Origin of the sequence: Winogradskyella costae, assembly GCF_013403865.1 — a bacterium.
In the GTDB taxonomy this organism is placed as follows: domain Bacteria; phylum Bacteroidota; class Bacteroidia; order Flavobacteriales; family Flavobacteriaceae; genus Winogradskyella; species Winogradskyella costae.
Map to the genome: position 1 here is coordinate 1 of NZ_JABFDK010000008.1, position 57,671 is coordinate 57,671.

General features: G+C 33.9%; 50 protein-coding genes. 25 read left to right on the forward strand and 25 right to left on the reverse strand.

Annotated elements, in window-relative coordinates:
• From HM986_RS14260 to HM986_RS14285, 6 genes are all read left to right on the forward strand, one after another.
• The coding region (locus HM986_RS14260) for a hypothetical protein (protein ID WP_218841444.1) at nt 1-549 on the forward strand (549 nt) is incomplete at its 5' end.
• Between the two features lie 10 nt (nt 550-559).
• Nucleotides 560-1,708 (forward strand): putative glycoside hydrolase, encoded by a 1,149-nt coding sequence (locus HM986_RS14265; RefSeq protein WP_179335769.1) that lies wholly within the window; start codon nt 560-562, stop codon nt 1,706-1,708.
• 26 nt (nt 1,709-1,734) lie between these two features.
• A complete protein-coding gene (locus tag HM986_RS14270) occupies nt 1,735-3,276 on the forward strand; it encodes a sulfatase family protein (RefSeq protein WP_218841445.1) in 1,542 nt (513 codons plus the stop codon).
• Between the two features lie 7 nt (nt 3,277-3,283).
• Complete coding sequence (locus HM986_RS14275) at nt 3,284-4,687, forward strand: sulfatase family protein (RefSeq protein ID WP_179335770.1); 1,404 nt, start codon at nt 3,284-3,286, stop codon at nt 4,685-4,687.
• A gap of 59 nt (nt 4,688-4,746) precedes the next feature.
• A complete protein-coding gene (locus HM986_RS14280; protein WP_179335771.1) occupies nt 4,747-6,585 on the forward strand; it encodes an arylsulfatase in 1,839 nt (612 codons plus the stop codon).
• Between the two features lie 85 nt (nt 6,586-6,670).
• Nucleotides 6,671-7,858, forward strand: a complete 1,188-nt coding sequence (locus tag HM986_RS14285) for a carboxypeptidase-like regulatory domain-containing protein (protein WP_179335772.1) — start codon at nt 6,671-6,673, stop codon at nt 7,856-7,858.
• A 155-nt stretch (nt 7,859-8,013) separates the two neighbouring features.
• Here HM986_RS14285 and HM986_RS14290 read toward each other — a convergent pair whose 3' ends face one another.
• Both HM986_RS14290 and HM986_RS14295 read right to left on the reverse strand, forming a co-directional pair.
• A complete protein-coding gene (locus HM986_RS14290; protein WP_179335773.1) occupies nt 8,014-9,123 on the reverse strand; it encodes a formylglycine-generating enzyme family protein in 1,110 nt (369 codons plus the stop codon).
• 319 nt (nt 9,124-9,442) lie between these two features.
• On the reverse strand, nt 9,443-12,019 hold the full coding sequence (locus HM986_RS14295) for a T9SS type A sorting domain-containing protein (RefSeq protein ID WP_179335774.1): 2,577 nt from the start codon (nt 12,017-12,019) through the stop codon (nt 9,443-9,445).
• A 407-nt stretch (nt 12,020-12,426) separates the two neighbouring features.
• On the opposite strand from HM986_RS14295, the gene HM986_RS14300 reads away from it, so the two are divergent.
• Nucleotides 12,427-12,825, forward strand: a complete 399-nt coding sequence (locus HM986_RS14300; protein ID WP_179335775.1) for a VOC family protein — start codon at nt 12,427-12,429, stop codon at nt 12,823-12,825.
• A 94-nt stretch (nt 12,826-12,919) separates the two neighbouring features.
• Here the strand turns inward: HM986_RS14300 and HM986_RS14305 are convergent, their stop codons facing one another.
• Nucleotides 12,920-14,200, reverse strand: a complete 1,281-nt coding sequence (locus tag HM986_RS14305; protein ID WP_179335776.1) for a UDP-N-acetylmuramoyl-tripeptide--D-alanyl-D-alanine ligase — start codon at nt 14,198-14,200, stop codon at nt 12,920-12,922.
• A 148-nt stretch (nt 14,201-14,348) separates the two neighbouring features.
• Nucleotides 14,349-16,028: a gliding motility lipoprotein GldJ gene (gene gldJ, locus HM986_RS14310; protein WP_179335777.1), complete on the reverse strand. Its 1,680-nt coding sequence runs from the start codon at nt 16,026-16,028 to the stop codon at nt 14,349-14,351.
• 323 nt (nt 16,029-16,351) lie between these two features.
• On the opposite strand from gldJ, the gene porU reads away from it, so the two are divergent.
• The 7 genes from porU to HM986_RS14345 all read left to right on the forward strand — a co-directional run bounded on the left by porU (nt 16,352) and on the right by HM986_RS14345 (nt 26,659).
• Nucleotides 16,352-20,212 carry a type IX secretion system sortase PorU gene (gene porU, locus HM986_RS14315; RefSeq protein ID WP_179335778.1) on the forward strand — a complete coding sequence of 1,287 codons (3,861 nt, stop codon included), beginning with the start codon at nt 16,352-16,354 and terminating at the stop codon, nt 20,210-20,212.
• Nucleotides 20,213-20,277: 65 nt separating this feature from the next.
• Nucleotides 20,278-21,540, forward strand: a complete 1,263-nt coding sequence (gene porV / locus HM986_RS14320) for a type IX secretion system outer membrane channel protein PorV (RefSeq protein ID WP_179335779.1) — start codon at nt 20,278-20,280, stop codon at nt 21,538-21,540.
• A 79-nt stretch (nt 21,541-21,619) separates the two neighbouring features.
• Complete coding sequence (gene cdd / locus HM986_RS14325; RefSeq protein ID WP_179335780.1) at nt 21,620-22,102, forward strand: cytidine deaminase; 483 nt, start codon at nt 21,620-21,622, stop codon at nt 22,100-22,102.
• A 119-nt stretch (nt 22,103-22,221) separates the two neighbouring features.
• Entirely contained in the window at nt 22,222-23,223 is a 1,002-nt protein-coding gene (pdhA, locus tag HM986_RS14330) for a pyruvate dehydrogenase (acetyl-transferring) E1 component subunit alpha (RefSeq protein ID WP_179335781.1), read from the forward strand.
• Nucleotides 23,224-23,226: 3 nt separating this feature from the next.
• Complete coding sequence (locus tag HM986_RS14335; protein ID WP_179335782.1) at nt 23,227-24,900, forward strand: pyruvate dehydrogenase complex dihydrolipoamide acetyltransferase; 1,674 nt, start codon at nt 23,227-23,229, stop codon at nt 24,898-24,900.
• A gap of 105 nt (nt 24,901-25,005) precedes the next feature.
• Complete coding sequence (locus tag HM986_RS14340; RefSeq protein WP_179335783.1) at nt 25,006-25,983, forward strand: M28 family peptidase; 978 nt, start codon at nt 25,006-25,008, stop codon at nt 25,981-25,983.
• A complete protein-coding gene (locus tag HM986_RS14345; protein WP_179335784.1) occupies nt 25,976-26,659 on the forward strand; it encodes an SDR family NAD(P)-dependent oxidoreductase in 684 nt (227 codons plus the stop codon). The genes HM986_RS14340 and HM986_RS14345 overlap by 8 nt, the downstream gene beginning before the upstream one ends.
• A gap of 6 nt (nt 26,660-26,665) precedes the next feature.
• Here the strand turns inward: HM986_RS14345 and HM986_RS14350 are convergent, their stop codons facing one another.
• Nucleotides 26,666-26,962 carry a chaperone modulator CbpM gene (locus HM986_RS14350; RefSeq protein WP_179335785.1) on the reverse strand — a complete coding sequence of 99 codons (297 nt, stop codon included), beginning with the start codon at nt 26,960-26,962 and terminating at the stop codon, nt 26,666-26,668.
• A gap of 2 nt (nt 26,963-26,964) precedes the next feature.
• Nucleotides 26,965-27,864: a DnaJ C-terminal domain-containing protein gene (locus HM986_RS14355; RefSeq protein ID WP_179335786.1), complete on the reverse strand. Its 900-nt coding sequence runs from the start codon at nt 27,862-27,864 to the stop codon at nt 26,965-26,967.
• Between the two features lie 405 nt (nt 27,865-28,269).
• Between HM986_RS14355 and HM986_RS14360 the strand changes: the two genes are divergently transcribed.
• The 3 genes from HM986_RS14360 to HM986_RS14370 are packed head-to-tail and all read left to right on the forward strand — an operon-like array spanning nt 28,270 to nt 31,445.
• Nucleotides 28,270-28,869, forward strand: a complete 600-nt coding sequence (locus tag HM986_RS14360; protein ID WP_179335787.1) for a SprT-like domain-containing protein — start codon at nt 28,270-28,272, stop codon at nt 28,867-28,869.
• Nucleotides 28,866-29,948 (forward strand): mannose-1-phosphate guanylyltransferase, encoded by a 1,083-nt coding sequence (locus HM986_RS14365; RefSeq protein ID WP_179335788.1) that lies wholly within the window; start codon nt 28,866-28,868, stop codon nt 29,946-29,948. Before HM986_RS14360 ends, HM986_RS14365 begins: the two co-directional genes overlap by 4 nt.
• 3 nt (nt 29,949-29,951) lie before the next feature.
• On the forward strand, nt 29,952-31,445 hold the full coding sequence (locus tag HM986_RS14370; RefSeq protein WP_179335789.1) for a DUF389 domain-containing protein: 1,494 nt from the start codon (nt 29,952-29,954) through the stop codon (nt 31,443-31,445).
• Nucleotides 31,446-31,448: 3 nt separating this feature from the next.
• Here HM986_RS14370 and HM986_RS14375 read toward each other — a convergent pair whose 3' ends face one another.
• Nucleotides 31,449-32,216, reverse strand: a complete 768-nt coding sequence (locus HM986_RS14375) for an ABC transporter ATP-binding protein (RefSeq protein ID WP_179335790.1) — start codon at nt 32,214-32,216, stop codon at nt 31,449-31,451.
• Nucleotides 32,217-32,218: 2 nt separating this feature from the next.
• Nucleotides 32,219-32,956, reverse strand: a complete 738-nt coding sequence (locus HM986_RS14380) for an MlaE family ABC transporter permease (protein WP_179335791.1) — start codon at nt 32,954-32,956, stop codon at nt 32,219-32,221.
• Nucleotides 32,957-33,067: 111 nt separating this feature from the next.
• Here HM986_RS14380 and pafA point away from each other — a divergent pair, with 111 nt between their 5' ends.
• Both pafA and HM986_RS14390 read left to right on the forward strand, forming a co-directional pair.
• On the forward strand, nt 33,068-34,735 hold the full coding sequence (pafA, locus tag HM986_RS14385) for an alkaline phosphatase PafA (protein ID WP_179335792.1): 1,668 nt from the start codon (nt 33,068-33,070) through the stop codon (nt 34,733-34,735).
• A gap of 9 nt (nt 34,736-34,744) precedes the next feature.
• On the forward strand, nt 34,745-35,551 hold the full coding sequence (locus tag HM986_RS14390; RefSeq protein ID WP_179335793.1) for a DNA/RNA non-specific endonuclease: 807 nt from the start codon (nt 34,745-34,747) through the stop codon (nt 35,549-35,551).
• Between the two features lie 74 nt (nt 35,552-35,625).
• On the opposite strand, the gene HM986_RS14395 is transcribed toward HM986_RS14390, so the two are convergent.
• The 4 genes from HM986_RS14395 to gcvP all read right to left on the reverse strand — a co-directional run bounded on the left by HM986_RS14395 (nt 35,626) and on the right by gcvP (nt 41,119).
• Nucleotides 35,626-36,477 carry a glycosyltransferase family 2 protein gene (locus HM986_RS14395; protein WP_179335794.1) on the reverse strand — a complete coding sequence of 284 codons (852 nt, stop codon included), beginning with the start codon at nt 36,475-36,477 and terminating at the stop codon, nt 35,626-35,628.
• A 23-nt stretch (nt 36,478-36,500) separates the two neighbouring features.
• A complete protein-coding gene (locus HM986_RS14400) occupies nt 36,501-37,022 on the reverse strand; it encodes a class I SAM-dependent methyltransferase (protein ID WP_179335795.1) in 522 nt (173 codons plus the stop codon).
• 19 nt (nt 37,023-37,041) lie between these two features.
• Nucleotides 37,042-38,100 carry a 3-oxoacyl-ACP synthase III family protein gene (locus HM986_RS14405; RefSeq protein WP_179335796.1) on the reverse strand — a complete coding sequence of 353 codons (1,059 nt, stop codon included), beginning with the start codon at nt 38,098-38,100 and terminating at the stop codon, nt 37,042-37,044.
• A gap of 169 nt (nt 38,101-38,269) precedes the next feature.
• A complete protein-coding gene (gcvP, locus tag HM986_RS14410; protein WP_179335797.1) occupies nt 38,270-41,119 on the reverse strand; it encodes an aminomethyl-transferring glycine dehydrogenase in 2,850 nt (949 codons plus the stop codon).
• Between the two features lie 121 nt (nt 41,120-41,240).
• Between gcvP and HM986_RS14415 the strand changes: the two genes are divergently transcribed.
• Entirely contained in the window at nt 41,241-42,077 is an 837-nt protein-coding gene (locus HM986_RS14415; protein ID WP_179335798.1) for a UbiA prenyltransferase family protein, read from the forward strand.
• On the opposite strand, the gene HM986_RS14420 is transcribed toward HM986_RS14415, so the two are convergent.
• The 11 genes from HM986_RS14420 to HM986_RS14470 form a co-directional block, all read right to left on the reverse strand.
• Nucleotides 42,054-42,317 carry a hypothetical protein gene (locus tag HM986_RS14420; RefSeq protein WP_179335799.1) on the reverse strand — a complete coding sequence of 88 codons (264 nt, stop codon included), beginning with the start codon at nt 42,315-42,317 and terminating at the stop codon, nt 42,054-42,056. The genes HM986_RS14415 and HM986_RS14420 overlap by 24 nt on opposite strands.
• 25 nt (nt 42,318-42,342) lie before the next feature.
• Nucleotides 42,343-42,900 carry a sigma-70 family RNA polymerase sigma factor gene (locus HM986_RS14425; RefSeq protein ID WP_179335800.1) on the reverse strand — a complete coding sequence of 186 codons (558 nt, stop codon included), beginning with the start codon at nt 42,898-42,900 and terminating at the stop codon, nt 42,343-42,345.
• Between the two features lie 55 nt (nt 42,901-42,955).
• Nucleotides 42,956-43,849, reverse strand: coding sequence for a TIGR01777 family oxidoreductase (locus HM986_RS14430; RefSeq protein WP_179335801.1), 894 nt, complete (start codon nt 43,847-43,849; stop codon nt 42,956-42,958).
• Between the two features lie 2 nt (nt 43,850-43,851).
• On the reverse strand, nt 43,852-44,238 hold the full coding sequence (locus HM986_RS14435) for a hypothetical protein (RefSeq protein WP_173587817.1): 387 nt from the start codon (nt 44,236-44,238) through the stop codon (nt 43,852-43,854).
• Between the two features lie 3 nt (nt 44,239-44,241).
• A complete protein-coding gene (locus HM986_RS14440) occupies nt 44,242-44,595 on the reverse strand; it encodes a hypothetical protein (RefSeq protein WP_179335802.1) in 354 nt (117 codons plus the stop codon).
• 1 nt (nt 44,596) lies between these two features.
• The gene (locus tag HM986_RS14445; protein ID WP_179335803.1) at nt 44,597-45,418 is read right to left on the reverse strand and encodes a DCC1-like thiol-disulfide oxidoreductase family protein; all 822 of its coding nucleotides are present in this window, start codon (nt 45,416-45,418) and stop codon (nt 44,597-44,599) included.
• Nucleotides 45,419-45,565: 147 nt separating this feature from the next.
• Nucleotides 45,566-46,069 (reverse strand): GbsR/MarR family transcriptional regulator, encoded by a 504-nt coding sequence (locus HM986_RS14450; RefSeq protein ID WP_179335804.1) that lies wholly within the window; start codon nt 46,067-46,069, stop codon nt 45,566-45,568.
• A gap of 46 nt (nt 46,070-46,115) precedes the next feature.
• Nucleotides 46,116-46,913: a hypothetical protein gene (locus HM986_RS14455; protein ID WP_246288517.1), complete on the reverse strand. Its 798-nt coding sequence runs from the start codon at nt 46,911-46,913 to the stop codon at nt 46,116-46,118.
• A 12-nt stretch (nt 46,914-46,925) separates the two neighbouring features.
• Nucleotides 46,926-48,956 carry a M3 family metallopeptidase gene (locus HM986_RS14460; RefSeq protein ID WP_179335805.1) on the reverse strand — a complete coding sequence of 677 codons (2,031 nt, stop codon included), beginning with the start codon at nt 48,954-48,956 and terminating at the stop codon, nt 46,926-46,928.
• 166 nt (nt 48,957-49,122) lie between these two features.
• Nucleotides 49,123-49,602, reverse strand: a complete 480-nt coding sequence (gene purE, locus HM986_RS14465) for a 5-(carboxyamino)imidazole ribonucleotide mutase (protein WP_179335806.1) — start codon at nt 49,600-49,602, stop codon at nt 49,123-49,125.
• 224 nt (nt 49,603-49,826) lie between these two features.
• Nucleotides 49,827-50,981, reverse strand: a complete 1,155-nt coding sequence (locus HM986_RS14470) for a 5-(carboxyamino)imidazole ribonucleotide synthase (protein WP_179335807.1) — start codon at nt 50,979-50,981, stop codon at nt 49,827-49,829.
• A gap of 167 nt (nt 50,982-51,148) precedes the next feature.
• Between HM986_RS14470 and HM986_RS14475 the strand changes: the two genes are divergently transcribed.
• The 4 genes from HM986_RS14475 to HM986_RS14490 all read left to right on the forward strand — a co-directional run bounded on the left by HM986_RS14475 (nt 51,149) and on the right by HM986_RS14490 (nt 54,624).
• Complete coding sequence (locus HM986_RS14475; protein ID WP_179335808.1) at nt 51,149-52,258, forward strand: adenylate kinase; 1,110 nt, start codon at nt 51,149-51,151, stop codon at nt 52,256-52,258.
• 63 nt (nt 52,259-52,321) lie between these two features.
• Entirely contained in the window at nt 52,322-53,317 is a 996-nt protein-coding gene (gene obgE / locus HM986_RS14480) for a GTPase ObgE (RefSeq protein WP_179335923.1), read from the forward strand.
• Nucleotides 53,318-53,332: 15 nt separating this feature from the next.
• Nucleotides 53,333-54,061 (forward strand): ion transporter, encoded by a 729-nt coding sequence (locus HM986_RS14485; protein WP_179335809.1) that lies wholly within the window; start codon nt 53,333-53,335, stop codon nt 54,059-54,061.
• A gap of 41 nt (nt 54,062-54,102) precedes the next feature.
• Nucleotides 54,103-54,624, forward strand: a complete 522-nt coding sequence (locus tag HM986_RS14490; RefSeq protein ID WP_179335810.1) for a DUF4136 domain-containing protein — start codon at nt 54,103-54,105, stop codon at nt 54,622-54,624.
• A 2-nt stretch (nt 54,625-54,626) separates the two neighbouring features.
• Here the strand turns inward: HM986_RS14490 and HM986_RS14495 are convergent, their stop codons facing one another.
• Together HM986_RS14495 and HM986_RS14500 are read right to left on the reverse strand one after the other, a co-directional pair.
• Nucleotides 54,627-56,012 carry a T9SS type A sorting domain-containing protein gene (locus HM986_RS14495; RefSeq protein ID WP_179335811.1) on the reverse strand — a complete coding sequence of 462 codons (1,386 nt, stop codon included), beginning with the start codon at nt 56,010-56,012 and terminating at the stop codon, nt 54,627-54,629.
• 2 nt (nt 56,013-56,014) lie between these two features.
• Nucleotides 56,015-56,503, reverse strand: coding sequence for a hypothetical protein (locus HM986_RS14500; protein ID WP_179335812.1), 489 nt, complete (start codon nt 56,501-56,503; stop codon nt 56,015-56,017).
• 182 nt (nt 56,504-56,685) lie between these two features.
• Between HM986_RS14500 and HM986_RS14505 the strand changes: the two genes are divergently transcribed.
• Nucleotides 56,686-57,411 (forward strand): SDR family oxidoreductase, encoded by a 726-nt coding sequence (locus HM986_RS14505; protein ID WP_179335813.1) that lies wholly within the window; start codon nt 56,686-56,688, stop codon nt 57,409-57,411.
• Nucleotides 57,412-57,671 lie beyond the last annotated feature (260 nt).

The following is a 57,671-nucleotide window of genomic DNA, read 5'->3' on the forward strand; positions in this document are numbered from 1 at the left end:
AAAAAAAGCAGTCCGCTTAAATTTTCTAAGGCTAAAGATTGGTTAGTTATCGATGTGCCTTATAAAGCACCAGACGAGTTAATATCTGTAATTGAAGTTAAGCTTAAAGACGCAGAACCTATTGTAGAAACAAACTTAGGCATCTATCCAAATGTGCCGACTAGATTATTAACCGAATTTGGAGAAACTGAAGGCGCAGAACAAAAAAACATACGTTGGATGGAAAAATTTGGTGAATGGAAACATGCCAATCAAGTAAGCAATTGGGAAGAAGACGGCATGGTTTGTTGGGAGGTTAATGTTCAAGAACCAGGTTATTATTATCTAGATTTAGAATATAAAGGAGAAGGACGATTGGTTTGGAAAACAACAACAGATGAAGGTATAAAAATTCAAAACCAGCAAGCAGCAACCGATAAGTATGCCTATCGCAGAATGGGAATTTTAGAATTTAAAACGGCAGGTAATCATATAATAAAAACGTCTTTGGTTGAGGGTGATGCGCAAACATCTAGTCTAAAATCTATTAAAATTTTACCAATAAAATAATGTAAGCATCATGAAGTTAACCTTTTTACATAAAAGTTTATTTTTAGTCAGTTTGTTTCTATTACAAGCAGCCTTTTCACAAAGTGATAAGCATTATCCAAAGTTTAGTTGGGACAAAGTTCCTGTAGCTTTTCATTTTGGTAAAAAAGGAAACCTTTTAACAAAATCTGAAGCAAAATTTGTAGCCTCTCATTCTAACTTCACGGTATTAGAAAAGGCACATGGTTTTCCAAAATACAAATATTCAGAAGAAGCTATTGCAGCTGATGCTAAAGTGTTAAAGGATTTAAATCCAGACATGAAAGTGGTATTCTATTGGAATGCTTTTTTAGATTATAATATGTATGAAGCGCATGAAGATTATCAAACAAAATCAGATTGGTGGCTTAAAACAAAAACAGGGGAACTAGATTTAAAAGATGATAAATTAAAGCGCTATGATTTATCTAATTCCGAACTTAGAGATTGGTGGTCTGATATTGCGTTAGACAATTTAAAGAATGATAACATTGATGGTGTTTTCTTTGATGCCTTGGTTCAGGTTACAAATCCAGGTAATAAACGCTTATGGGGAACTGAAAAATTTGATGCGATACAACAAGGCTTAAAAGATTTAATTAAAGAAACTAGAGCTAAAATTGGTGAAGAAAAATTAATCGTTTATAACGGTATACGTTCAACACCTGTTAGAAATAGTGGTGATGATTTTCCAGATTCTACAGATGCCATTATGATTGAGCATTTTGGATATTTTAATAGCAAAACAAAAGAGAGTATGCTTCAAGATATTCAAGAGATGGAAAAAGCAGGTAAGAGTGGGAAAATTGTAGTGTTTAAGACTTGGCCAGAAAATGCATGGGTAAACAAAGGGTTTATGGCTAAATCTGATAAAGAAAAAGCGGAAATTTCTAAAGAACACCTAACGTTTGCATTGGCTTCTTTTTTAGCTGGTGCACAAAAACATTCGTATATTATCTATAATTGGGGGTATCGCTTAAGTATGGGGTCACTTTTATGGTATCCAGAATTTGATAAACCATTAGGGAAGCCTTTAAACGAGATGCAAGTCAATGCATGGATTTTAACACGAGATTATGAACATGCCCGTGTTTGGGTCGATTTAGAAAACAAGAAAGCTACCATTGATTGGAAAGCATAAAAAACCATAAATAAAGTAAAAAAACCATGAAGATTAGTCCCTACTGTTATGTTTTCATACTGATGTGTTTAACATCTTGCCAACAACAAACAAAACGAACGGAGAAGGTCAATAAACCCAACATCATTATATTTTATGCCGATGATATGGGGTATGGTGATTTGGCGATTCAAAATCCACAATCTAAAATCCCAACACCTAATTTAGATCAACTCGCTAGAGAAGGGCTGCTCATGACAGATGCGCATAGTTCTTCTGGTGTTTGTACGCCAAGTCGGTACGCCTTACTATCTGGTCGTTATCATTGGAGAGATTTTAATGATATCGTACATGCCATGGGAGAATCTGTGTTTATAGAAAATCAGGTGACTTTACCTCGAATTCTTAAAAATAACGGTTATCACACAGCAGCCATTGGGAAATGGCATTTGGGTTGGAACTGGGAATCCATCAGGAAAAAAGAGGTTACTGAAAAAATAAAAGCGAAACACGGCAAGAGGGACGTCGAAATTTGGCCAGCTCAGGCTTACGACTGGGATCAACCTATTCCTAATGGCCCTTTGTCTATAGGTTTTGATTCTTATTTTGGCGATGGTACTATCAATTTTCCACCCTATACTTGGATTGAAAATGATAAGGTTACAGAAGCACCAACAATAACGCTAGAACACCCAAAGGAAGAATTTGCTTTAGAAGGCAACTGGGAGCTAAGACCAGGGCCAGCAGTTAAAGGTTGGGACTTTTATAACGTTTTACCTACGGTTACAAAGTCTGCAGTCAGCTTTATTAAAAAACAAGAAAAAGCGGAAAAACCGTTCTTTTTATATCTGCCTTTTCCGTCTCCACATGCACCAATAATTCCAAACGAAGCATTTAGAGGAAAAAGTAAAGCAGGTCCTTATGGCGATTTTGTATATCAAACAGATGATGCTATAGGTCAGGTTTTAAAAGCTTTAAAATCCATTGGTGCAGATGACAATACCATTGTCATTTTTACATCAGATAATGGCTCAGAGCGTTATGCTTACGATCGTATTAAAAACTACAATCATGATAGTTCTCATCCATTTAGAGGAGTAAAAAGAGATGTTTACGAAGGAGGCCACCATGTACCGTTTATTGTAAAATGGCCAAATAAAATAAAACCAGGGACTACAAGTTCTCAGTTATTTAGTCAAATTGATATTCTAAATACCTTAGCATCTATTACAAATAGTGATTTACCAAAAGGCTTTCAACACGACAGTTATAATTTTTCTAAGTTGTGGTTAGAAGAAAATAATAAGGTGGTAAGAGCGAATATTATTCATAATACATTTACACCCAAATATGCCGTTAGAAAAGGAGATTGGCTGTATATCAATAATAAAGATGGCTATCACGCCAGAATACCAGAATGGTTTGTTGAAGGACAACGTTTTAAAACGGCTAAGGATACCGTACAGCTCTTTAATCTTAAAGACGATATTGGTCAAACCACAAATTTAGCAAGTCAATTCCCAGAGAAAGTCAAGGAGCTGGCCACAGACTTGCACAATGAACAGAAAACAGAAACATTTAAAAATTAATTTTATAATGCGCATTAACCCATTAAAAAACATTGTGTTAGGTGTCGTTGTTATGACGATGCTTTCTTGCAACAACACTAAAAAAGAAATTGTAGCAGAGAAAGAAGGTATCATAATAGAAGATGCAAGGCCAAACATCATTTTTATTTTTGCAGATGATTGGGGTTATGGTGATTTAGGGGTATATGGAAACACGGAAGTCGTGACTCCAAACATAGATAAAATGGCAGCTGAAGGGACACGGTTTACACAATTCCATGTGACTAGTGGTGTTTGTTCACCAAGTCGGTCTTCGGTGATCACGGGTCATTTTCCAGCCAGACATCGCGTTCATGCCCATTTTGCAGGAAATGAAGTGAATGCCAGACGTAACATGCCGAATTATTTAAATGATTCCTTACCCGTTTATTTACCTCAAACCCTACAAAAAGCAGGCTATAAAACCGCACATTTTGGAAAATGGCATTTAGGAGGTGGTGGTCAACCTCATGGAGATCCTTCAGCACCAGAACCCAAAGAATATGGTTATGATGAAGCTAGAGTTTGGAATGGAAACGGACCAACATGGCAAGGCGATCAAAAATGGCCAACCACACGATTTATGGATACGGATACGCTATGGGTACAAAGTTCAAGTCGAATTGCTGTAGATGAAACGATTGATTTTATAAAGGATAATAAAGGCAAACAACCCATGTTTGTTAACCTTTGGCTAAAAGATCCGCACACACCTTTATGGCCTTCAGAGGAGCAACGCAAAGATTTTAAAGGCTTATCACCAAGTAAGGAAACCTATTATGCGGTTTTGAAAGATGCTGATTTTCATGTTGGACGCTTATTGGAGTCCATTTCAGAAATGGGATTAGATGATAATACCTTAATTATTTTTTCTAGTGATAATGGTCCTGCAGGATGGGGACCTTCTAAAGAAGCGGGTTCTACAGCAGGTCTAAGAGGTCGAAAAGTAGATATTCTTCAAGGTGGCGTTGTGGTGCCTTTTATTGTAAAATGGAAAAATCATGTGGAAGAGAATAAGGTTGATACGACAAGTGTATTGTCTACAGTAGATTTATTGCCAACCTTTGCAAGCTTAGCAGAAACAGCGCTACCAAAAGACTATAGTATTGATGGAGAGAATATAACACCAATCTTAGAGAATAAAAGTTTTGAACGCACCAAACCTTTATTTTGGGAATGGCGTTTTCCAAAAGTAAAAACAGATCATTGGGCAGAAGGAGCCGTAAGAAATGGCGATTGGAAACTCTTATTTAATGACGCCATTAATAAAGAAGAACTCTATAATATTTCTAAAGACCCGTTTGAAAAAACTAATGTCGCAGAAAATAACGAGCAACTTGTAAATGAGCTTAAAAGCTTATGGATGGATTGGAAAAAAGAATTGCCCCAATAGATAAAAACGGTTTTGTACAAATGAATAGACATCATCTACTTTTAAAAAATAGAATTAAAATGAATAAAAAAATAATTGTATTAATGGCACTTATGGGATTTGCTTTGTCATGTACATCCCAATCCCAAAAAACAACAACAACGAAAAAAGCAAAACAACCTAATGTGATTGTTATTATTACAGACGACCAAGGTTATGGGGATTTAGGAGCTCATGGAAATACACTAGTTAAAACGCCTGCTTTAGACAAATTTCATGACGAATCTGTACGATTAACAGATTTTCATGTGGGGCCAACCTGCGCGCCTTCAAGATCGGGTTTAATGACCGGACGCTATGCGAATAGAGTTGGGGTTTGGCATACCATCGGTGGTGTATCTATTTTAAGGGAGGATGAAGTTACTATGGCTGACGTGTTTCAAGACAATGGTTACGAAACCGCTATGTTTGGTAAATGGCACTTAGGAGATACCTATCCTTCTAGACCACAAGATAAAGGTTTTAAATACACCATTACGCATGGTGGAGGAGGCGTAGGACAAACACCAGATTATTGGGATAATGATTATTTTGATGATACCTATTTTAAAAATGGAGTACCTACAAAGTTTGAGGGCTATTGCACCGATGTTTGGTTTGATGAGGCGATAAAATATATTGAAGACAAGAAAGATGAACCGTTCTTCGCTTATATTTCTACGAATGCGCCACACCTTCCTTATAACGTTCCGGAAGCTTATTATAATCAATATAAAGATTTAGACATTCCTGAGTTTCAAAAGATATTTTATGGAATGATTACCAATGTAGATGACAACGTTGCAAAACTTCAAAAGAAATTGGAAGACTTAAAAATAGCCGATAATACGATCGTTATTTTTATGACGGATAACGGAACGGCTTCAGGCTATAAAACCGTAGGAGGTAAGCTTTACGGTTTTAATGCAGGCATGAAAGGCACAAAAAATAGTGAATATGAAGGTGGACACCGTGTGCCATTTTTTATATCGTACCCTGGAAAGCAGATTGAAGGTGGTAGAGATGTTACCGATTTAACAGCACATTTAGATATTTTGCCAACTTTAGCGACCTTATGTAATTTAGAATTACCTGAAGGACAAAAAGAAATGGATGGTTCAGATATTTCTTCATTGATTTTAGGTGAAGAAGAAACCATTGGTAGAGATTATCTTATTACCGATTCTCAGCGTGTGCAAAGTCCTATAAAATGGAGAAAAAGTGCTGTGATGTCAGGTAAGATGCGATTAGTTAATGGTAAAGAATTATATGATATTTCTAAAGATCCAGGTCAAGATAATGACTTAGCTGCTCAGTTTCCTGAAAAAGTAGAACAAATGCGAGGCTATTATAATGAATGGTGGAGTTCTGTTTCTACGGAATTTAATCAGTTTCCTATTATTGTTTTAGGATCAGATCAACAAAATCCAATAGAATTAACCTGCCATGATACCCATGTGCACGATTCTAAAATTCCATGGAATCAGAATTATATTAGGGAAGCGCAAAAGAATCCAATAGGAGGTGAATTTACCGTAGCCTTTGAACAGTCTGGAACGTACACTATTGAGTTGAGTAGATGGCCTTTTGAATCTAATTTAGCCATTAATGCGGCTGTAGAAGGCAAAGAAGGTACCATTTCTACAGAAGCAATAGCAGAAGGTAGAACGATGAACTTTAAATCTGGTGGTGTAAAAATTGGAGCTTGGGAACAAACTAAAGCTGTAGAAAAGGACGCAAAAGTAATAAGTTTTAAAGGTAATTTCACCAAAGGAAAAACGGATATGAGTGCTTGGTTCACAACTGATGAAAATGAAGATTGGGGAGCTTTTTATATTAGAGTGAATCGAATATCTAAGGAGTTCTCTTTAATAGATTAATAAGCTTAGGGATTGAAAAAATACATGATTTTACCCTTTTTTTATTTTTGAAAATTGATATGAATTTTAAAAAAAAAAACATTATATGTATTTATTAAAAAAAACTATTTTATTGTTCATTATAACTTTATCTGTAACTACACTCTATTCGCAAGACATATTGAAAATAGAAGGTGTTGTTTTAGATGAAACTAGTCGTGGCGTTTCCTATGCTGCCATAGGTATTCCATCTAAATGGATTGGAACATCAAGTAATGAAGATGGGGAGTTTTTATTAGAACTCTCAAAAAAAAACTTATTAGATACTCTAGAGGTTTCAAGCATAGGTTATATAACCTCTAAAATTTTAGTTGAAGACTTTTTGGCATTAAACGAAAAAGTAATAACCTTAAAAGAAGATATTGTATCGCTTGATGAAGTTAACATAATGAACCCATCTCATTATGTGCAGTTGGCCTTTAAAAACTTAAAAAAGAATACCGTAAGTTCAACGCACGAATTAAAGGTTTTAAATCGTTTTTTTACTGTTGAAAAAGAAAAGGCTAAATTTCTTATTGAGCATTACATAAAAGTGAAAGATAAAGGTCCAAGTAGTGGTGATGTTAATCGTATAGAAATTGTAGAAGGAAGAAAATCGGTAGATTACAGGTATTTTCCTAATGTCAAATTAAAACGCACGTATCCTATTCATCTTATGACCCAAATGAACCCACTAAGAAATGGTATTCCTTATAGAAATTATAAATGGTCTAAAATAGGAGACACATCATACGATGGTGAAGATATCATTATTATTCAAGGCCAAAAGAATAGTAATAAACGACGACCTTACCAAGATCCAATTTTATACATTGGGATGGATACTTATAAGGTATATAAAACGACCAACGAATCTGCTACACTTGTGTATCTGTATAAAAAGAACAAGGACGGAAAAATGTATTTAAGCTATCATAATTACTTTACAAGACAGTATCACGAACTAAACAAAACACAACAGTCAATTTTAAAAACAACAGATGACAAATTTAAAATCTCTGTGAGAAATGAAGTTGTCGTTTTAGGTATAGAAACTGATAAAAAGAAAATTAAGACTAAAAGTTCTAACGTTTACCAAAAAAACATAGAAGATATTAAAGTAGAATACAACTCGATTTTTTGGAACACCTTCAATTTTCCACCGCCAACAGAATTCTACAAACAAAAAGTTAAAGATTTGGAATCCATTCACGGTGTGCCATTGGAAACTCAATTTAATTTGGCTAACAACTAATTAAAACGACCTGAATTTTGAACATATACTAGTGTCAAATTTTTCATTTACAATATAATTTCACGCAAGGCCATTTGTCGATTGTTCCATATAAAAAAGCAGCAATATTTAATAAATATTGCTGCTTTTTAAGTTATGTATGGGAAATAAACTAGTTATTCTTTAGATGATAGCATATTTTGTGTTGCAACCGTTCTAAAGCCCATATGATCGGATCCTGAATCTACTGAAACCCCCATTTTAGCTGAAATTCTAAAACTTGCACAGTACGAGGCGTGGCATAAAAAAGAGCCACCTTTCATCACGTGTTCTACTTGATACGGATTATTAGGATTGAAATGTGTATCAGCGCCTTTAGGATTTACAATAGGTTGTGACGTATCTAACTCACTATAATATTTTACACTAAAAAAATCACTGGTCATTTCCCATACATTTCCAGCCATATCATATAACCCAATACTATTTGCTGGATACGATTTTACTGGAGAAATAAATTCAAAACCATCTTGAGACTCATTATTTGTAGGAAACACCCCCTGCCACGTATTCGCATTCGCATCTAATTTTGCAGCATCATTGCCCCAGGTAAATATGGTATTTGTATTTTTACCTTGAGCCGCAGATTCCCACTCTGCTTCAGTTGGTAAACGTCTATTAGCCCATTCACAATACGCTATAGCATCTTGGTAGGCCACATGGACTACAGGGTAATCATCTTCACCTTCAATCGTAGAGTTTGGTCCATCAGGATGCCTCCAATTCGCTCCTGTTCTCCAAGTCCACCATTGGCCATAGTTCTCCATGTTTACCACAGCATTTACACTTTTATTGAAAATTAAGCTTCCGGGCTGTAGAATAGAATCATGTGGTTTTGGTGTGTTGGGGGGTAATTCTTTTTTAATTTCTTCCCAATCAATCTCTCGCTCTGCTATGGTTATATAATTTGTAGCTTCTACAAACGCCTTAAATTGCTTATTAGTAACTTCAGTAATATCTATAAAAAAACCATCAACAGTAACCCAATGCGCCGGTTTTTCTCTAGGCATAGCATATTGATCCGAATCTTTTGCTCCTTGTAAAAAGGTTTTTGTTTCAACCCATACCATGCCTTCAGGTGCTTCTATTTTTGAAATTGGTTCAGCTTTAACTTCGAGCTCACTGACTTGTTTCTGCTCTTGATTTTTACAGCTACTCACTGATGAAAACAATAATACAACGAAAGCTAAATAAGCCCATTGTTTTGTTAAGTGTTGATGATACATGTTGTTTTAATTTTTATTAAACTATTTTTCTTTATCTAAATAATGTGCAAATTGATAGTTATTCTTTAAGTGGCTTAGTATTCCTATTGTAAATAAACTATTTTAAGCCATAACATTATAATTATTGCTACTAATTTTATTAGTTATGCTCCCAAATAATTCGAGTTTGCTTATGAATTTACCCCTAAGACAGCACTAAGACATATTCTATCTTATAAAAAAACCGTAACATTTTTTCAAATATTGCGGTTTTTTTAGGTACTGATTAATTCAAAATGATATGTGTATTCAACTATTTAAAGTGTTGATTTTATATGATTTATTTAATAATAATTTTTTGAGTTCTGTTTTGCGTTTCACTTTTTAATTCAACTATATAAACTCCTGTTCCTATTGCATTCGCATTAACAGTATTTGTTGTGCTAGTAGTATCTAAAGCTTGTTGTAATACCAATCTACCTTGTATATCATAAATTACAGCTGTTGTAGCACTATTAAGTTGTCCTTTAACTATGACATTCTTAGATGTTTGCTCTGTGTATATATTTAAACCGCTTAAAACGTTGTCATTTACCGATAATGTTGCCGATGAGAAATGCACATAGAAACGACCTGTTCCATTTAATGTACTAGATGGTGTAAATACATAATTACCAGTATTTAATAACGTCCAAGTGTTAGTGACATTATCCTCAAGGTAAACACTAACACTTGAAGGTATAGTAGCCGTTGTAGCATTTAACCCTAATGTTAATTGCACACCTGCTTCACTTTTAACACCAAGTGGCACAACTACATCGTTAAAATCGTCATATGATAATGCTTGTATAGCCATTTCAATATTTGTATTATCTTCAACTAAATGTGTAAAGATCCCTTTTGCAGACCCTGCATAAGCACCTGCATCATAACCAGGGTCTAAACCACGAGTTTGATTGTCTGCAAAATATATTTTTGTAGTAAAATTAGATGTTCCGTTAGACAAAAATAACTCAGATAAAACAAAGTCAGGTGTTGTTCTACCAACAATAAAATCATCTGAATTTCCAATAGTTCTCATTTCTGGTTTGAAAGTTACAGTTCCTCCACCAGACTTAGTTCTTACAAAGAAACCTTGTGCTGGTGCAATTTTATCAGTCGTATTAAATGCATTCCAGATAGTGAAATTACTACCATTAGAATCATCAGCATCATAACCATAAATGGCTTGAAAAGCTCCTGTATCGAATTGACTTGAGTTCTCTGTGAAAAAAGCATCAAAATCTAAATATGAAGGAAAAGGGTTTCCTATTAAATTCCATTTACCATAAGTAGCGTGACCTCCATCTGAAATAGAAACAGGTACATCTACTGCTGGTGAAGCGACTTCAGCTCTAATTAAAAGAGTACTTCCAGCATTAGTTGCTGTTCTGTAACCTATTCCAGGGATTATATTTTCAGCTCCATCATCCACTTCATCCCAAGTTAGGTATTCACCGGCGGTATTATCAAAAGGACCAAACAATTTTTCAGTCGTTGTTGCTGGGTTCTCGTAAAGACTACTGTTTTCTGCTGTAAAATCACTAAATATTCTCGTTGCAGGAGTCGATATTAAATCGTTATCTGAGAATATATTTACGTATCTATAATATCTAATATCTCCATCTACGGCACCGTTAAAAATTAAACTACCAAAACTATCAGATTGACTCTGAGCAAAAAGTTGACCATTTCTTGTTACGGTATCTCCATTTACAGTAAGAGAGTTTCCTGGAGTAACTATTACTCTTTCTTTTTCAACGTCCGTACCATCTATATTTACAATGGTAAAGTCATTTACAATAACGTCTGAATTTATTGATATAAGGCCATGTATTATTACATTATCATTAATCGCATTAGGTACAACACCACCTACCCAAGAGGTAGCATCTTCCCAATCCATACTCTGACCAGTTGTTGAAGTATACGTCACACCTACTGGGATAATTTTAGTAATATAGCCAGAAGCATCTTGTACAAGAGTACCATTTTCAGGTTCTACACCATCAATAAGCCACGTATCTAATTCCGTTTGAGAAACACTAGTATCTGTTGTTCCTATTCTAAGAACACCAGATGTATAATTTTTTAAATCAACGATACCTCCATTTGTTGAAGCTCCAGAAAACTGAACTGTTGTTACTGATGAATCAAAGTTTAACGCTAACGTATTTGAGTTAAGATTGAGGTTAGCCATATTGTTTTGGTTGGCATTGAATGCGACTTCAGATGTTACATTTTGATTATTTGAAATGGAAGCTTCAATAGTGTTTTCTCCATTTACAGTTAATAACGCATCGTTGCCTCCTGTAAAATTAAAACTACCAGTAAAGTCTGTACAATCTGAAGTAGTTCCTAAAATTAATTCATTTCTGAATCTAATACTATTACTTCCTGTAACAATTCCATTTAATTCTATAGGATTAACAGTAGATAGGTTATGGAAATAAACAGCAGATGCTCCTAATGCCAATGTATTTCCATCAGCGAAAATTAGTTTACTCGAACTAGCATTTCTAATTCTCTTATTAGTATTTAAATTTATGTTACAGTCAAAAGTAGTTATTGCTGTATTGGCATTATTACCAATAGAATTACTACCTGTAGCAGCACTTCCAATTGTTAAAGTACCATTGGAAATGGTTATTGGTGTACCTGAAATTATTATTTCATCTAAAGAAAAAGTGCCACCGTTTAAGTCCGCTTTAGTTGTCATGGTCGCTATACCTGTTGCTGGTGTAGTTGGTGTCCAGTTTGCGTTGTTAGTCCAAAGATCATCTGTAGTTTCAGCAAAAGTAGCATCTTGTGCGTTTAGTTGAGAACTTCCTAATCCTGCGAGGACTAAAAGCATAATAAAGTGTAGTTGTTTTTTCATAGGTTTAGGGCTTTGTATAAGTAAGAGGACAAAATTAAGCTAATATACTGACTTAGCCTTGCTTAAATCGCCCAAAAACATACTCATTTAATGTTATCATATTGATAGATAGGACGTGTATATTGTAAGAGTTTTAATAGATTGTATTTTTATATTATTGATTTATAAGTGTTTGTGTTGTTTAGGGAAATATGATTGAAAGCGAAATACTACCTTGATTATTTGGGATAAAAGCTTTAAAAATGATTTTATTGACTGTATTGTATGAGTTTTTAAAAGTTAATACTAATCTCTAGGTTTTTCTTAGAGAGTGAATGAGCACTAAAAACTACGAAATCAGCTAAGGGTTTGTATAGAATTTAAATAAGTTTAGGTTCAAAATTTATTTAATCTTAAAATTTAAAATAATGAAAGTACAAGCATATTTATCGTTTAAAGGAAATTGTCAAGAAGCACTAAAATTTTACAGCGAGCTATTTGATGCTGATATAATTAATCGTCAAACTTACGAGGACAAAAAAATAGATGTTCCATCCTCTTATAGAGATAAGCTTCAGCATGCAGAGTTAAAAGGAAAGAATGTTTATTTTATGGCTTACGATGCTTCGCCAGATACACCACTCAATAGCGGTAATCAAATGCATATGAGTATTGAAGCTTCTAGTAAGGCAGAAGGGAAAGAACTTTTTGAATCCTTATCAGAAGGAGGACAAGTACACCACAGTTACCGCGAAAGGGAATGGGGTTATTTTGGCCGCTGTACAGATAAGTTCGGAATTGGTTGGATGGTAAACCATAATCAATAAGAGTTTTTTCGTCATAGACACTTAGTAAATACCCCTTTTGAAATCGTTTTCAAAAGGGGTATTTAGTTGTGTTTTTATAGTAAATGCATTACTATTATAAATATTTTAAAATACGTTCTAAAGCCATGCCACGAGAGCCTTTTATTAATACCGTAGTGTTTTGAAGTTTAAGGTCTCTTAGATTTGGTTTTAAGTCTTCAAAGCTAGGAAGCTTAACTGTGGAGGCTTTTGTTTTTGTTTTATAGAAGTTTTTGCCAATTAGAACGATATTAGTTTTAAAATTAGCCTCGATAAAGTCTACTATAGACTGATGTTCTTTTTCTGCGTCTGCGCCTAATTCAAACATATCGCCAAGAAACAGATATTTGTTTTCTGCATCTAATTGTTTTAGATTCTTTAGGGCTGCCAACATACTTGTAGGATTCGCATTGTAAGCATCTAAGATGATTTTAGTAGTTCCTTTTTTTATGATTTCAGATCGGTTATTATCGGGCTGATAACCTTCAATAGCTTTTTTAATGTTATGTGTTGTAATCTTAAAATATTTGCCAATGGTCACCGCCACTGCTATATTGCCGTAGTTGTAATCGCCTATAAGTTGACTTTCAATTTTAATGTCATTATATTTTAATGTTACATTAGGGTTGGCACTTTCAAAAGAAACCGCACAGTCATTCTCTGCACTCTTACCGAAAGTAATGATTTGAGAATAAGCACCAATTTGTTTTACTTGCTTCTCGTCGTCCTCATTTATAAATGCGATTTTGCGATTTTGCTTTATGTAATCATATAATTCTGATTTCGCTTTAACGACACCTTCTATACTTCCAAATCCTTCAAGATGCGCCTTACCGAAATTAGTGATTAAACCGTAATCGGGTAGTGCTATGCCACATAAAAATGCGATTTCGTTTTGATGGTTGGCTCCCATTTCAACTATACCAAAATCTATATCTTCTGAAAAACTTAATAAAGTTAGGGGTACACCTATATGGTTGTTTAAATTTCCGACAGTAGCGTTAACGTTGTAAGTGGTATTGAGAACGGCATTTATGAGTTCTTTAGTTGTTGTTTTGCCGTTGCTACCTGTTAATGCTATAATAGGAATGTTAATCGCTTTTCTATGGTAGGTTGCAAGCTTTTGTAATGAGGTTAGTACGTCTTCGACATATATACAGTTGTCATTCCCTAACGCCTCCACATCATCTACCACACAGTATTTAGCACCACCGGCAAAAGCTTTGTCTACAAATTTATTTCCATCAAAATTATCACCTTTTAAAGCAAAATACATACAGTCTTGGTGTAGTTTTCTAGTATCTGTTGAGATTGTAGAGCAGGTCTTAAACTTTTGATATAGCGTATCGATTTCCATAGTGCTGTAATGCTTAGGTTGTTATGTGTGGTTTTTTGCAATTGTGCTTTAAATAGTTATAATTAAAGCTTCTATGATTGACAGGTTTAAAAATAAAAAAAGTCCTGATATATTTATCAGGACTTTTTAAAAGATTATTTAAAACTTCTTAATTTCTTCTTTTGCCAGCTTCAGCACTTTTAGATCCAACTCTAGAAACAGCACATCTAAAACCTATATAGTCTGTTGCCATATCTTGTGGGAAATAGCGACGTTGCGCTGGGTCAATCCAGTATGCTCTATCTCTCCAAGAACCACCTTTGTAAACTCTTACTTCATCGTTAATTAGTGATGTTCTACTATTAGATTGGTCATATTCTCTAGTCATAGTACCAGAAGCAGAATCCATTTGAACTTTATGTTTTGGAGAATTGTACATTTTACTTGTTGCACTCTTATCTCCTTCACTTTCGTCAAAACTCTCTCTATAGTGACGTGAAGAACGCTTATCACCATCTCTAAAGTTTATGTTATCACTTTGACTAAAGTTAGTTCTTAAATATGTTTCATTTTCGTCAATTGGAACTCTTGCAATTTCACCAGGTAAATCTCTAGCGATAATTTTACCGTTACTTAATGTATCATATACAATCTCATCAACAGTTACAATTTTTACTGTACCATCTTCATTAATCGCATTTTTAGAATATACGTTTCCTCTATAGTAGTTAAAGTCATTGAATTCATCGTCTACGATAGGTCTGTAAACATCAGCTACCCATTCAGCAACATTCCCGGCCATATCAAATAAACCATAATCATTAGGTTCGTATGTTTTAACTTCTGCAGTAATATCGGCACCATCATCAGACCATCCTGCGATTCCACCGTAATCACCTTTACCTTGCTTAAAGTTAGCCAATTGATCTCCGCGATTTACACGTTTTCCAGATCTTGTATACTGACCATCCCATGGGTATTTTTTACGACCTCTATATACATTATATTGGCGTAATTCACTCATACCTAATGCTGCATATTCCCATTCTGCTTCGGTAGGAAGTCTATATTTTACAGGAATTAATCCAGATTCTCTATCGGCATAAATATTAATAGGGTTTCCGTCTGCATCCATTTGTTGTCTACGTTGTCCTCCTTCTAAAACTTCAGAATTACCACCGTAAGTTTGTGATGGAGCATTGATATAAGTGTCAGTACTAAATGTACTTTCTGCACTTACGTCTGTGTATTGTGCATCTCTTTTTATATAACCAGCTTCTTGTAATGACAATTCTGCTACACGGTCAGTTCTCCAATTCGCATATTCTACGGCTTGGATCCAACTTACACCAACTACAGGATAGTTTGCATAACCTGGGTGACGTAAGTAGTTTTCAGTCATCATTTCGTTATAGCCTAAACGATTTCTCCATACTAATGTATCTGGAAGTGCTCCTTTGTAAATTAAAGCGTAGTTAGGATCATCTGGTGGGTATACATTTTTTAAATAATCTAAATAAAACAAATAGTTAACATTGGTAACTTCTGTTTCATCCATATAGAATGATTGTATATGCTGTTGAGTTGGAGTATTATTCCAATCGTGCATTGGGTCATCTTGTACTTTACCCATTGTAAAGGTTCCACCTTCAACGAAAGCAGTTCCCGGAGGTGTTTCTTGCTCTTTAAATTGAGTGTTGTACTGAAAACCACCTTTTTTATCGTTGATTTTCCAGCCTGTGGCACTATCTACGTTGCCAGAATTAGAAGAACGATTACAACTCACAATTGTGGCGCAAAGCGTTGCTGCTATTAAAAATTTTAGGTTTGAGACATGTTTCATATCCATACGTTTAAGTAAGCTCGTTTAATTTTAGAGTCGCAATATAACAATTAAAGGTAAACCGACAACTTTTTTTTGTGTCTAAATTTAAAAAATAATGCATTTCATCCTTTTTTTTGAACATAACAACGGGTTTTTTCCAATTTATCGATGTATTTTGCCCTTTAATAACGAGCTTAGAAATGATTTATTGTTGTATTTTTGAAATAAAAATTGTGTAGTCATAATAACGCCACTTATAAGCCGTTATTTTATTGTGAAATATTAGATTTGTTAAATACGACCTGTATCTTTTAATTCTTCTAGAGGCTAATAACGAAAATGAATAAATGAAAAATTGCTATTTAATTTCTCTTCTCTTATTTACGATGCTTTGTTTTGGACAGCAAAAGCAATTTAATATAAACTGGGATGGCTATAAGGTTTTAGAAACCAATTATAGCAAAATTGAAGTTCCTGCTTTTGATGAGAATCATTTTAATTATGATGATGATAAGGGACTACTTTTTTTTGGACAATGGGAAAGTAACGGGGGGCAAATTGACCAAAGCTCAGTTGCTGTCACCAATATCGTATATGAAACAATGTCATCTAACGAATTAAAAGATTTAAATCCAAAACGTATCCCCAATTCTCCAAGTCCTAAATTACATAATACTAATGCTAGAGGAAAGTATCGCACCTATTTTGAATTAAGTCCTATTATTAACGATAAAGGAATTTTTAAACGAATAACAGCATTCACGGTAAATTATAGTGTGACTTCTAATCGTTCTTCGGTTATAGCAAAGGGTGTTAATGATATTTCAAATTCAGTTTTAAGTTCCGGGCAATGGTATCGGTTTTATATAGAGGATTCTGGTGTATTTAAATTGTCCAAGAGTTTTTTAGGCGGTTTAGGGGTAAATACGAATTCTGTAGACCCAAGAACGATAAAGATCTATGGTAATGGAGGGAGAATGCTTCCGTTGCAAAATTCTGAAAATTATCCATTTGATGTTGTAGAAAATGCCGTGAAATTTATAGGTGAAGAAGACGGTCGTTTTGATAGTGCTGATTATATTCTTTTTTATGGGGAAGGCCCCAAAACGTACAGTGAAGAAAGTGAAACAAATTTAAATTTGTACACAGATAAGACATATTACTATGTAAATGTAAGTTCTGGTAATGGTAAACGTATACAAAGTATGCCTACTATTAATGCAGAAGCTAATCTTCTAATTGATACGTTTCAAGATTATCAGTTTTATGAAGTTGATGACTATAACCTTGCTAAATTAGGAAGGCGCTGGTTCGGGGACGATTTTGATATTGATAATCAAAGGTCTTATGAGTTTGAATTTCCAAATTTAGTAACAACGACTCCTGTAGACTTTAGTATAGCTGTAGGATCTGTTTCCGAAGTGGCGACAACTATGAAGGTTACAATTAATGGCAATGAAGTTACAACTTTTGGACTCTCAGCTATAACTCCAGGTTCGGTTTTAGGAACTGCTGCGGCATATAGGCAATCACAAAATATTACTTCGGATGTCGTTACGGTAGCTTTTGACTACAATAATAGTGGAAATCCATCTGCCAATGCATTTCTAGATTATATTAATATTGAAGCTACTCGTGGTTTAAGATATGAAGGTGATCAGTTGGTTTTTAAAAATAAAGATGTCATTACCACACCGGGAATTGTTCAATACAATATTACTAATACAAATGCTATTAGAGAAATATGGGATATAACTGACCGTTTTAATGTGAGTACTACTGTAAACTCAGGCAACGCTAGTACGATGTCTTTTAAAGCGGGTTCTGGCGAGGAAAGAACATATTTAGCATTTTCTAACTCAAATACTTTTTTGCCCAAAGTAGATTCTAGGACGGTTGTTTCTAATCAAAACTTAAAAGGCACAATTTTTAATAACAGTCAAGGTGAGTTTGAAGATATCGATTATATCATTTTGGCGCCATCTCAATTTTTAACACAAGCAGAACGCTTAGCTGAGATCAATAGAAATCAATACAGTTTAAGTGTAAAGGTAGTTGATATACAAACAATCTATAATGAGTTCAGTACAGGTAGTCAAGATATTGCTGCATTGCGTAATTTTATTAAATACGTATATGACAACGCGAGTACACCAAGTAAACGCTTAAAATATCTTTGTTTATTTGGGGACGGTTCTTATGATTATAAAAACAGAATAAACAATAATACCAACTTAATACCTTCATGGTATACTACAAGTAGTTTTAGTTTAACAAGTTCATTTGTTTCAGATGATTTTTATGCAATGCTAGATGATAATGAAGGCGGCATGACTAATTCGATCGACCGAATGGATATCGCAGTGGGGAGAATTTTAGCAGAAAATGTGCAGCGTGCTAAAGAGATGGTAGACAAAATAAACACCTATTACCAACCAGAAGCTTATGGCAGTTGGAGGAATAATATCCTTCTTATTTCCGATGATGTCGATGAGGCTTGGGAACAACGTTTGCAAAAAACTACGGATGATTTAGGGACGACTTTAGATGAGGAAAAGTCATTTTTAAATGTTGTTAAAATTCATTCAGATGCCTTTGAGCAAGAATCTTCTGCGGCAGGAAATAGGTACCCTAAAGTTAATGACGCTATAAAGGATGCTATTGAAGTTGGTGCTTTGGTAGTTAATTATTTTGGTCATGGAGGTGAAGATGGTATTGCTAAAGAACGAATTTTTGATAAGATAGATTCGCAAGAGATTAACAATATCTGTAAATATAATTTGTTTATTACCGTAACTTGTGAATACACAAAATTCGATGACCCGAACAGAGAAACAGCAGGTGAGTATACGTTTTGGAATACAAATGGAGGTGCCGTGGCTTTAGTGACTACAACCCGACAAATAATTGTGACTGTTGGTGAATCGTTAAATAATGTCTTAGATGATTATTTATTTGCATTTGGTTCTAGAGATTACGTCTCAATGGCGGAAGCTTTGCGTCTAACAAAAACAGATAACAATATCGCTGGCTCCAGTCAAAAACGATTAGTGTTTTATATCGGTGATCCTGCAATGAAATTGGCTTTTGCGCAACCAGATATTAAATTAACTAAAGTAAATGATGTAGAAATTACACAGTCTATCGATGTCCTAAAAGCTTTAAGTTATACAAAACTAGCTGGTGAAGTGGTGGATACAAATGGCAATGTCTTGTCTAATTATAATGGTACATTAACCGCAACGGTTTTTGATAAAAATATTGAGCGTCAAACCCTGGGTAATGATGGAGTTACTGATACTGATGGTGATCTTATTATAATGGATTTTAATACACTAGGTGAAGTTATATTTAAAGGTCAGGCTAGTGTTGTAAATGGATTATTTGAATTTGATTTTATTGTCCCAAAAGATATCGGAATTCCGGTTGGCAATGGAAAAGTGAGTTTTTATGCGCAAACAACTAATCCGATTTCGGACCAAGCAGGTGCCAATTTTGATATTCAAATTGGAGGTATTAATGAAAATGCTCCTGAGGATAATATCGGACCGGTCATTAATTTGTATATGAACGACGAAAACTTTGTTTCTGGTGGTATAACAAATGAATCTCCAGTTTTTTTAGCAAAGCTTCAAGATGATAATGGTATTAATACAGCCAGTGGTATTGGGCATGATATTACAGCTGTCATTGATGGAGATGAAACCAACCCTATCGTTTTAAACAACTATTATCAAGCAGAAGTAGATGATTATACTAATGGTACCGTATCTTATCCATTTAGAGATTTAGAACCTGGTTTACATACATTGACCTTAAAAGCTTGGGATGTTTACAATAACTCTTCAACCGTAGAATTTCAATTTATTGTTTTTGATAAAGATGAAGAATTAGTGATTAATAATGTTTTAAACTACCCAAATCCATTTGTAAGTTATACTGAGTTTTGGTTTAACCACAATAGTGTAGAGCCTTTAGATATATCTGTGCAGATATTTACAGTTTCGGGTAAATTAGTAAGAACGTTAAATGGACAAACCTCAGGCGGAAGCAAAGCTGTAAGTTCTTTATCTAAAGATATTATTTGGGACGGAAGAGACGATTTTGGAGATAAAATAGGAAAAGGAGTCTATGTCTATAAACTAAAAGTGAAATCTAATCGTTTAAATAAACAAGTTGAAAAAATTCAAAAACTTGTCATACTATAATAATAATTTATATTTGCTAACGAATTAATGCTAATTACGAGGTGTTAATATTTCAAAAACTGAACATGAAGAAACAGATTATAGCCTTAATGGCTCTTGTTACAATAAGTAACGCCTTTGCACAAGAAACAACACAAATTATTGCAAATAGTTTTGATAGTCGAGTAATTACAACAGGTTTGCCATTTATGCTAATAGCGCCAGATGCAAGATCAGCATCTTTAGGTGATATGGGAGTTGCAACCTCAGTAGATGGCTATTCACAACAATATAATCCAGCTAAATATGTTTTTTCTGAAGCAAAACAAGGGGTTAGTTTAAGTTATACACCATATTTAAGTAAGCTTGTAAATGATATTTCTATTAGTTATGTTACTTATTTTAACAGAATTAATGACGTTAGTGCATTTTCTGCTAGTGTTAAATATTTCTCGCTTGGTGAGATCACATTAACTGATAATGCTGCAGATCCAGGAAGAATTGTAAAACCAAATGAATTTGCTATTGATGGTGCATATACTTTAAGATTAAGTGATCAATTTGGAATGGCTGTTGCATTACGTTATATGAGATCTGATCTAAGAATTAGTGGAATAGGTGATTCGAATGCACAACCAGCTAGTACTTTTGGTGCAGATATTACTGGGTATTATCAAAGTGAAGAAGAAGCCTATAATGATTATAATGGCCGTTGGAGAGCAGGTTTTGCCATTCAGAATTTAGGACCAAAATTTAAGTACGACGATGGTGGTAATGATGTTTTTCAGCCAACCAACTTAAGATTAGGAGCAGGATTCGATTTTATATTTGATCAATATAATAAACTAGCAGTAACTGGTGAAGTTTCTAAATATTTGGTGCCAACTCCGCCGATTTATGGTGATAGAATTGTTTTTGACGATGCAAATGGTGATGGCATATTTAATCCGGATGACGGTGATTCTCAGAGCGACGCGCAATTAGCTGCATCGGCAGAAGATGTTATTATTTCAGGTCGAGATCCTGACGTCAGTTTCTTAAATGGAGTGTTTCAATCTTTTGGAGATGCGCCAGGTGGTTTTAGTGAAGAACTAAGAGAATTTACTTGGGCATTAAGTGCAGAGTATACGTATCAGGATAGTTTTTCATTGAGAACAGGTTATTTTAACGAAGCAGATGATAAAGGGGCGCGTAAGTTTTTTGCGCTTGGAGCAGGTTTTAAATACACTACAATAAATGTTGATTTATCATATTTATTTTCCGCTTCTAAAGTGCAGAGTCCATTAGAAAATACGTTACGTTTTTCACTCACCTTTAATTTTGGTGATGGTGAATACACCGAATATTAAAATTTATAACTAAATTTAGATCTTAAGAACTATTGTTTACTAAAGCAATAGTTTTTTTGTCTAAAATAATTTGCACACTATGAAGGAAGTCAAAATAGAAACCACATTACAAGTCTATGATGATATAAATGAGCTTCCTAAAGCCATTCAAAATTTAATGACTACGGCCATAGAAGCTAGAGAGAATGCATATGCCCCGTATTCAAAATTTAATGTAGGAGCGGCTATTTTGTTAGATAATAGTATTGTTGTTATTGGAAGTAATCAAGAAAATGCATGTTTTCCTTCAGGATTATGTGCAGAACGTACAGCAATATTTTATGCCGGAGCAAAATATCCTAAAGCTAAAATTCTGAAAATGGCAATTACAGCTTCGTCACAAAATCAAAATACAAATAAGCCTATACCACCATGTGGAGCTTGTAGACAATCTATAGCAGAATACGAAATAAAACAAGACCAACCCATCGAAATTTATTTTATGGGAGCAGAAGGTAAGGTTGTAAAATCACGTTCTTTAGGTAATTTATTACCGCTTCTTTTTGAAAGTTCAGTATTATAAGGTTTTCATTGCAATAAATTCAGTAATAACTTATTTTTTTTATGATATACTGTTTCTTCATTATTGACTAAAGTGTTATTTTTGTTATTCTATTTTATTTAAAAAGAACTCATCAAAAAATGCAAAAAATAACTAAAGAAGTTTACCTAAAGTGGTACGAGGACATGTTGTTCTGGCGAAAGTTTGAAGACAAGCTTGCCGCAGTTTATATTCAGCAAAAAGTTAGAGGATTCCTTCACTTGTATAATGGCCAAGAGGCTGTATTAGCAGGAGCTTTACATGCTATGGATTTAACCAAAGACAAAATGATTACAGCATATCGTAATCACGTTCAGCCAATAGGCATGGGGGTAGATCCAAAACGCGTTATGGCAGAATTGTTTGGGAAAGCAACAGGAACGTCTATGGGTCTTGGTGGATCTATGCATATTTTCTCTAAAGAATTTCGTTTTTATGGAGGTCACGGTATTGTTGGTGGTCAAATTCCTTTAGGTGCTGGTATTGCTTTTGGTGATAAATATCACGATAAAGATGCCGTAACCATTTGTTGTTTTGGTGATGGTGCTGCAAGACAAGGATCGTTACATGAAACGTTTAACTTAGCAATGCTTTGGAATTTACCAGTAGTATTCGTTTGTGAAAACAACGGTTATGCGATGGGAACTTCAGTTGCGCGTACAGCAAACCATACCGATATTTGGAAACTAGGACTTGGGTATGATATGCCTTCTGGTGCAGTAGATGGGATGAATCCTATTAAAGTTGCAGAAGCTTTTGATGAAGCAATTCAACGCGCAAGAAAAGGTGGTGGACCTTCATTTTTAGAAGTTAAAACATACCGTTATAGAGGTCATTCAATGTCTGATGCACAACATTATAGAACAAAAGATGAGGTGGCTGAGTACAAAAAAATTGACCCAATTACACAAGTAAAAGATATTATTCTTGAAAATGAGTATGCTACAGAAGCAGATCTAAAGGCCATTGACAAGGATGTTAAAAAACGTGTTTCAGAATGTGAGAAATTCGCAGACGAATCTCCATATCCTGAAAAGAATGTGATGTACGATGTTGTATATGAGCAAGAAGATTACCCATTTATAGACCACAAAATTAAGTAAACTATGGCAGAAGTAATAAATATGCCGCGTTTGAGCGACACCATGGAAGAAGGAACTGTTGCCTCTTGGTTAAAAAAGGTAGGTGACAAAGTAGAAGAAGGAGATATTTTAGCTGAAATCGAAACTGATAAAGCAACTATGGAGTTTGAGTCTTTTAACGAAGGGACGTTACTTCATATTGGTATTCAAGAAGGTGAAACTGCTAAAGTTGATACCCTTTTAGCTATTATAGGTGAAGAAGGTGAAGATATTTCTGGTTATTTGAATGGAGAGTCCTCAAAAGATGCTTCCGAAGATAATGATGATTCAAAAGAAGAATCTGACACATCTAATGATTCTGCAAAGGAAACTTCAGAGGAGTCTACAGATGATTCAGCGTCAAGTTCTGATGAAGAATTACCAGAAGGAGTTATCGTTGTTACCATGCCACGTTTAAGTGATACTATGGAAGAAGGAACTGTGGCGACTTGGTTAAAGAAAGTTGGTGACGAGGTTGAAGAAGGAGATATTTTAGCTGAGATCGAAACAGATAAGGCAACAATGGAATTTGAATCGTTCCAATCTGGAAATTTATTACATATTGGTTTAGAAGAAGGTGAGTCAGCTAAGGTAGATTCATTATTGGCTATAATTGGTCCTAAAGGAACTGATGTTTCTGGTATTGCTAAAAACTTTAAATCTGAAGGAGCAGAAGTTAAGAAAGAAGCCCCTAAAGCTGAGGTTAAAAAAGAAACGCCAAAAGCAGAGACTAAAAAAGTTGAAGAAAAGAAAGAAGCTCCTAAAGCTTCAAGTTCTAATTCGGCTTCAACTTCGAATTCAAATTCATCAAGAGTTTTCGCTTCGCCATTAGCTAAAAAAATGGCAGATGAAAAAGGGGTTAATTTATCTCAAGTTAAAGGGTCTGGTGAAAACGGAAGAATTGTAAAGAAAGATATTGAAAACTTTACACCTGCAACACAAGGAGCTACTGTTGGTAAATTTGTACCAACGGGTCAAGAAGATTTTGATGAAATTCCAAACTCAAACATGCGTAAGGCGATTGCTAAAAATTTAGCGAAATCTAAATTTACGGCACCACATTACTATTTAAATGTGGAGTATGATATGGAAAACGCCATTGCATTTAGAAAACAATATAATTCTATCCCGGATACTAAGATTTCTTACAACGATATGATTGTAAAGGCATGTGCTTTAGCATTAAAGCAGCATCCTCAAGTAAATTCACAGTGGTTTGATGATAGAATGAAATTAAATAACCACGTACATATTGGTGTAGCAGTTGCCGTACCAGACGGTTTATTAGTGCCTGTTGTTAAATTTGCTAACGAGCAAAGTTTAACTCAAATTGGTGGAGCTGTTAAAGAATTAGCAGGGAAAGCTAGAAATAAAAAGTTAGGACTAGATGAAATGGAAGGTAGTACGTTTACCATTTCTAACTTAGGAATGTTCGGTATCGATAGTTTTACATCAATTATCAATCAACCTAATTCAGCAATCTTATCTGTTGGAAATATTGTTGAAAAACCAGTAGTTAAAAACGGACAAATTGTAGTTGGTAATACCATGCAACTTTGTTTAGCTTGCGACCATAGAACGGTTGATGGAGCTACAGGTGCACAATTCCTTCAAACATTAAAAGGCTATATTGAAAACCCATTAACAATGGTTGTGTAAATCTAATACCGCACTCTAAATTTAGAGTATCTATATAATATAATCCTGATTTGATAATTTTCGAATCAGGATTTTTTTATCTTTAAACACAAATAAAACTTAACGATGAAAAAAATACTTTCAATAGTCTCGATTGCCTTGCTTTGTTCTTGCGCTTTTAATGTAAAGGCACCAGATGGAACCCCTGGAAAAGATGGTGAAAATGCTAAGCCTATTATTACACAAGAATCCGTTAAAGCAAGTATGAACTACTTAGCTTCAGACGAATTAGGCGGAAGAGAAACGGGAAGTGAAGGGCTTGAAAAAGCAGCCGTGTTTATTGAAGAGTATTTAAAATCTAATGGAATTAAACCGTACTTTAAAACCTACCGCGATTCATTTAAGTTAAAGGATTTAGATGCCTATAATATTGTAGGGGTTGTTGAAGGTAATGACCCTAAACTTAAAAATGAATATGTTATTCTTGGAGGGCATTACGATCACATAGGACAAGGGAAAGTTGTAGAAGGAGATTCAATAGCAAATGGTGCTAATGACGATGCTTCTGGTACTATTGCAGCCATGGAGTTTGGTGCTTATTTTGCCAAAACCAAAACAAATAAACGCAGTATTTTAATTACCTTATATGATGCTGAAGAAAAAGGATTAAAAGGTTCTGCACATCTAGCAAAACGTTTAAAAAATGAAGGCATAAATGCTTACACAATGATTAATTTTGAAATGATTGGTGTACCTAGAGCTTCAACTGAAGCTATAGCTTATATGAGTGGTTACGAGCGCTCTAATTTTGCTGAAACTTTAAATGGATATGCAGGGGAGGAAGTTGTTGGATTTTTTGAAGGAGCAAAAAAGATGAGTTTATTTATGAGATCAGATAACTTTCCATTCTTCAATGAATTAAATATGCCTGCGCATGCCATTTCAACTTTTGACTTTACAAATTTTGATTATTACCATCACGTCGATGACGAAGTTGATCAAATGGATTTTGAACACATGGCGAATTTCATGAACAAAATGATTCCTGCCTTAGAAGGAATGATGAATGCACCAACAAAAGAAGTAGTTTTAAACGATGAGTAAAAATATAATTATTACAGGAACAAGCAGAGGTATTGGGTTTGAATTGGTTCATTTATTAGCGGACCAGGGTCATAATGTGTTAGCTTTATCTCGAAATGCCAAACCCGTATCCAATCTTCATTTTGATAATATTTCATCATTTTCATTTGATTTATGTAATGAACACGATTATCAAAACGTAGTAGATTTCATTAAAAATGAATGGAAACACGTTGATGTCTTAATCAATAATGCTGGTGCCATATTAAATAAACCCTTTGCAGAAACAACTTTTAAAGACTTTGAAAAGGTTTATCAAACCAATGTTTTTGGGGTTTCGGAATTAACAAGAACGGTGCTTCCTTTTATGAAAAGTGATGGTCATGTTGTAACGATTAGCTCAATGGGTGGGATTCAAGGGAGTATGAAATTCCCAGGCTTATCGGCTTACAGTTCTAGTAAAGGTGCTGTAATTACAATGACGGAATTATTAGCGGAAGAATATAAAGAAACTGGACCACAATTTAATGTTTTGGCTCTTGGAGCTGTACAGACTGAAATGTTGGAAGAGGCATTTCCTGGTTATAAAGCACCAACGACGGCTATAGAAATGGCAAGGTATATTCAAGATTTTTCTTTAACCGGAAATAAATATTATAACGGAAAAGTATTGCAGGTGTCTAACTCTACTCCTTAAAGAGATTTAGTCGCCTTCGTATCTTTTTAGTTTATTCTGAGCGCTAACTAATTCCGATTTTAAATAATCAATTTTTTCTAAAAGGTTAAAAACGGTATCGATGCCTTCAAAGTTAAGACGAAGATCTTGGTGCAATCGAATCATTTTTTCTACATCCGCAATATTATCTTGATGGATACATTGGGTCTTTTCTACGGAAACAAACTCAATAAGACCATATTCATTAAGTCCTATAAAAAAGGACATTTCAATTTGGTAATGCGTACAAAGATTTGGTATGGGTATTAAATGTGTATTTTGCATAACTATTGTAATTTTGCTAGTTCTTCAAAAAGTTCTTTTTCCTTATCAGATAGTTTTTTTGGTAATTCGATATTATACGTAATAACCAAGTCACCAAATTGTCCTTCTTTTTTATAAATGGGAAAGCCTTTACCTTTCAATTTAACTTGGGTCCCGTTTTGAGTGAGCGGTTTTAAAGTCAATTTTACTTTTCCATCAAAAGTGTCTATGGTAACGTCACCTCCAAGAACGGATTTGTATAAATCGAGATTTACGGTTTTATACAGATTTGAACCATCGCGTTTAAAATCCGTATTGTTACTGATTATAAATTCAATAAGTAAATCTCCATGAGGGCCGCCATTTCTGCCTTCTCCACCCTTACCTTTAATTTTTATTATTTGTCCATTGGTAATTCCTGCGGGAACTGTTAAGCGTATGTTCTTACCATTAACGGTCAACACACGTTTCTCTGTGGTATAAACGTCTTTAAGGTTTAATTGCAATTGTGCATTAAAATCTTGTCCTCTAAATTTTGTTGAACGACCTCTACCATCAAATCCCCCTCCAAACATAGATTCGAAAAAATCAGAGTAGTCGCCATCACCGAAACCTTGAGAGCCCGATGAATGCTGATAGCGTTGTTGTGATTGATGTTGCTGTTCCTGTTGTTTTTGCGCTTGATCGTAAGCTTCACCATGCTGCCAGTTTTCTCCGTATTTATCGTACTTTTTTCGATTTTCATCATTACTTAGTACTTCGTTAGCTTCATTAACTTTCTTGAATTGTAACTCAGCCTCTTTATCATTAGGATTTAGGTCGGGGTGATGTTTTCTTGCCAATTTTCGGTAGGCCTTTTTAATATCACTTTTGGTTGCGCTTTTATCTATACCAAGTATTTTATAATAGTCAATAAATGCCATGATTCTAAATTATATAAATAATAGTAAATATTAATTAGTGTCTAGCTAAGTTAGTGTTTTTTAGACTAACATTAATACAAGTGCGATTAAGAATATATATTAAATACGCTGTGAAATTCTATTCGTTTTTCCATGGTTTACCTTGTAAGATTCTTAGAAAATACTGAAACGTGTTTAAAAGGAGATTGAAAAGCGTTAACAGCATTTAGTGTAATTTAAGCGATTTAGATGAGATTATAGATTATGAAGAAAGGGGGCAACATCATAAAAAACAATCCTCTCTACCTAAAATTATTTTTTATTGTCTTGGTATATGTTTGGCTGTTTATTATCATCGGAACTGTGGCTTTTGTATTGATAAAAAAAAGAATAAAAAGTTAAAATTTAACGCTTATTTTTGCGCCAATGCAAACACAACTTTTAAATTTTATTCCTATTGCGGCGCAGCCGATGATTACAGCGCTTTTGTCTGTTGATAGTTTGACTGTGAAAGTAAAAAATGAACGTAAAACGCGCCATGGAGATTATAGGGAATTACCGAATGGCAAACATCAAATAACCATAAATTCTAATCTTAATTCGTATCGGTTTTTAATCACATTAATTCATGAAGTTGCCCATTTTGAAACTTATAAGAAGTATGGTAGATTTATTAAACCGCATGGAAAGGAGTGGAAACAGACCTTTCAGCATTTAATGTTGCCATTTTTACATCCAGATATTTTCCCATTAGAGCTGTTACCATTATTGGCTAATCACTTTAAAAACCCAAAAGCATCTAGCGATACAGATACGCAGCTCGCCTATGCCTTAAAGCAATTTGACGAAAGTAATGATAAGACCTATGTGTTTGAGGTACCTTTGAATAAAACCTTTAAGCTATACAATGGAAGGGTGTTTAAAATGGGGAATAGAAGAAGAAAACGCTACGAATGTGTAGAAATTAGCTCTGGTAAATTATATTTGTTTAATCCTAACGCAGAAGTTGAATTATTAGAAGAATGAAGAATAAAAATTATTATGCCATTTTAATGGCTGGAGGAGTCGGCTCAAGATTTTGGCCTGTAAGCACACAAGATTTTCCCAAGCAGTTTCACGATATGCTTGGTACAGGTGATACCTTAATTCAAAAAACATTTCATCGTTTAGCACAATTAATTCCAGAAGAGAATATTTTTATATTAACGAACGAGCGTTATAATGATCTCGTTTTTGAACAATTGCCAAGTGTTACTAAGCGTCAGGTGGTTTTAGAGCCCGCGATGCGTAATACGGCTCCGTGTATATTATATGCAGCTTTAAAAATTCAGAAAGAAAATGAAGATGCCGTAATGATTGTAGCTCCAAGTGATCATTGGATAGAGGATGAACAAGCTTTTTCTCATAATGTAAAAACAGCTTTTGACTACTGCGAATCTAACGATGCATTAATGACTTTAGGAATTACGCCTACATTTCCCAATACAGGATATGGTTATATAGAATATGATCAATCGACAACAACTGAAATTAAACAAGTGAGCCAATTTAGAGAAAAGCCAGATTATGAAACGGCTAAGTCTTTTATAAGTCAAGGAAACTTTTTATGGAATGCTGGAATTTTTATGTGGAGTGCTAAATCAGTTATTAAAGCTTATAAAAACAATCAACCAGAGTTATTTAAATTGTTTGAAAGCGGTTATAGTGTCTACAATACTGAGCACGAAGATGCGTTTATAAAAGAGAATTACCAAAATGCTGAAAATATATCTGTCGATTATGCACTTATGGAAAAGAGTCGCAATGTGTATGTGATTCCCGCAACTTTCGATTGGAATGACTTAGGAACATGGGGAAGTCTTTACGATAAATTAGATAAGGATGACAATAATAATGCGATAGTTAATGCTAAAACTTTATTAGAAGATTCTAGTGGTAATATGATTCGATCCAAAGCAGATAAAATTGTTGTTATAGATGGATTAAAAGATTATATAATTGTTGATAAAGACGAAGTTTTACTTATCTTTCCTAAGGCAAAAGAACAAGATATTAAAAAAGTACTTCAAAATGTAAAAGCTAATTTTGGAGAAGAATATGGGTAAACTATGAGCGACGAAAATAAATTTAACTTTTCTGAAGAAGAGAATTCTCAGGTGACCAATGAGATGAATAAGGAGGCTGCTGCTGAGGAAAAAAAAGAAGCAGTAAAAAAAGATGCTCAAGGTTTATTTGCAAGTTTAAAAACGTTTTTAAGTCAACTGCTCGATTTTAGAGAAGATACAGATAGAGACGCAACTATAACCGCGATAAAAGCAGATATTCCTTTTAAAGGAGCCACAGCTTGGATTTTGGTTTGTTCTATTTTTGTTGCCTCCATCGGTCTTAATGCCGATTCTACAGCGGTTGTTATTGGTGCCATGTTAATTTCTCCATTAATGGGACCTATTTTAGGGGTTGGACTCTCTATTGCTATAAATGATATCGATACGTTAAAAAAATCACTTATCAATCTAGCTACAATGATTGTTCTAAGTTTGCTAACGGCATTCTTATTCTTCTGGTTGTTTCCACTTAGTGAAGATACTAACGAATTAATGGGGCGCACGCGTCCTGATATTCGTGACGTATTAATAGCCTTTTTCGGTGGATTAGCTTTAATTATTGCGCGTACTAAAAAAGGGACTATTGCTTCAGTTATTTTTGGCGTTGCCATTGCAACAGCGTTAATGCCACCATTATGTACGGCTGGTTATGGCTTAGCAATTGGGAATTGGCAATTCTTTGGTGGTGCCATGTATTTGTTTACTATCAACACCATATTTATTGCTTTAGCTACATTTTTAGTATTAAAAATATTGCGTTTCCCAATGCTTAAATATGCTAATTCGGCAAAGCGTAAACGTATCTCTAGAGTAGCTATGGCAGTGGCTGTTATCGTTATGATTCCTGCGATTTGGACATTCTTAACAGTGCTTAATGAAAGTAAAATAAATAGAGATTATAAAGCGTTTCTTAAAGCTGAAATTGAAGATAACCGCAGCCTGTGGTTGTACGATGAAGAGTTGGATATGGATTCCAAAACAATGAGTCTTTATTTTAATGGCGAAATTAGTGATGAGATGGTGGCTGCTTTACAAAATGCTAAGGATGAATCGGTGGATTTAAAAGCCTTTAAATTAGTAATTAATGCCAATAAAACTAGAAGTGCAGATCGTTTAGCCGAGTCATTAGATCGAGCTTATGCAGAATCAGATCGGAAAGATAATGTTATAGATGGGCTGCAAAAACAAATTGAGGAACTACAACACAATATATCCAATTTGAATAAAGTTATAGAGTCTAAAAGCACCAATCAAAATGCAGTATCGTTTAGTTCTCTCTCTCGGGATGCTAAAATTAAGTTTAGTGACTTGGAGTATTTTGGTTACGCTAAGATGTTAGAGTCAAAAGATTTTATAAATATCGATACTATTACAGTGGCGAATGTAAGATGGAGGGTTCAATTAACAGATAGCATGGTTTTCGTAAAGGAGCGTAATTTGCAAAAGTGGTTAAAAAATGAACTAAAAGTAGATACAGTATTTATTAAGCGTAACTAAAGATTATTCACTTTCTTCAAGATACATTTTACGTACTTTTCTAAATAATTCAGACGAATAGACGAAGCTGGTTACAGCTTCGTTGTCGGTTCTAAATATTGTTTCGCTAGAGCCTTCCCATTCCAATAAACCATTTTTCAGAAAAACGATTTTTTCTCCTATTTCCATTACTGAGTTCATGTCGTGCGTATTGATTACCGTTGTAATATTGAACTCTTCTGTAATTTCCTGAATTAAATTGTCTATAACGATTGCTGTTTTAGGATCTAGACCAGAGTTTGGTTCATCACAAAACAGATATTTTGGTCGGTTAACAATTGCTCTAGCTATGGCTACACGTTTTTGCATTCCACCAGAAGCTTCACTTGGCATTTTATTGTGAGCATCATCTAGGTTGACGCGTTTTAAAACTTCATCAACTCTATCTTCCATTTCACTTTTGCTCTGCTTGGTAAACATACGCAACGGAAACATTACATTTTCTGCAATAGTCATAGAGTCAAAAAGTGCACTCCCTTGAAAAACCATGCCCATTTCTGAACGTAAATTGGTTTTTTCATCTCTAGATAATTTAGTAAAATTCTTTCCTTCGTAGGATATTGAGCCACTTTCGTATTCAAATAAACCCAGTAAACATTTTAAGAATACCGTTTTGCCAGAGCCACTTTGTCCAATAACTAAATTGGTTTTTCCTTTTTCAAAAGCTGTTGTAATTCCTTTTAAAATTTGGGTGTCTCCAAATGATTTTTTTAAGTCTTTAACTTCTATCATAATTAGCCTAGTAATAAACTGGTTAGTAAAAAGTTGACGAGTATAATCATAACACTCGTCCAAACAAAAGAGGTGGTACTAGCCTTACCAACTTCTAAAGCTCCACCTTTCATAAAATAACCATAATACGATGGTATAGTTGCTAATAAAAAAGCAAACACAAAAGTTTTTATAAAGGCATAAAAGAAGTGAAACGGAATAAAATCCAACTGAACTCCTTCTATATAATCTTCCATTGTACCATAACCTCCGTATACACAAGCCATAAGTCCACCTAAAATGCCTAAAAACATGGCAATAGAAATTACAAACGGATAAAGCGTTAAAGCTATGAATTTTGGGAAAACGAGATAGTTGATGGCGTTAATACCCATAACTTCTAAAGCATCAATTTGCTCTGTAACACGCATTGTTCCAATACTCGAAGTAATAAACGATCCTACTTTACCAGCCATAATAATGGATATAAAAGTTGGAGCAAACTCTAGAATGATGGATTGGCGTGTCGCAAAACCTACTAAAGATTTTGGCATTAGTGGACTCGTCATGTTCAACGAAGTTTGGATAGCCACAACGCCTCCAACAAAAAATGAAATAAAGGCAACAATGCCCAAAGAACCAATTATAAGATCATCAATATCTTTCAGAATTAAAGGTTTCATCACAGACCATTTTGTGGGTCTACGAAAAATATCTTTAATCATTATAAAATAGGTGCCTATGTTATGTAGGTAAGTCATGTTATATTTTATTAATGCTAAAGTATAAAAAAGGATTAGTTATTAATGTTAATTTAAACTAAGATAATTTAAAAATTGTATTTTTGAAACTCATAATAACGTTAAATTTAAATGAAAAATATCTTCTCTGTTATAGTTGTTTTACTTCTGTTATCCTCCTGTGGAGCACAAAATACAACTACCGGTATAAAAAAGGAAACTTCTATTTTAGAAACTAATGAAAGACCAAAATTAGTAGTTGGTATTGTCGTGGATCAAATGCGTTACGATTACTTAACACGTTTTGGATCCAAGTTTGGAGATGGTGGTTTTAACCGTATGATAAATGAAGGTTTTAACTGTAAAAACAATCATTTTAATTATGTGCCAACATATACTGGTCCTGGTCATGCTTCTGTTTATACAGGAACAACACCAAAAATTCATGGTATAATTGGTAACAATTGGTACGATAAAGAAATAAAGGAAATGGTGTATTGTGCCGGTGATGAAGCCGTGGAGTCTGTTGGAACAGAAGATAGGGCTGGTAAAATGTCACCACATAGAATGCAGACCACAACATTTGGAGACGAGAATAGGTTGTTTACACAAGGACAAGGGAAAACCATCGGAATTTCTTTAAAGGATCGTGGAGCTATATTACCAGCAGGTCATACAGCAAACGCTGCTTATTGGTTTCATGGTAAAGATGAAGGACGTTGGATTTCAAGTTCTCATTATATGACTGAATTACCAAAATGGGTTTTAGAATTCAATGCGTCTACGCATGCAGAGTCATATTTAAAAGAGTGGGATACATTTTATGATATTTCGACCTATACAGAAAGTGGGGTTGATGAAAACACTTTTGAAGGTGGTTTTAAAGGTAAAGAGAAAGCAACCTTTCCTTATGATTTAAAAAGCCTAAGTAAAGACAATAGAGGATATGATATTTTAAAAGCAACACCTTATGGAAATAGCTTAACAGCGGATTTTGCTATGGCCGCGATTAAAGCAGAAGGGTTAGGACAGGACCAAATTACAGATGTTTTAGCGGTAAGCTTTTCGGCGACGGATTACGTGGGGCATAACTTCGGAGTCAACTCAAAGGAAGTTCAAGATACTTATATTCGTTTAGATAAAGATTTGGAGCGTTTATTTGAATATTTAGATACTACAGTTGGAAAAGGAGAATACACCGTTTTTTTAACGGCAGATCATGGAGCAATTGACGTGCCTTCGTACTTAAGTTCGTTAAAAGTACCAGCAGGTTATGTAAATAATAAAGAAAGAAAAGAGACATTTAATACATTTTTAGAGGCAACATATGGATCTGACGCTATTGTAGAAAATATCAGTAACGATCAAATATTTTTAGACCGTGCTAAGGTTAAATCTTTAGGATTAAAACTCAGCAATGTACAAGATGCTATTGCTATGGAACAATTAAGCTATCTGAATGTTTCTAAAGTTTATACAGCAACAACAATGGCATCAACAGGGTTTTATGGTGGAATTGAAGAATTATTGCAAAATGGCTTTAATCAAAAACGTTCTGGTGATGTTATGTTGGTTAATGATACTTCTTTTATTTCTTATAGTAAAACAGGGTCTACGCACGGTAGTGGCCTAAATTACGACACACATGTGCCATTATTGTTTTTTGGAAAAGGGATTAAGCATGGTGAAACATTTAATAAAACTGTAATTCCGGATATTGCACCTACAATCTCCGCATTATTAGGGATTAGTTTTCCTAATGGGGCTACAGGGCAACCTCTAGGATTTGTGATAGATTAATACGTTATTTTGAAAAGAAAGCCAATTTTTACAATCCTTGCAGTAATTATAGTGATTGGCATATACAGCTATGATTATTTTTTAGAGTCTAATGCCAAAACCGAGATTGTAAATGAAGGAGCGACGTTAAAAGAAAACACTAACGAATACTATTTACCTACTAGCACAACCAACCAAATCATTCATCACAAAAATTATTCGTTATCGTATAGTGAACCTCACGAGCAAGCGGAATGGGTGGCGTATGAGTTAAAAGCATCAGATTTAAGCGCCACAAACCATAAACGGCCTTATTTTGAAATTGATAAGGCTGTAAAAACAGGTGCGGCTCATTGGCGTAATTATAAGAAATCGGGTTATGATAAAGGGCATTTATGTCCTGCTGGTGATAGACGATTTACTAAAGAAGCCCACGATGAAACTTTTTTAACAAGCAATATTAGTCCACAAGAACATCAATTCAATGCAGGAGTTTGGAATCGATTGGAACAGAAAGTACGGTATTGGGCTAAAAAGAATGACGGTGTTTTTGTGGTCACTGGTGGCATTCTAAAAAATGGATTGAAAAGGATCGGTGATGAAAATGTCGCTGTCCCTAATCAGTTTTATAAAGTGATATTAGATAATACCAATGGAAAAATAAAAGTGCTTGCTTTTATAATGAATCATGAAAATTCAGATTTACCATTATATAAATTTGTCGTTTCAGTTGATAAGGTTGAAGATTTAACAGGAATTGATTTTTTTCCAGAGTTAGATGATGCTATTGAAGATCAATTAGAAGCATCAAGTAGTTATAAAAGTTGGAGTTTTTAACCTTTTTCTGCGAAGGTAGAAATCTCTAATGTGAAGATCCAAAACTCAACGAAAGCATTCAATTTGGAAAGTTTTTATTGTTGAAATTTACTTTTTATTCCATCCCAACGTAAACTTCTAATAAATTGGCCTTCTTCTTTTGAAACCAAAAATTCTAAGTTATTAGATTTAGCTTTAAAATAACCAGACATATAATCTTTAAATAATTCAAAACTGCCTTTTTTTGTTGCTAATTTCAAAGCTGAAATTAAGGTAATCCAAAAGCCATAACGCATTTTGTACATGGCTTCGCCTTGTAAGTATTTCGACGCTTTATTGTAGGACTGTCCTGTGGGTTTTAAATGCTTAACATGAAGTGTCTCATCTGTTAGAATTTCCCAACCATTGTATTTAGCCAACAACTCATCAACTGTATCCCAACCCATGGATGGCTTAAGTTGACCTATTTCTTTGAAACAATCTTTTTTATACGCTTTTAGTGCACCTCTTATGTGATCCTTATTCGTTAGGTTTTCAAGAATCCATGTGCTGTTCTTTTTAATATAACAGAAACCTGAAGCCATTCCTAAATTTTTATTGGAGTTGAAATGATGTGATAATTGTTTCAAATAATTTTCAGGAAAAATTAAATCGGCATCAAACTTACAAATGATGTCGTAATCATCATCAAGTGATACTAAGCCTTTGTTAAAGGCATTTATAATTTTAGACCCAGGTAAATGCTTGTCTGAAGACTTTGAATTTATTAAAGATATCCATGAGTATTTTGAAGCATAGTCTTCAACAATAGTTCGAGTGCCGTCTGAAGAATGATCATTCACCACAACAACGTTCTTGGGCAACAACGTTTGCTTAACTAAAGACTCTAAAGTTTTACCAATGCAGTCTTCTTCGTTGTGGGCTGGGATGATAATGTAAAAGTTCAAAATTGAAATCTGTTTTTTCAAAGTTAAGCTCTTTCCGCATAAACAATGTAATAACGTGGGATAAACCGTCTTAAAATTGGTCTAATGCCTAATTTATTTACAGGGTTAGTCCATTGTTGTTTGTCTTTAATAATCCATCCCGTTTTTTCTAAAAGCCAGTCGAGTTGCCAATCTTCAAATTCATGGTAATGTCTATCTCGCATATCAGTCTTACTTCTGTAAGCAGGTGCAAACCATAGTTTTAGAGGCACGCTAATTACTAACTTATTGGCTTTAATAGATTTTAAAATCTCATAAGGTGATAATAAATGTTCGAAAATTTCAAAAGCTGTAACGACTTCAGCAGAAGAAGTTTTAAGTGCTGATTGGTTTTCATCCAAATCTTCTCCTTTAGTGTTTTCAACAGCATAACCCTCGGTAATCATAATATCAGAAAAAGGATTTTTAATTCCTAAATCTAAAATAGATTCTGATATGTCGATGTGTTTTTGTAAAAACTGAAGTGTAAGTTTAAAGCGTTTATTTGGATATGTTTTTTCGTACATCTATAATTATCTGATGATTCTAATACTGATAAACAATAGCATTAATATTCATGCCAGCTCCAACACTAGCAAACATAATAATATCTCCTTTGTTTATTTCCTGATTTTGTACTTTCCCTTTTAAAATCATATCAAATAAAGTCGGCACAGTAGCAACACTAGAATTACCAAGCATATTAATAGTCATTGGCATTACGCCTTGTGGCATTTCCATATCGTGTAACTTATAAAAACGATTTACAATGGCTTCATCCATTTTTTCATTGGCTTGATGTATCAATATTTTTTTGACATCTTTAATAGATACACCACTATTATCAAGACACGTTTTTAAGGCTTTTGGAACATTAGAAAGAGCAAATTCGTAAATCTTACGACCATACATTTTAATGTATTTACGTTTTTCTTCACTTTGCTTATCGTTTGTTTCACCGAAGAAAATATAATGCGCTTCATCGTAGGAGAAGGTTGCTGATTCATGTGCTAAAATACCACCCTCGGTATCGCTTTGTTCAATAATTGCGGCCCCGGCACCATCGCTATAAATCATTGAATCTCTATCGTGTTTATCAATAACACGAGATAAAGTTTCAGATCCAATTACTAAGCAACGCTTTGCAATACCAGAAGCGATAAAAGCCTTAGCTTGTATGACCCCTTCAATCCAACCTGGACAGCCAAAAAGTAAATCGTAACCGACACATTTTGGGTTTTTGATTTTTAGTAAGTGTTTAACACGAGAGGCTATACTTGGAACCGTGTCGCTTTGCTCTGAGCTGTGAAGTACATCACCATAATTATGAGCAACGATAATGTAGTCTAAAGTTTCCCTGTCGATATTAGCATTTTCAATAGCTTTTTCTGCAGCAAAAGAGGCGATATCAGAATTGGTTAGATCTTCAGTGACATAGCGACGTTCTTGAATGCCTGTAATCGCTTTAAATTTTTCTACAATAACTTCATTAGAATTCTTAATTGTAGATCCATCCGCATTTAAAAATTGATGATTATAAAAGTTCTCGTTTTTCTCTATATAACTAGGTATATAGCTTCCTGTCCCAGTGATTTTAATCCCCATCGTAATATATTTTCGTAATTACAAATTTACTCATTATTAAAGTGGTTTCGTCACTGCGTAGTTTTAAAGATGCAATTTTTGATAAATTCATAATAATTGTAGTCTGTCACTATATAAAACATAAAAAAGTATTCATTTTGAATACTTTTTTATGTTTTGTCAGTTCTAATTAGGCGTCCATATAAGCTTCAATAGGCGCACAGCTGCATATTAAGTTTCGATCTCCGTAGGCATCATCAACACGTCTAACACTTGGCCAAAACTTATTATCTCTCACAAAATCTAATGGGAATGCTGCAGCTTCTCTGGTATATGGTAATGACCATTCATCAGCGGTAAGCATTCCTAAGGTATGAGGTGCGTTTTTTAACATGTTATTAGTTTCGTCCTTAGATGATTTATCAATTTCTTTTCGAATTGAAATCATAGCGTCACAAAAACGATCCATTTCTGCTTTGCTTTCACTTTCGGTAGGTTCAATCATCATGGTTCCTGCGACCGGGAATGATACTGTTGGTGCATGAAATCCGTAATCCATTAAACGTTTTGCAATGTCTGTAACCTCAATACCGTTGGCTTTAAAATCACGACAATCAATAATCATTTCATGAGCAGCTCTTCCTTTTTCACCAGAATATAACGTTGGATAAGATCCGTTTAAACGTTCTTTAATATAATTGGCATTTAGAATGGCAACTTCCGTGGCTTTTTTCAACCCTCTATAACCTAACATTTTGATGTAACCATAAGAAATAAGGCATACTAAAGAAGACCCAAAAGGCGCCCCTGAAATAGCTGTAATAGCCTGATGACCTCCGGTTTTAATAATTGGATTTCCTGGTAAGAAAGGCACTAATTGTTTGGCAACGCAAATTGGTCCAACCCCTGGTCCACCACCTCCATGAGGAATAGCAAAGGTTTTGTGTAAATTTAAATGACAAACATCGGCTCCAATATTTCCTGGGTTGGTTAAACCAACTTGGGCATTCATGTTGGCTCCATCCATATAAACTTGACCGCCGTTATCGTGAATAATCTTTGTGATTTCTTTTATAGACGCTTCGTACACACCATGTGTAGAAGGGTAGGTTACCATTATAGCCGAAAGATTATCTTTATGTAATTCTGCTTTTTCTCTTAAATCTTCGACATCTATATTTCCATTTTCAGAAGCTTTAGTTACGACAACTTTCATGCCAGCCATAACAGCACTTGCAGGATTTGTTCCGTGTGCAGATGAAGGAATTAGACAGATATTTCTATGATGATCTCCACGAGATTCATGATAGGCTTTAATAACCATTAATCCAGCAAATTCACCTTGAGCACCTGAATTCGGTTGCAGTGATGTCGCTGCAAAACCAGTGATTTCAGATAACTGATTTTCTAAAGCTTTTAACATTAATTTGTAACCTGTGGCCTGATCAGACGGCACAAATGGGTGCATATTACCCCAACTTGGCCAGCTTAGAGGTAGCATTTCTGAAGCTGCATTTAATTTCATGGTACAAGACCCTAATGAAATCATAGAGTGATTTAGCGCTAAATCTTTACGTTCTAAACGTTTGATGTAACGCATTAATTCCGTTTCAGAATGATAGGTGTTAAAAACATCGAAAGTTAAAAATTTTGATTGACGTTTTAGATGTGGAGGAATTGTTTCGTTAGCTGAAATAGTTTCAATCTTATCTGTAGTATTTCCTGTAACCTTTTCAAAAATTGAAATAATATCATTTAAATCTGAAACGGTAGTCGTTTCATTTAAAGCGATATTAATAGTATTGGTATCTGGATAATGAAAATTAACTTCATTTTTCTCAGCTTCATATTTTACTTTAACAGCATCAGCTTTTATCTGTATTGTGTCAAAATAATGAGAATTTACTTGTTCTAGTCCTAAGCGCTCTAAAGCATTAGCTAAAGTTGAAGTCGAATCTTTAACTTTATCTGCAATAAAAGTTAAGCCTTTAGGACCATGGTACACAGCATACATACCTGCCATAACGGCTAAAAGTACTTGAGCAGTACAAATATTTGATGTCGCTTTATCGCGCTTAATATGTTGTTCTCTAGTTTGCAGTGCCATTCGCAAAGCTCTATTACCTGTAATATCTTTTGTGACTCCAATAATACGACCAGGCACATCACGTTTGTAAGCATCTTTTGTAGCAAAATAAGCGGCATGTGGGCCTCCGTACCCCATTGGTATTCCAAAACGTTGCGTCGTACCAATAACTACATCGGCTCCAAATTTCCCTGGTGCTTCAAGTTTTACTAAACTTAAAATATCAGCAGCAACGGCGACTTTAATATTCTTAGCGTTTGCTTGTTCTATAAATGATTTAATATCTGTAATCTGACCATTTTTAGCTGGATACTGAACTAAGGCTCCAAAATAATCGTCAGAAAGATTATATTCAGTTTCGTTACCAATTACTAATTCAATGCCTATTGGATTGGCTCTTGTTTCAAGTAAATCGATAGTTTGTGGTAATACTAAATCTGAAACAAAGAATTTATTAACATTGGCTTTCTTTTGCCCGCGATCTCTAATCGCAAATAATAATGCCATAGCTTCCGCTGCAGCTGTACTTTCATCTAAAAGCGATGCATTAGCGATTTCCATTCCTGTTAAATCAATAATCATAGTTTGGAAATTCAACAATGCTTCTAATCGACCTTGTGCGATTTCAGCTTGATAAGGTGTGTAAGCTGTATACCAACCTGGATTTTCTAATACGTTACGTTGTATAACTGCAGGTAAATTAGTTGGGTAATACCCTAATCCAATGTATGTTTTGTAAATTTTATTACGTTGTGATAGCTCATTGATATGGCTAAGGTACTCTTGCTCACTCAGGGCAGCATCTAGATTTAAATCGTTATCTAATCGAATGTTATCTGGGATGGTTTCAGAGATTAATTGAGTTATGCTTTTAACACCTATTGTGTCTAGCATGGCTTGTTGGTCATCTGAGTTTGGGCCAATATGTCTGAGTGCAAATGAAGTCGTATCCATTAAAAAAAAATGATTTATTTAGTTCTGCAAAAGTAAGGATTTAGGCTAATTTTTTAGTTAAGGAATACTAAAGTTTTTAACCGATGTTAGAGGTTATTAACACAATCCCTACTTTTGCTGTATGGAAGTTTTAAAACGCATCTTCAACTTTTATTTAAATAGTAGCATTCATGTGGCATTAGCTGCTTGTTCCTTAGCATGGATAACGTTAATAGAGTTGACTATTGAGTATGATAAATATCTTTTAAGTTTTATTTTTTTTGCAACGATAACGGGTTATAATTTTGTGAAATATTTCGGAATCGTTAAGTTTCACCATCGCAGCCTAGCAAGCTGGTTAAAAGCTATACAAATATTCTCATTTATAGCGTTTCTATCCATGTGTTATTATTTACTGAAGCTTGAGACAGAAACCTTGATGGTTATTATAATACTTGGAATTATTACATTTTTTTATGCCATTCCTATAATGGTACCAAAAAAATATTTATTTGATGATCACAAGAATTTAAGACAAGTTAGTGGCTTAAAAGTGTATCTCATTGCTCTAATTTGGATGTTTACAACAGTGCTATTGCCACTATTAAATAATGATGGTTTTATGAGCTCTGACGGTGTAATTATATCTGTACAGCGGTTTTGCTATGTGCTCGTATTAATGCTGCCTTTTGAGATTAGGGATTTAAACTATGATAGTTTAAAATTGGCAACCATACCTCAAAAAATAGGTGTCAAAAAAACCAAAATTATAGGTGTCGTACTGCTAAGTGCGTTTTTGATACTAGAATTTTTTAAAGATGAATTACAAGAAAAATCAATTATTGCGATCGTTATAATTACAGTTATTACGCTGTTGTTTTTGCTATGGTCAAACAAAAATCAGTCAAAATATTTTAGTGCATTTTGGGTAGAAGGTCTGCCTGTTATTTGGCTATTAATCTTGTTGTTGCTTGGCTAATTCTTTTTCAAATTGCGATTGAAGTTTATTGAATTCTTCAGTTTTGAGACACTGCACTTTTGATTGTTCTATGGTTTGGGATAGTTTAGTGTTATTTCTAGAATACTTCTTTGTAATGTGACAATACATAAGACGTAATCTTAATTTTAATTGTTCCCAAGTAGAAGCCTCATCATATTGTGCTTTATCACATATGTGTTTTGCTTCATCACAGCTTATAAATAAAAAACTTTTTTTCATCTTTAATGTCCTTGTAAACGGAATATTATTTATACCAATTATCTTGCATGCATTCTGCTAATGCAGTACGTGCTCTGTGTATAATAACCCATAGGTTAGACGCAGTAATTTCCAAATCATTACAAATGGTTTCTGTATCATAACCTAAAATAGTTTTCATCTTAAAAACGTCAGCTTGTTTTTCTGGTAATTTTCCCAAACAATTGTAGATAGCATCACCTAATTCTGAATTCACTAAATTGTCTTCAGCAGTTTTGTCATTAGTGTCTGCTACGCGTTCCTCTAACCAATCACCTTCAGTATCAGTGTCACTGTTATAAGTCATTCTAACTTCAGCTTTACCTTTGTTAGAATTTATTTTTCGGTAATGATCAATAATTTTACGCTTTAAAATAGAAATAAGCCATGTGCGTTCACTTGCCTCTCCCTTAAAGTTCTTCATGGATTTAAGACCAGCTAAGAATGTTTCAGATATTAAATCTTGAGCGATTTCTCTATCATTTACACGTGTAATCGTATAATTGAAAAGGTAATCTGAATAAAGTTTCACCCAATTGTTTGGGTCTATTTGATGCTTAGGCATTGTTGATTTTCATTGCTGATTCAAAAATAGGTTAAAAATTTGAGAATTAATTTAGTTATATAAGATTACTTATAGCCTGTTCTATTGATTGATGTTTAAATGTGAAGCCATTATTAATTAATTTTTCTGGAATTACATTTCTACTTTTTAGAACTAACTCTGGTTCTGTGCCTATTAGTTTTGCACCAAACGTTATTAACCATTTTGGTTGGGGAATTCCGAAAGGAACTTTAAATGATTTTCTAAGTGTAGTCATTAATTTGGCATTTGTAGTTGGTTTTGGTGAAACAATGTTAAAGACTCCGTTGAGGTTGTTCTTTATTAAAAAATCAATAGCTCTTGCAAAATCTGTTTCGTGAATCCAACTCACTTTTTGTTTGCCATGCCATTGCTTTCCTCCTAATCCAAATTTTGTTAATTGTTTTAGAGGGATTAATGCACCTCCGTTTTTACCTAATACAATTGAGGTTCTTAAGATGACCTTTCTTGTCTGTGGTGTTTCTATATTATTAAAGGTAGCTTCCCAAGATTTAGCAATATTCATAGAAAAGTCGTTACCAACATCACCGTTTTCTTCCGTCATTTGTTTTTGGTATGAATCTTCATAAATTGTTGAAGTAGACATATTAAGCCACACATTTGGTGGTTTTTTGCTTTTAAGAATTGCTTTTCCTAATACGTTAGTAGAATCTATACGAGAATCGTGAATCAGTTTTTTATTAGCTTCGGTATATCTACAATCTACAGATTTACCTGTAAGGTTGATGAGTGCATATATACCCTCAAGTGCTTTGGTCCATTGGTCTAGATTTTTTGCGTTCCAGTAAATATGATTCGATTTTGTGGGTTTTCTAGTTAAGATTTTAATATCGTAACCGTTACCTGTAAAATAGTTTTCTAAAACTTGGCCTAAGAAGCCAGTGCCTCCTGCTATGATGATTGTTTTCATGGTTAAGACGCTTTAGTTGTTGTGAATACTTGTTTCGATTTTCTTCGTCCTCTAAAAAACAAGTATAGATTTAAGAATAACATCACGCCTAAATAGATAGTGAATCCACCAATTTTTTTGCTTAATATTTCCATCAAGGTTTGATAGCTTATGGTTGAGTATGCGCTAGAGTAGATTTTCATGATATATAGTGCGAACCCGATATTTATGAGGTAAAATCCAATTTCGAATAACTTATTGGTTGCTAATGCTATTTCTTCTTTGCCTTTAAAAATATCGATCATAAATATTTTGCCATTTTTAAATAGCATTTTAGAAATGTAAATTGTTAGTAAAATAACGATTGGTAAGTAAATAATGTAGCCGATAATGATTTTAGAATTTTCCATAATTTATTGATTTAAAAGTTTTTGTTTGTGAATGTATTTTAAAATAAAAATGTTGTTATAGTGCATTATTGCTAATGCGATGATAATTCTTCCTAAGGTTAAACTCAAAGAGTTGATGATGTCTGTTACGCTTTCTAAATGTTCCCAATAAGCAATAGTTAAGATGGCGTATCCAATATTTAGTAAGTAATAACCAATTAATAAGAGTTTATTAATACTGGTGACTAAGGGATGGTTTTGGTTGAATAAATTCAGTAAAAAAACTTCGCCATTTTTATAAAACAGCCAGCCAACCTTAAGCATAATAAAACTAATTAGAGGTAAATACAAGAGATATGTTATGGCGTTGTAAGTCATCTTATAAAAATAAAATTAGTAGTAAAACGAGAAGGCGGTAAAGTATCCAAGTTGCAGATAAATGCTTTGGTAACGCTAATAGTTTAATACGTCTTATATGCTCACACAACATAAATGAGACTGTTAGCCCAAACCAAAAAAGTAATGCTATTTGTGGTAGTTCTATGATTGAGTTTAGGATTAATACAGGAATCAATATGAAACTTCCCATTAATGAAATAGTCATAAGATTACCAAAGTAATTCAGTTGCTTTTTAAAGTTTAATTTTGAAATGAATAAAGTTTGAAACCCAATTTGACCGAATGCAATTACACTTTCTCTTAATAAATTAGATTCCGGAATTATAGTAATTAATTTACTGAATTTAAAGAGTACAATACTTGTAATGATGGCTGCAAATACAATGTAAATTAACCTGTATTTATAATTGAAACTTGGTACACATTGTAACGTCTGTGTTTTGTCTATTTTACTCGGGATAATTACTTTTCTATTATATGAAATGAATGCATATAATTTTTTGAGTCCAAACTTTATTGGTTTAAAATTCCCTATGCTTTCTACTAGAGGTATTGAATGACCAATCACTTTAAGTAAACTATCTACTCCATAAATTACTGTTTTGCTTTGGTTGTCAAAAAGAGCAATTTCGTTTGAAGCTCTATTTAAATCTATAAAATTTTGTTCTTCATCAGTCAAATTGCAAAACGCTTTTCTACCATTATGATCTAACATTTTAGATTTTATGAATCCACTTGTATAAACATTGCATAATGGGCAATCTCTGTCGTAAAGTAAGGTTTGGTTTTGTAGTGTTTTCATTCTTTTTGTTTGTTTTAAACTTTCAGAAAATACTGAAAGTTTTATTTAAAAAAAAATATAATCTTATTTCCTTTGTTTTTGTTTATTGCTTTTCAATTGTAGTATAGAGCATTCATTTAATAATCTTTATTGAGATTATTAGTTGGGCTATTTCATCAGCTTCATAACTGATTTTGTTAGCCAATTCTGTTTCTGATTGACCATTTTATTCATTAAGGTATCTAAGTCTTGTGTAAGTAGATTTAAAGCTTTGGTTTGTTTTATTAACTCTTTTGTTTTTTCCGTGCCATCATCTTTAATAGAAGAGACCTCTTCTAAAACTTTTATTACAGGTCTTATTTCTCTTCTGCTTCGTTCTTTTGCGATAATACGTGCTAATTCTTGTACATCTTTTTCTGTAGTAAAGAATTCTTTTCGTTCACCAGAAACTAAAACTTTGGTAACAATTCCCCAATCCATTAATTGTCTTAAATTCATACTCGTATTACCACGAGAAATTTTAAGCTCTTCCATAACCTCTTCCATAGACAGTGGTTTGGTAGAGATAAAAAGCAATGCTTGTATTTGTGCCATAGCTTTGTTTATGCCCCAAAGTGACCCTAAACTTCCCCAAGTACTAATAAATTTTTCTTTTGCTTCTTGATATTCCATACGCAAATATATAATAATTTTTAAACTTTCAATAATTATTGAAAGTTTATTTTATTTGATAATGAATATGGTCGTCGTGTCTTACTGCTTGGCAGCCGGTAAATCTAATTTTAGATTGATGACGTAATCCCAAAGATTGTTTAAGATGAGGTTCTATAAATATCTTTTCCGTTGTTGGGATGGATAGTAGTTGTTCTATTAATAATTTAGTGTTTTTATCATCTAATTTTAAATTATTAATAGTGCCAAGGGTAAGATATTTAGTGAAATCATATTGCCAATAGCCTTTTTTCATACAATTTACAGAGGTGTGATTTTGACTAGAGTTAGCATAAACACCATAACCAGAAACAGATGGTTTTTTATTGGTGGAATTTCCATCTTGATCTAAATACATCAATGAAATATCTATCTTTTTTCCATCACTATGGCTTAAATGCGGAAGCAACGGAAATCCATTAATAAAAGGAAAATTGGCATCTAAATAAGTTATGTTGATATTTGATGCACTTAAAGCTTGTGCGGATTTTTCTAATTCGCTTTTTAAATCTGGATTAACGTAATTTCTAAACGCTAATGGATAAAACCAATTATGAGGTTTCAAATTTTCTTTAAATGTTGGTAGTTTTTCTCGTCCTAAATAAGATGCAATAGGTGGAATAATTACGAGATTGAAGAGTAGATAAATTAAAGGGAAAACAATGCGCTTTCCCTTTTTTATTTTATATGAAATAATAATAGCAAGCAACCATATTAATCCACCAACTTGAGTAATTGTTGTTAAAATTATAACGATGATAATGTGTCCAATAAATTTTAATAGTTTCATAAATATTGAACGCATAAGCTTCTCATTTTATTTCAACAAGCCAGCACGTCTCAATAAGGCTTCAGGTTTTGGTTCTTGCCCTCTGAATTTTTTATATAAAGTCATTGGGTTTTCAGTTCCACCTTGAGATAAAACAAAAGTTTTAAATTTATCAGCAACCGTTTTGTTGAAAATACCTTCCTCTTTAAAATATTCAAAAGCGTCAGCATCTAAAACTTCGGCCCATTTGTAACTGTAATAACCAGAAGAATATCCACCTTGAAATATATGAGAGAATGCTGTACTCATGCAATTCTCAGGAACATCTGGATATAGACTTGTATCACCAAAAGCTTCAACTTCGTAAGCTTTTACATCTTTAATTTCTGACGGATCAACACCATGCCAAGACATGTCTAATAATCCAAAACTTAACTGACGTAGCGTTTGCATACCTTCGTGGAACGTCGCAGAGGCTTTAATTTTTTCAATCAATTCCATCGGAATCACTTCACCTGTTTCATAATGCGTCGCAAATAACTCTAAGGCTTCTTTTTCGTAACACCAGTTTTCTAATACCTGACTTGGTAATTCAACAAAATCCCAATACACACTAGTTCCCGATAAACTTGGGTAGGTTGTGTTGGCTAACATGCCGTGAAGTCCGTGACCAAATTCATGAAACAACGTAGTAACTTCATTAAATGTTAATAAAGAAGGTTTACTTTTTGTTGGTTTAGTAAAATTACAAACGTTAGAAATGTGTGGTCTTTCGTTTTTACCATCTTTAATCATTTGCGGTTTGTATGAGGTCATCCATGCTCCGTTTCGTTTCCCTGCTCTTGGAAAAAAGTCAGCATAGAATATAGAAACCAATTCACCATCAGCATCTGTAACTTTATAAGTTAAAACATCTTCGTGGTATTTATCAATGGTATCAATTTCTTCAAATTGTAATCCAAATAATTTTTCAGCAACGGTAAAAGCACCGTTAATAACGTTTTCTAATTTGAAATAAGGCTTCAACTGTTCATCATCTAAATTGAATAATTTTTGTTTCAATTTTTCAGAATAATAACCAGAATCCCATTTTTGAAGTTGGTCAATGCCATCTAAATCTTTAGCGAAATCTTCAAGCGCTTTAAATTCATCTTTAGCAGCTGGTTTTGCTTTTTCTAATAATTCATTTAAAAAAGACGTTACTTTTTCTGGCGTTTGTGCCATACGTTCTTCTAAAACAAAATGTGCATGCGTTTTATAGCCTAAAAGTTGAGCGCGCTCAAAACGTAGCTTTGCAATTTTAAGAACGATATCTTGATTATCTAATTCATTATTCTGGAATCCTTTTCTACCAAAAGCTTTAGAGAGTTCTTCTCTTAATTTTCTATTGTCCGCATACGTCATAAACGGAATATAACTTGGGTAATCTAACGTAATTAACCAACCGTCTTTATCCTTGCTTTCTGCTAATTGCTTAGCGGCTTCTTTTGCACCTTCTGGTAAACCCGAAAGATCTTCTTCATTGGTAAGATGCATTTCGTAAGCATTAGTTTCTGCAAGAATATGTTCGCCAAATTTTAATTTTAATTGACTTAATTCTTTGTCAATCGCTCTTAGTTTTGTCTTTTTGTCTTCAGCTAAATTGGCTCCATTTCTAGAGAATCCTTTATATCTTTTATCAAGAAGTGTGGCTTGTTCTGTAGTTAAATCTAAAGTAGATTTAGAATCGTAAACTGCTTTTACACGTTTAAATAAAGCTTCATTTAAAGTGATGTCATTACCAAATTCTGATAAAAGCGGTGACACTTCTTGTGCTATTTTCTGAATTTCATCATTGGTTTCAGCCGAATTTAAATTGAAGAAAATACTAGACAAACGATCTAATTCTTCGCCAGAATAATCTAAGGCTTCAATTGTGTTTTCAAAAGTTGGTGCTTCAGTATTTGCTGTTATAGCATCGATTTCAGCTTTAGATTTTTTAATGCCTTCTTTAAAAGCAGGTAAATAATCTTCTGTTTTTATTTTTGAAAAAGGCGCTGTGTTATATGGTGTGTTGAATGCTTTATTAAGAATTGTCATAAATTCAAATTTTAAATTAAGTATTTGATTAACAATATTTTAACTTTGTGTTTTGTAATCAAAAGTTCAATATTTAATATCTTTGCAGTACTAATACGTAGATTAAGAATATACGAGATTAGAATTGATTAATAGCTAAGAAGCCTTGACGAAAGTTGAGGCTTTTTTATAAACCCTTTGCAGAATCAATAACCTTTGCTTTCAACCCTTCCTTATAATCTACTATTTTGTTTAAAATACTTTGGTCTGCGCTACCTAATATCTGAGCCGCTAAAATCCCAGCGTTTTTAGCACCATTAAGTGCAACAGTTGCAACAGGAACGCCACCTGGCATTTGTAAAATAGATAATACAGAATCCCAACCATCAATAGAATTACTGCTTTTTATAGGAACTCCAATAATTGGTAATGGTGATAAAGAAGCAACCATACCTGGTAAATGTGCAGCTCCACCAGCACCAGCAATAATAACTTTGATACCTCTAGTGTGTGCGTTTTTACTAAAATCGAATAATTTTTCGGGTGTACGATGCGCAGAAACGATATCAACTTCAACTTCAATATCAAATTCTTTTAATATATCTATAGCGTCTTGCATTACTGGCATGTCGCTGTTACTTCCCATTATTACGGCTACTTTACTCATTCTCTGTGTTGATTATTTTTTGATAATATTACTTTTGGTATCCTTGGTTATAGGGTACAAAATGATGACACCAAAGTTAAGGTAACTAAGGTAGTATTACCAATTTTTTTGAATCCGTTAACAAGAAAAAAGTAGTAAAACAGACTTTTGTCTTTTTTTTAAGATGTAACGTATTGATTTACTAAATGGAATAATTATAACTTTTGAGGGATGTAAAATGAAGATTACTCACTAATGACTTCGATGGATTGTTTTACGTGTTCAGCAATTTCTCTAGCCACAGTAATATCTTCATTTACAATAGTAACATGTCCCATTTTTCTAAAAGGTCTTGTTTGCTTTTTACCATAAATGTGCGGTGTAACGCCATCCATCGCTAAGATGTTTTCTATATTTTTATAGACTACATTTCCTGTATGGCCTTCAGCACCTACAAGATTTACCATAACACCAGCAACTTTACTTTCGGTATTACCAAGAGGTAATCCTAAGACACATCTAATTTGTTGTTCAAATTGAGAGGTGTAGCTTGCTTCAATACTGTAATGACCAGAGTTATGTGGTCTTGGTGCAACTTCGTTTACTAAGATTTCATCGTTTTCAGTCTGAAACATTTCAACAGCCAATAAACCAACGTGTTTAAAAGTAGAAGCGACCTTTAAAGCTACAGCTTCTGCTTTTTTTGCAATGGCATCAGGAATACGAGCCGGACAAATAACATACTCAACTTGGTTAGCTTCTGGATGAAATTCCATCTCTACCACAGGATATGTTTTTACATCTCCTTTTTCGTTTCTCGCAACGATGACAGCTAATTCATTTTTAAAAGGAATTAACTTTTCGGCAATACATTCTACATTAGGTAAATCTCTTAAGTCAGAAAGGCTTCTAACCACTTTTACTCCTGTGCCATCATAACCAAATCGCGCACTTTTCCATACAAAAGGATAGCTTAACCCTCCATTGTCTATAGCTTCATCAATTTCAGAAGTGTAAGCAAATCTTGAAAATTCAGCAGTTGGAATGTCATTATCGCGATAAAATAGTTTTTGAGTCGCTTTATTATGAATGGTTCTTAATGTTTTAGAAGAAGGGAAAACTTTTACACCTTCTTTTTCAAGGGTTTCTAAAGCATCAACATTAACGTTTTCAATTTCAAAAGTTAAAACATCTACTTTTTTTCCGAAGTCAACAACGGTTTGGTAATCCATTAAATCACCAATAGTAAATTCATCGCAAGCGAGTCGTGATGGTGCTTCTGGGCTAGGATCTATAACACAAGTATGAATGTCAAATTTACGAGTGTCGTACAACATCATTTTACCAAGTTGGCCACCACCGAGAATACCAAGTTTAAAACTTGAAGAAAAATAGTTCATCAATTTTTGCTGTTTCCTATGAACAGGAAAACTTATTTAAGATTAAAATTTCTGCTTTTCAACAACAAAAATACGCTAAATATCATACATCACTCTAAATTCCTAAATCAAAAATCCCTTAAAAAGCAATCAAATATGTATCTTTGCAACTCTAAAATAAAAAGAAAGTGATTAAGCTTCACGATTTATACTTCAAACCTTTTATATCTGAACAAGAAATAGATACCGCTGTCCAAAAAATGGTAGATGGTATTGCTGACGATTTAGGTGATGAAGTGCCTGTGTTTATTGGTATTTTGAACGGTTCATTTATGTTAGTGAGTGATTTTGTAAAAAAATATCCAAAACCATGCGAGGTTACTTTTATTAAACTAGCGTCTTATGAAGGGGTAAAGTCTACTGAAGATATTCAACGCTTAATTGGTTTGACTCAAGACCTAACAGGACGAACGGTTGTTATTTTAGAAGACATTATAGATTCAGGAAACACCTTAGAAGAAGTACACCGTATTTTTGAGAACGAAAATGTAAAGCAATTGATTATTGCAACTTTGTTTTACAAGCCTGAAGCGTATAACAAAGATTTTAAACTTCATTATGTAGGTATGGAAATTCCTAATAAATTTATTGTAGGCTATGGCTTAGATTACGATGGATTAGGAAGAGACTTACCGGATGTATATCAATTAAAAACCACTCAACATATGACAAACATAGTACTATTTGGCCCTCCAGGTGCAGGTAAAGGAACACAAGCTAATTTTCTAAAGGAGAAATACGATTTAATACACATCTCTACAGGTGATGTGTTTAGGTTTAACATTAAAAACGAAACCGCTTTAGGGATGTTAGCAAAGTCTTTTATGGACAAAGGAGAATTAGTGCCAGATCAGGTTACTATTGATATGTTGAATAAAGAGGTAGAGAAAAATGCAGGCGCTAATGGTTTTATTTTTGATGGTTTTCCAAGAACCAATGCACAAGCAAAAGCATTAGATGACTTAATGGAAGATAAAGATTCTCAAATCGATGCGATGGTTGCCTTGGAGGTCGAAGATGAGGTTTTGGTACAACGTTTGCTTAAGCGTGGTGAAACTAGTGGAAGAACTGACGATGCTGACGAGAGTATTATAAGAAATCGAATAAAACAATATTATACAAAAACAGCTATTTTAAAAGATTACTACACTGATCAAAATAAATATTTTGGTGTTGATGGTGTTGGTAGTGTTGAAGATATTACAGTGCGTTTAAGTTCTGTGATTGATAAATTATAAATTGCCATTCCTACTAAAATAGGAATCTAACTAAAAAGATTCCCACTTTGGTGGGAAATGAATATGACTGAAGGAAATTTTGTTGACTACGTAAAAATGCACGTATCTTCTGGTAACGGAGGAAAAGGTTCTGCGCATTTACATCGCGAAAAATATATACAAAAAGGTGGACCAGATGGAGGAGATGGAGGTCGCGGAGGCCATGTAATTTTACGCGGGAACTCTAATCTCTGGACACTTATTCATTTAAAGTTTAAAAGACATTTTAAAGCTGGTCATGGTTCACATGGTAGCTCAGGACGAAGTACAGGAGCCGATGGTGAAGATATTTATGTCGACGTACCATTAGGAACTGTTGTTCGCGATTCAGAGTCCGATACTATTCTATTTGAAATTACCGAAGAAGGTGAAGAAATTATTGTAGTAAAAGGAGGCATGGGTGGACGAGGAAACTGGCATTTTAAGAATTCAGTGAATCAAACTCCGCGTTACGCACAACCTGGTATACCTCTTGAAGAACTAGACATTACTTTAGAACTTAAGGTATTAGCAGATGTAGGGTTAGTAGGCTTCCCTAATGCAGGAAAATCAACCTTACTTTCTGTGTTAACATCTGCAAAACCTAAAATTGCAGATTACGAGTTTACGACTTTAAAGCCGAATTTAGGTATTGTAGAATATCGCGATTTTCAGTCGTTTGTAATGGCAGATATTCCTGGTATTATCGAAGGTGCCGCAGAAGGAAAAGGTTTAGGATATTATTTTTTAAGACATATTGAACGTAATTCTATCTTATTATTTCTAATTCCTGCAGATGCTAAGGATATTGTAGAGCAATACGAAATATTAGAAGACGAATTAAGGCGCTATAACCCTGAAATGTTAGATAAGGAACGCTTTGTAGTCGTTTCTAAATCTGATATGTTAGATGACGAATTAAAATCTGAAATAGGAGCCATTCTAGACAAAGATTTAGATGCTAACTATATGTTTATCTCTTCTGTGGCGCAACAAGGCTTAACAGAGTTAAAAGATACGCTCTGGAAGATGTTAAATTAGTAAGTTGACTTTAGTATGAAGACGTACCTAAAAGATTTGGTAGAAATTAATGGTACCAAGAAAAGCAGATGGTTTGCATACTTTATTCAGTTTTTAATCATTTTTTCTGTAATTACATTTTCAATTGAAACCTTACCAGACTTAGAACCTCAAACACGAGTTGTTTTAAAAGCTATTGAGGCTTTTAGTGTTATTATTTTTACTTTTGAATATTTAGCACGCATTTATGTTGCTGATAGTAAACCCAAATTCGTTTTTAGTTTTTTCGGCATTGTAGATTTTTTAGCTATTTTACCATTTTATCTATCCTTCGGCGTCGACTTACGTTCGTTGCGTTTACTACGTATGTTCCGATTATTTAGATTGTTTAAATTAGTACGCTATAATAAGGCGATGCATCATTTTGCTAAAGCCATGAAATTGGCAAAAGAACAGATAATCTTATTTTTGATTATTACAGTAATGCTAATTTATTTTGCTGCTGTAGGTATTTATTATTTTGAAAATGAAGCACAACCAGAGCATTTTTCTTCTATATTCTCTAGTCTTTGGTGGTCTATTGTTACACTAACGACAGTCGGTTATGGTGATGTATATCCGATTACGGTTGGTGGTCGCATCTTTACATTTTTTATGTTATTAATTGGCTTAGGTATTGTAGCAATACCGACTGGTATTATTTCATCTTCTTTGACTAAAGCTGTTGAGCCACATGATGACAAAAAAGAAGACAAGTTAAAATAGGGGTGGCATCTTCAATTTTTAATATCTTTAAATAAAAAAAGATGAAAAATTTAAAATTCTTACTTATTGCACTTATCCTAACGTCTTGCGGAACCAAAGTCAACTACGATTACGAAAAGGCAACAGATTTTAATAGCTATAAAACTTACAATTATTTTGATGAAATGAAAACGGGCTTGTCTGAATTAGACCTTAAACGTTTAATTAGAACAATGGATACTAAGCTAGAAACCATGGGACTGGTACGGTCCGATAATCCAGATTTTTATATCGATATTCAAAGTCAAGAGATCCAAAGTAGAAATAATAGCAATGTGGGAGTAGGCCTTGGTGGAGGCGGAGGTAATGTTGGTGGTGGAATTTCTGTAGGTTTACCTATTGGTGGTAATAAAAACACAAGAGAATTAGTAATTGAGTTTGTGGACGATACTAAAACAGGAATGTTTTGGCAAGCCATAAGTGAAAGTAGTTTTAACCCAAATGCCACTCCTGAAAAGCGCGAAGAACAGTTTCAAGCAGTTGTTGAAAAGGTGTTTTCAAACTATCCACCTAAATCTAAATAGTTTTAGTTCTTGATTAACTTTTTACTAGCAATTAAAATTGAATTCGTATAAAAATTAGTGATGTAAACGCCATTGCTTAATGCACTAATATCTATTGCTGTAGTCTCATCATTTTTAACTAATACTGATTTGATTCTTTTTCCGTCAAGGCTTAAGATTTCAACCCGAACAGTTTCGCTACGCACATTATCTAGCTTTATATTTAAACTGTTTTGTGATGGATTAGGATACATTGTTAAGCTATAATCATTAACGGTTACGCCTTGTACTCCTAATGTATTATCTATAGTCCATGTTATGGTAGCAATATGAATGGTTTCATGGCTATCTACATTAATTAAAGTCGTGGCATCGTTGACCGCAACGCTGAGGTTATTTGATCCAGCGTTTAGATCGTTTTCTTCAAGAGTAACAGTATTAATATTAGAGGCAATAGCATTACTATTAAGAGACCAGTTTGATTCTAAAGTGTTTACAGGTAGAGTTTCAATAGTATTAATTTCAAAATTCAAAGGGAAACTAGCGGCGCTAACTGCGGTTTCCGTTGGTGTATATGAATCTATTGGAGAAATTAAATCGTGTATCTGTTCAATAATACCTTCTTTGCAAACGGCACAAAAATCATAACCCAAATAGCGCATTTTACAACTTTGATGTGGTCTGTTCCAAGTGGCCGCAGTACCAGAAGTAGCATATGGAAATACACCAATATTACCTGTGCCTATCCAGTTTTTCCATTTTACTAATGTAGGATCTGTTTCTTGGGTCATATTTATAGCTTCGGCAGCAAGTAAATCTCCAGGATAGTATTCATCTTTTAAATTTACAAAGGAATGTCCTAACTCATGAATGGCAATTTCGCCGGCATCTTCACCTGTTGAAGAAATTGGAAACTGGCCTCCGCTGCCACCGTAATATGGAGAGTTTACTAAAATAAGCGCTTGGTCGTAAAGTGGGAAGTTATTCGCTAATACTGTGCTAATTAAAGCACTGTTTTCTGTGAATAACAATCTATGAACATCATAACTGTCAAATGCGGTACCAAAATAATTATCAACTGTAGCTACAGGTACAACAGTAGTAGGCTCATCTGAAGCTGTACCCGGGTGTGTGGCTCCACTTTCATTAGATGGTACTTTTATAATATAAACATTAAAGTAGTTTTCATAACTAGCAAAAGGCTCTTGAGAAAACATATCATTCATAAAATTAGTCGCATCGATTTCAAACTGCGGTAATTCACTAGCTAAATAACCATCACTCAAAATAACAAGGTTAATACGCTTGTCAGTATCACCAGAATTTTTGATAGCCTGAACATCAAAAGTTTGAGAAAAAACAAATTGAACAGTAAGGGAAATAAGTACGAAGAGTAATAGTTTATTCATGTTTATTCTATTTTTGTAGTGTTCAGTTTTGTAATACCTTCTAAAGTGATTTCGTTGATTACAATGTATTCAGCCTTAGATTTTAGCTGCAATTTTAATGAAAATTCAGATCGGTCTAAATCTAGTATTTTTTTTTCAAAATCTCCGGAGTCATTTATAAACTCCATGATTTTATGTAAAGGGTTTTTGATGTAGTGTTTCTCTAATTGGTTGAGGTCTTTATCCAAAATTAAATATTCTAAATCACCAATGTCTCCTTTCAAGTCTACGTTTGCACATCCTTTCAATTTACCATCCGTTGTAATTTGATTGATTAACGAAACACTTTTTGAGTCGTTTAGTTTAATGATTTCAAAATTTAAGAAAAGTAGTTTAGGTTGGGTTACAATAGTTTCTTCTTCTGTAACGCCAAGCTGTTTACTAGCACAAGATAATAAGCCTATTACAAATATAAATAGGCAAGCGACCCTCGTGGTTTTTGAGATTTTCATTTTAGAAATTAAGCGTTTATTAGGAGGTTAAAGTTAGTTATAAAAATGATGGTGGGAAAATAAATAAAATGCACGAGTAAAATTCTATTGATTAATTTTTTGTTGATTGATTTATAATAATCCTAACATTCTAAAAGCTGAGTTTTTAGCCTTGTTTCGTAAATTTGGTAAAAACAACACATATGGAAAATTTAAAAGGAAAAGTCGCCTTAATTACAGGTGGAACAAAAGGAATAGGTTATGGTATTGCAGAAGCATTACTTAATAAAGGAGTGAAAGTTGTGATAACGAGCAGAGCTAAAAGTGCAGCAGAAAATGCAGCTAAAGAATTAGCATCAAAAACAGATGCCTTAGATGCTATAATCGGCGTCGAAGCAGATGTAAGAGATTTAAAGAGTCAGGAAGCAGCCGTACAGCTAGCAATAAAAAGGTTTGGCGCATTAGATATTGTAATTGCAAATGCTGGATTGGGGCATTTTGCAAGTATCGAAGATTTAACAGAGCAACAATGGAAAGATACTATAGATACAAATCTTACAGGTGCCTTTAATTCTATAAAGGCGAGTGTAGCAGAATTAAAAAAATCGAAAGGCTATTATATCACAATTTCAAGTTTGGCTGGTGCTAACTTTTTTGCAGGAGGATCTGCGTATAATGCCAGTAAATTTGGAGTTACAGGGTTTACACAAGCGGTGATGTTAGATTTAAGACAACATGGAGTAAAAGTGAGTACAATTATGCCTGGTTCTGTGTCTACACATTTTAACGGAAACGAACCAAGTGACGAACAAGCTTGGAAAATTCAGAGTGAAGATATAGGAGAATTGGTGATCGATTTATTAAAGATGAATCCAAGAACGTTACCAAGCAAAATAGAAGTGAGGCCCACAACTCCTCCGAGTAAATAGAAAAGCACTTAAAGTAAAAAGAGGTTTCATTTTTTGAAACCTTTTTTTTGTTTATGAATGTTTCCGTTTTCATAGCGAAGACAGCATATTGATGTATTCGTACGTAATTTGTTTTTTGTTTAAAAGAATTGTCTACAGGTTTTTATGCTTCTATAATTGCTATAGTTATTCAAATTTCCGTTTAGCATATTCTAATGACCACTCATCATATTTTCAATTTTAAAGCTTTGATACTGTTGTAAATTTATACTATCAATTAG

Coding starts and splice junctions, on each gene's coding strand:
- HM986_RS14265 (WP_179335769.1), top strand. CDS start 560: ATGAAGTTAACCTTTTTACATAAAAGTTTATTTTTAGTCAGTTTGTTT.
- HM986_RS14270 (WP_218841445.1), top strand. CDS start 1,735: ATGAAGATTAGTCCCTACTGTTATGTTTTCATACTGATGTGTTTAACA.
- HM986_RS14275 (WP_179335770.1), top strand. CDS start 3,284: ATGCGCATTAACCCATTAAAAAACATTGTGTTAGGTGTCGTTGTTATG.
- HM986_RS14280 (WP_179335771.1), top strand. CDS start 4,747: ATGAATAAAAAAATAATTGTATTAATGGCACTTATGGGATTTGCTTTG.
- HM986_RS14285 (WP_179335772.1), top strand. CDS start 6,671: ATGTATTTATTAAAAAAAACTATTTTATTGTTCATTATAACTTTATCT.
- HM986_RS14290 (WP_179335773.1), bottom strand. CDS start 9,123: ATGTATCATCAACACTTAACAAAACAATGGGCTTATTTAGCTTTCGTT.
- HM986_RS14295 (WP_179335774.1), bottom strand. CDS start 12,019: ATGAAAAAACAACTACACTTTATTATGCTTTTAGTCCTCGCAGGATTA.
- HM986_RS14300 (WP_179335775.1), top strand. CDS start 12,427: ATGAAAGTACAAGCATATTTATCGTTTAAAGGAAATTGTCAAGAAGCA.
- HM986_RS14305 (WP_179335776.1), bottom strand. CDS start 14,200: ATGGAAATCGATACGCTATATCAAAAGTTTAAGACCTGCTCTACAATC.
- gldJ (WP_179335777.1), bottom strand. CDS start 16,028: ATGGATATGAAACATGTCTCAAACCTAAAATTTTTAATAGCAGCAACG.
- porU (WP_179335778.1), top strand. CDS start 16,352: ATGAAAAATTGCTATTTAATTTCTCTTCTCTTATTTACGATGCTTTGT.
- porV (WP_179335779.1), top strand. CDS start 20,278: ATGAAGAAACAGATTATAGCCTTAATGGCTCTTGTTACAATAAGTAAC.
- cdd (WP_179335780.1), top strand. CDS start 21,620: ATGAAGGAAGTCAAAATAGAAACCACATTACAAGTCTATGATGATATA.
- pdhA (WP_179335781.1), top strand. CDS start 22,222: ATGCAAAAAATAACTAAAGAAGTTTACCTAAAGTGGTACGAGGACATG.
- HM986_RS14335 (WP_179335782.1), top strand. CDS start 23,227: ATGGCAGAAGTAATAAATATGCCGCGTTTGAGCGACACCATGGAAGAA.
- HM986_RS14340 (WP_179335783.1), top strand. CDS start 25,006: ATGAAAAAAATACTTTCAATAGTCTCGATTGCCTTGCTTTGTTCTTGC.
- HM986_RS14345 (WP_179335784.1), top strand. CDS start 25,976: ATGAGTAAAAATATAATTATTACAGGAACAAGCAGAGGTATTGGGTTT.
- HM986_RS14350 (WP_179335785.1), bottom strand. CDS start 26,962: ATGCAAAATACACATTTAATACCCATACCAAATCTTTGTACGCATTAC.
- HM986_RS14355 (WP_179335786.1), bottom strand. CDS start 27,864: ATGGCATTTATTGACTATTATAAAATACTTGGTATAGATAAAAGCGCA.
- HM986_RS14360 (WP_179335787.1), top strand. CDS start 28,270: ATGCAAACACAACTTTTAAATTTTATTCCTATTGCGGCGCAGCCGATG.
- HM986_RS14365 (WP_179335788.1), top strand. CDS start 28,866: ATGAAGAATAAAAATTATTATGCCATTTTAATGGCTGGAGGAGTCGGC.
- HM986_RS14370 (WP_179335789.1), top strand. CDS start 29,952: ATGAGCGACGAAAATAAATTTAACTTTTCTGAAGAAGAGAATTCTCAG.
- HM986_RS14375 (WP_179335790.1), bottom strand. CDS start 32,216: ATGATAGAAGTTAAAGACTTAAAAAAATCATTTGGAGACACCCAAATT.
- HM986_RS14380 (WP_179335791.1), bottom strand. CDS start 32,956: ATGACTTACCTACATAACATAGGCACCTATTTTATAATGATTAAAGAT.
- pafA (WP_179335792.1), top strand. CDS start 33,068: ATGAAAAATATCTTCTCTGTTATAGTTGTTTTACTTCTGTTATCCTCC.
- HM986_RS14400 (WP_179335795.1), bottom strand. CDS start 37,022: ATGTACGAAAAAACATATCCAAATAAACGCTTTAAACTTACACTTCAG.
- HM986_RS14405 (WP_179335796.1), bottom strand. CDS start 38,100: ATGGGGATTAAAATCACTGGGACAGGAAGCTATATACCTAGTTATATA.
- gcvP (WP_179335797.1), bottom strand. CDS start 41,119: ATGGATACGACTTCATTTGCACTCAGACATATTGGCCCAAACTCAGAT.
- HM986_RS14415 (WP_179335798.1), top strand. CDS start 41,241: ATGGAAGTTTTAAAACGCATCTTCAACTTTTATTTAAATAGTAGCATT.
- HM986_RS14420 (WP_179335799.1), bottom strand. CDS start 42,317: ATGAAAAAAAGTTTTTTATTTATAAGCTGTGATGAAGCAAAACACATA.
- HM986_RS14425 (WP_179335800.1), bottom strand. CDS start 42,900: ATGCCTAAGCATCAAATAGACCCAAACAATTGGGTGAAACTTTATTCA.
- HM986_RS14430 (WP_179335801.1), bottom strand. CDS start 43,849: ATGAAAACAATCATCATAGCAGGAGGCACTGGCTTCTTAGGCCAAGTT.
- HM986_RS14435 (WP_173587817.1), bottom strand. CDS start 44,238: ATGGAAAATTCTAAAATCATTATCGGCTACATTATTTACTTACCAATC.
- HM986_RS14440 (WP_179335802.1), bottom strand. CDS start 44,595: ATGACTTACAACGCCATAACATATCTCTTGTATTTACCTCTAATTAGT.
- HM986_RS14445 (WP_179335803.1), bottom strand. CDS start 45,418: ATGAAAACACTACAAAACCAAACCTTACTTTACGACAGAGATTGCCCA.
- HM986_RS14450 (WP_179335804.1), bottom strand. CDS start 46,069: ATGGAATATCAAGAAGCAAAAGAAAAATTTATTAGTACTTGGGGAAGT.
- HM986_RS14455 (WP_246288517.1), bottom strand. CDS start 46,913: ATGCGTTCAATATTTATGAAACTATTAAAATTTATTGGACACATTATC.
- HM986_RS14460 (WP_179335805.1), bottom strand. CDS start 48,956: ATGACAATTCTTAATAAAGCATTCAACACACCATATAACACAGCGCCT.
- purE (WP_179335806.1), bottom strand. CDS start 49,602: ATGAGTAAAGTAGCCGTAATAATGGGAAGTAACAGCGACATGCCAGTA.
- HM986_RS14470 (WP_179335807.1), bottom strand. CDS start 50,981: ATGAACTATTTTTCTTCAAGTTTTAAACTTGGTATTCTCGGTGGTGGC.
- obgE (WP_179335923.1), top strand. CDS start 52,322: ATGACTGAAGGAAATTTTGTTGACTACGTAAAAATGCACGTATCTTCT.
- HM986_RS14485 (WP_179335809.1), top strand. CDS start 53,333: ATGAAGACGTACCTAAAAGATTTGGTAGAAATTAATGGTACCAAGAAA.
- HM986_RS14490 (WP_179335810.1), top strand. CDS start 54,103: ATGAAAAATTTAAAATTCTTACTTATTGCACTTATCCTAACGTCTTGC.
- HM986_RS14495 (WP_179335811.1), bottom strand. CDS start 56,012: ATGAATAAACTATTACTCTTCGTACTTATTTCCCTTACTGTTCAATTT.
- HM986_RS14500 (WP_179335812.1), bottom strand. CDS start 56,503: ATGAAAATCTCAAAAACCACGAGGGTCGCTTGCCTATTTATATTTGTA.
- HM986_RS14505 (WP_179335813.1), top strand. CDS start 56,686: ATGGAAAATTTAAAAGGAAAAGTCGCCTTAATTACAGGTGGAACAAAA.